Origin of the sequence: Pseudotamlana agarivorans, from assembly GCF_018860245.1 — a bacterium.
Classification (GTDB): Bacteria; Bacteroidota; Bacteroidia; order Flavobacteriales; family Flavobacteriaceae; genus Pseudotamlana; species Pseudotamlana agarivorans_A.
Map to the genome: position 1 here is coordinate 1 of NZ_JAHKPD010000016.1, position 52124 is coordinate 52124.

Here is a 52124-nt window from a genome sequence, read left to right on the forward strand (position 1 = left end):
TCAGATGGTTGCATTACTAACGATTTTAATATCACAATAACACATTCAGGTAGCGATCAAACTCCTGCAATGGGTACCACTCCAACTGGAACTACCAACATTGATGCTTGTCCGATTGAAGCCGATATTGACGCTATAGTAACAACTGCATCAGATATCACTGCTATTGAAGCGGCATATTCAGATAACTGTGGAACGGTTACAGCTTCTTTTGAGAGTCAAACACTTTCAGGTGATCAATGTGCTTGGAGTTTAGAGCGTATTTACACTATTTCAGATGGTTGCATGGCTAACGATTTTGATATCACAATAACACATACGGGTAGCGATCAACAGGCTGCAACAGGAATTGCTCCTACTGGAACTGCAAATATTGATGCTTGTCCAGTTGAGGTTGATATTGACGCTATAGTAACAACTGCATCAGACATCGCAGCTATTGAGTCGGCATATATTGATAACTGTGGAACGGTTACAGCTTCTTTTGAGAGTCAAACACTATCAGGTGATCAATGTGCTTGGAGTTTGGAGCGTACTTACACTATTTCAGATGGTTGTTCTACAAATAATTTTGATATCACAATAACACATTCAGGTAGCGATCAACAAGCAGCAACAGGAATTGTTCCTACTGGAACTGCAAATATTGATGCTTGTCCAATTGAAGCCGATATTGACGTTTTAGTGACAACGTCATCGGATATTACAGCTATTGAAGCAGCATATACTGATAATTGTGGAATTGTAACTGCATCTTTTGTTAGTCAAACACTTTCAGGTGATCAATGTGCTTGGAGTTTAGAGCGTACTTACACCGTTTCAGATGGTTGCATAGCTAACGATTTTGATATCACAATAACACATACGGGTAGCGATCAACAAGCAGCAACAGGAATTGCTCCTACTGGAACTACCAATATTGATGCTTGTCCGATTGAGGTTGATATTGACGCTATAGTAACAACTGCATCAGACATCGCAGCTATTGAAACGGCATATTCAGATAACTGTGGAACGGTTACAGCTTCTTTTGTGAGTCAAACACTTTCAGGTGATCAATGTGCTTGGAGTTTAGAGCGTATTTATATTGTTTCAGATGGTTGCATGGCTAACGATTTTGATATCACAATAACACATTCAGGTAGCGATCAACAAGCAGCAACAGGAATTGCTCCTACTGGAACTACCAATATTGATGCTTGTCCAATTGAGGTTGATATTGACGCTATAGTAACAACCGCATCAGACATCGCAGCTATTGAAGCGGCATATACAGATAATTGTGGAATTGTAACTGCATCTTTTGTGAGTCAAACACTTTCAGGTGATCAATGTGCTTGGAGTTTGGAGCGTACGTATACCGTTTCAGATGGTTGTTCTGCAAATAATTTTAATATCACAATGACGCATTCGGGTAGCGATCAACAAGCAGCAACAGGAATTGCTCCTACTGGAACTACCAATATTGATGCTTGTCCGATTGAGGTTGATATTGACGCTATAGTAACAACTGCATCAGACATCGCAGCTATTGAAGCAGCATATACTGATAATTGTGGAACGGTTACAGCTTCTTTTGTTAGTCAAACACTTTCAGGTGATCAATGTGCTTGGAGTTTAGAGCGTACTTATACGGTTTCAGATGGTTGCATGGCTAACGATTTTAATATCACAATAACACATACGGGTAGCGATCAAACTCCTGCTATGGGTACCACCCCTACTGGAACTGCAAATATTGATGCTTGTCCAATTGAAGCCGATATTGACGCTATAGTAACAACCGCATCAGACATCGCAGCTATTGAAGCGGCATATTCAGATAACTGTGGAACGGTTACAGCTTCTTTTGAGAGTCAAACACTTTCAGGTGATCAATGTGCTTGGAGTTTAGAGCGTACTTATACTGTTTCAGATGGTTGCATGGCTAACGATTTTGATATCACAATAACACATACGGGTAGCGATCAACAGGCTGCAACAGGAATTGCTCCTACTGGAACTAACAATATAGATGCTTGTCCAATTGAAGCCGATATTGACACTATAGTAACAACCGCATCAGACATCGCATCTATTGAAGCAGTATATACTGACAATTGTGGAATTGTAACTGCATCTTTTTTAAGTCAAACACTTTCAGGTGATCAATGTGCTTGGAGTTTAGAGCGTATTTACACTATTTCAGACGGTTGTTCTACAAATAATTTTGATATCACAATAACACATTCAGGTAGCGATCAACAGGCTGCAACAGGAATTGCTCCTACTGGAACTACCAATATTGATGCTTGTCCAGTTGAGGTTGATATTGACGCTAGAGTAACAACTGCATCAGACATTGCATCTATTGAAGCAGCATATACTGATAATTGTGGAATTGTAACTGCATCTTTTGTGAGTCAAACACTTTCAGGTGATCAATGTGCTTGGAGCTTGGAGCGTACTTATACAGTTTCGGATGGTTGTTCTGTAAATAATTTTGATATCACAATAACACATTCAGGTAGCGATCAAACTCCTGCAACAGGAATTTCTCCTACTGGAACTGCAAATATTGATGCTTGTCCAATTGAAGCCGATATTGACGTTTTAGTGACAACGGCATCGGATATTACAGCTATTGAAGCAGCATATACTGATAATTGTGGAACAGTTACAGCTTCTTTTGTGAGTCAAACACCTTCAGGTGATCAATGTGCTTGGAGTTTAGAGCGTACGTATACCGTTTCAGATGGTTGCATAGCTAACGATTTTGATATCACAATAACACATACGGGTAGCGATCAACAAGCAGCAACAGGAATTGCTCCTACTGGAACTACCAATATTGATGCTTGTCCGATTGAGCTTGATATTGACGCTATAGTAACAACCGCATCAGACATCGCAGCTATTGAAGCGGCATATACAGATAATTGTGGAATTGTAACTGCATCTTTTGTGAGTCAAACACTTTCAGGTGATCAATGTGCTTGGAGTTTGGAGCGTACTTATACAGTTTCGGATGGTTGCATGGCTAGCGATTTTGATATCACAATAACACATTCAGGTAGTGATCAAACTCCTGCTATGGGTAGCACTCCTATTGGAACTGCAAATATTGATGCTTGTCCGATTGAGGTTGATATTGACGCTATAGTGACAACCGCATCAGATATCACTGCTATTGAAGCAACATATACTGATAATTGTGGAATTGTAACAGCTTCTTTTGTGAGTCAAACACTTTCAGGTGATCAATGTGCTTGGAGTTTGGAGCGTACTTACACTGTTTCAGATGGTTGTTCTGCAAATAATTTTGATATCACAATAACGCATTCGGGTAGCGATCAAACCGCTCCTGTAATTGATATTCAAAATAAAAACGACATTGAAATCATTTGCGGAAAAGGAGATACACAACAACAAATCCTAGATTGGTTAAATTCTAATGCTGGCGCAACAGCAAACGATAATTGTGGCAATATAACATGGTCCAACGATTATGGTGGAGATAATACTGTGAAATGTAAATTAGGAAAGGGCATTGTAGTCAACTTTACAGCTGAAGATGCCTGTGGAAATACTAGTTCAACTTCTGCCATATATCATATTAAAGACCTTATTGCTCCAAGTATTATTACCCCTGCAGCAGATTTAACAGTAGAATGCGATGGTTCTGGAAATTTAGCAGAATTAAATAACTGGTTAACAATAAATGGTGGTGCTGTTGCTACAGAAGATTGTTCAACCATGACTTGGTCTAACGATTTCACAATGCTTTCTGATGAATGTGGTGAAACAGGTATGGCAATAGTGATATTTACCGTTCAAGATGCTTGTGGAAACGAAACATCTTCTACGGCAACATTTAAAATCGAAGACACTAAGGCTCCATTAACACCAAGTACACCTTTAGATATAACTTACGAATGTATTGCCGATGTACCGCCAGTAGGCAGTTTAACAGCTATAGATGATTGTAGTGGTAATATTACAGCACTAGGTGTAGATAATATAAACAATACAGATCCTTTAAATATTATCATTACACGAACATGGACGTTTGTTGATGATTGCTCAAACACATCAAGTACAACACAAATTATTACAGTAAAGGATACCACACCACCTGTGCTTAATTTACCAGTAAATGTAACAGCGCAATGTAGTGATAACCTAACCCCTATTGCATTTGGTATAGCGACAGCAATAGATAATTGCGATCCTAATCCAATTGTTACATACAATGATGTTAGAAAAGATGGAGCTTGTTCTGGTACATTTACTATTACGCGTACATGGACAACTACGGACATTAGCGGAAACTCAGTGTCTGTTGATCAGCAAATATCAACATCCGATACTACGGCTCCAGATTTCGATCAAACGATTCTACCTGCTGATGCAGTTGTTGAATGTGATAACATTCCTTCTAATGAAACATTAACAGCAACAGATAATTGTGGAAACGCAACCGTTTCTGTAACTGATGTAATTATTGATGGGCATTGCCCTTTTAATTACATAATAGAACGTAGGTATTTAGCAACCGACGATTGTGGTAATTCGAGAATTCATCTTCAAACAATTACCGTTCAAGATACGACGGCGCCACAGTTTGTTGAAACGCTACCACCATTAACTTTAACCGTAGAATGTGATGCAATTCCAACACCTGAAATTTTAACAGCCACTGATAACTGCGGAACAGCTTCTGTTACTGTTAGAGAAATTAAAACCATTGATAATTGTGAAAACAACTATAGTTTGGCTAGAATTTGGACCGCGACAGATGAATGTGGATTAACAACTACACATACGCAAATAATTACGGTTCAAGATACTCAAGCTCCACAGTTTGTTGAGGCTTTACCAAGCAATATTACCGTAGAATGTGATGCTGTACCAGATGTAACTATTTTAACCGCTACTGATAATTGTGGAACTGCAACAGTGACTTACAATGATGTTAAAACAATTGGAAACTGTATTAATAATTACATTATAGAGCGAACATTTACAGCTAAAGATGAATGCGGTTTAATTTCAACTCACACGCAAACAATTACGGTTCAAGATACCACAGCACCAGTGCCTTCAACATCTTTTTCAACGACTTTAGATGTGAGTTGTACAAATATTCCTGAAGTTCCAAATGTTACGTTTACAGATAATTGTACTGCTAATATTACGATTGATTACAATGAAACCAATTCCTTTGATGAAAATGTATTTCAAGATTATCAAATTGTAAGAACATGGAAAGTAGCAGATGAATGTCTTAATGAAGCAATCTATACACAAACTATTAATGTTAGGCTAGACGAGATATTCACAGAGTTTGTTGCTCCAGATATTTGTTTTAATGATGGTATAGTCGACCTTTTTAGTCTTATCCCAGAAGACTTAAACACTAGAGGTACATGGGAAATTATAGAGGGTGAATCTGGAGCAACACTTGAAGCTAATATTTTTAATCCGACGGTAATTAAAATGAGTGAAGATTTTCGACCAGGAACTGAAGGTATTATTTATAGATTTAGATACACCACCACAAATAATGGTTGTATAAGTGTGAATGAGGTGGTCATGAATTTGCATGCCGATTGTGTTGTGCTTCCATGTGGTGAAGATGAAATCAACATCTCAACGGCAATCACTCCAAATGGTGATGGTTACAATGATACTTTTGATATTAAGGGCATTGATTTATGTGGTTTTGTTGCCGAAGTTAAAATATTCAACCGATGGGGCGCTTTAGTTTATCAGTCCAACGACTACACCTTGGGTAGTATAGAAACATCGGGGGTTGAAGGAGATTGGGACGGTTCATCTCCTAATGCATCTCTTGGTTCAAATGGTAGACTACCTTCAGGAACATATTATTACATTATTAATTTAAAAAATAGCGGAATAAGCCCTTTAACAGGTCCTATATATATTGGAACCAAATAAAACCTAACCTATGAAACTATTAAAATATAACATTTTAGCGATTGCCTTGTTAAGTGGTACGTTTGGAATTGCACAACAGTTACCGCAATTTACACAGTATATGTACAATACCATCTCAATAAATCCAGCTTATGCAGGAAGTAGAGATGTACTTAGTATTGTTGGTTTACACAGAAGCCAGTGGGTTGGATTTAAAGGCGGACCAATTACACAAACTCTTTCCATAAATACACCACTAAGAAATGACCGAATAGGCTTGGGTTTGTCTTTTATGGAAGATGATTTAGGCCCGCAAAACTTCACTTATTTATATGCCGATTTTTCATATGCCATTCCTACTGGTAAAAATGGGAAATTATCTTTTGGTGTAAAAGGAGGAGCAACAATATTTAGTTTTGATTCTAATTTTCGATTAGATTCCGATAACAAAAACGACCCACTTATTTATGGTACTGAAGACAGATGGTCGCCAAATATTGGCGCGGGAATTTATTGGAGTACAGATCGACTATATTTTGGATTATCAGCTCCAAGAATTTTAAACACCGATATGCATAAGAAAAATGGATTTGAGGCCTTAGAACATATTAGCTATTACTTTACAGGAGGCGTGGTTGTAGATATAAGCAAGCAATTTAAATTTAAACCTGCATTTCTAATCAAAGCCATTACTGGCGCTCCGCTTTCTTACGATTTAACTGCTAATTTTTTGTATAACGAAAAGTTTTGGTTGGGTGCATCCTATAGGATCAATGAGGAAACATCTGCTATCGGTGGGATTGTAGATTTTCAAATATCGAAACAACTTCGTATTGGGTATGCTTATGAAAAGCCAATTTCAGATATTGCTAGATACACCTCAGGAACTCATGAGCTATTACTCATGTATGAATTCAAATTCATGAACACTAAACTAAAATCTCCTCGCTATTTCTAACACTTATTTCTATGAAAAATATAAATAACATATTTCTATATAGCGCTTTATTTTTAAGTTTTTCAGTGTTTGCACAACAAGGAAAACAGAAAAAAGCAGATACATTATTTAATAAGTTCTCATTTGTAAAGGCTTCTAAAGTATACCAAGAACTTATTCAGAATAATTATAATAAAGACTATGCAACTAGAAAAATTGCCGATTGCTATGCTTTATTAAGAGATCCTAGAAATGCCAATAGGTATTATAAAAGTGTTGTAAAACAAGAAAATGTTCCTGTAGAATACTATTACAAGTATGCCCAATCGCTTCGTGGTATGAAAAAATACAAAGAATCCGAAATTTGGCTGCAGCGCTATATTGATTCTGGAGGCGCTCCAGGTAATAATGATTTTACAAAGAATGTAAATTTTATAAGTAGTGTATTTGGTGCTAAACAACAGTATTTCTTAGATAAGGTCAGGTTCAATTCAAAATTCAGTGATTTTGGCGCTTTTGAGCATGATGGCAAAGTTTACTTTGCTTCATCAAGAGATGAAGGTGTCTCCACAAAAAGGCTATATGGGTGGAACGCGCAACCATTCCTTGATATATATGTAGCAAAGGCAGGTACTAGAAAAAATGTTGATCACACTGCTAAAGTACCAGGGGAAATAAATTCTATTTATCATGATGGGCCCGTGACCATAACCAAAGATGGAAAAACCATGTATTTTTCTAGAAATAATTTTACAAAAGGTTTTGAAATTAAGGATAACAAGGGTTTAACTAATATGAAAATTTATCGAGCTCACCTCGTTGATGGCAGCTGGACTAATATTGAAGATTTGCCTATTAATGGTGATGATTTTTCTACACAACACGCCGCCCTTAACAGTGATGATTCTAAATTATACTTTACATCAGATAGACCCGGTACATATGGAGGATCGGATATTTGGGTTGCTAATATTAATGAAGATGGTAGTATTACAGATGTAGAAAATATGGGAAATCTTGTAAATACTCAAAGTGCTGAAGGCTTTCCTTTTATAAATGCTGAAGGCGTTTTATTCTTTTCATCCGACGGACATATTGGCCTAGGGTTAATGGACATATTTGCGACCATTAAAGGTGATGACAATGCGATTGTCGATATTATAAACTTAGGTATACCTATCAATTCTAGTACCGATGATTTTGCTTTTACTATGAATCCGAATGGTGTTACAGGTTATTTTGCTTCCAATCGTCGTGGTGGTCGTGGTAGTGATGACATTTACGCTTTTCATAGAGAACCTGTACTTCATGTTGAAGGTGTGGTTACAAATGCTATTAATATGACACCAATTGAGCATACCAAAATTACCCTATACGATGAAAATGATAAAGAAATTGCATTTATGCATACAGATGAAAACGGATATTATCAAATTAACATAGATAGGAATAAAGATTATAAAATAGTTGCAAGCCAAAACAAATACATTGAAGATTATAGAAAATTCACATCAAAAAACCTTCAAACTGAATTAATAACGATACCTACTAACTTGTTGTTAAACCCTGTTCATGACGTAGCGAAGTTAGCCGAACTTAAAGATATTTACTTTGATTACGACAGTCATGAAATAAGAGAAGATGCAGCAAAAGAGCTTCTTAAAATTATATATTTAATGCTTTATGATTACCCTGATATGGTAATAAAAATTGAATCTCACACCGATTCAAGAGGGTCTTTAAGTTATAATGATAAATTATCAATTGACCGTGCAAATGCTACTTACAATTATTTAATTCGCGGAGGGATAGATCCATCTAGAATTACAGCACATGAGGGTTTTGGGTCACGACAATTAACAAATGGTTGTGAAAGTGATACCGATTGTGAAGAAGCAGATCATCAACTTAATAGGCGAACACATTTTACCGTAGTACAAATGGAATAGTCACAATACTTATTTCCTAAAACAAAGCCATCAAAAGTACGTTCTTTTGATGGCTTTTATAATGTCTTTATTAGAGAAAATCAAGGTGATAAACGCTCAATCTTCCAATCAAAATCCTCCTGTAGTTTATAACGAATGCGATCATGTAGTCGATTTGGACGTCCCTGCCAAAATTCTATTTCAACTGGCTTAACAATATAACCACCCCAATGTTTAGGTCGTAATACCTCTTTACCTTCATAAGCCGCTTCCAACTCTTTTAGTTTACCTTCCAGAAACAACCGGTCTTCAACAACTTCACTTTGATTAGATACTAAAGCACCTATTTGGCTTCCTCGAGGTCTAGATTCAAAATAACCATCACTCAAATTCTCAGCAATTTTTTCAGCCTTTCCTTTTATGATGACTTGTCGCTCTGCCCCATGCCAAAAAAAAGAAAGACAGACATTAGGATTAGATTCAATAGCCTTACCTTTTTCACTGTTGTAGTTTGTATAAAATATAAAACCTTCATAAGTGTATCTTTTTAGAAGCACCACTCTACTTTTTGGATAACCATCCAAGCCAAGTGTTGAAACTGTCATGGCATTGGTTTCATCTTCAATGAAATATTGATCTACTTCATGAAACCATTTTTGAAATAATTCTAATGGGTTTTCAGGAACATCCCTTAAAAGCAGGGCTCCCCTTTCATATGACTTTCTATATTTACCTAAATCCTTTTCCATAAGTTACAAATTAACGAAAAATATATTTTTTTAACATTAAAATTTAAGTAAACACCTTAAATTTGCAAGTTAAAAAAACTATAATGAAATTTGAAAATTCCCCTCTAAGTAAAACATTTAGTTTTAATAAACTTGAATTGCCTTTTGGCAATTTTTTTCTGTGCAAAAAATTCATTGTTTCAGAAATTCATGAAGGTGAACATTTTGATATGGATAAAATTATGTTCGCCGCTAAAGAAATTATTGCTTATTATGGTGAAGAAGCTAAAATAGCATACATTTCAAACCGTGTGAACTCCTACTCTACAGACCCTCAAGATTGGGCCAATATTACTGCAAATTCAAATCAATTAATAGCAACAGCTATTATTTCTTATAATCAAATGGGGCAACTAAATGCTAATTTAGAAAAGCATTTTGCCAAATTAGAAATGAAAATTTGCGATTCTTTGGAAGAAGCAATTACTTGGGTGAATAGCTTGAATGTTGTAGTTTAAAACTCAAAAGTTTTACCATCTTCAGCTAGTTTTACATTTGAAAACACTTGTTTAGCTTCTTTCTTAAAAACTGTAATATTATCGTATCTAGTAGAATAATGCCCCAAAATTAAGGTGCCAATATTGGCCTGTTTAGCTATTTGAGCGGCTTGTTTGGCAGTAGAATGCTTAGTTTTTACAGCTAAGTCTTCATGTTGATCTAAAAAAGTAGATTCATGATATAAAACATCGGTGTTTTTGATAATAGGAACAATGTCTTCCTTGTACATGGTATCACTACAAAAAGCGTAACTTAATGGTTTAGTTCCAGGCTTAGTTACTTTTTTATAATCAATTAAAACACCATCTTCATTTTCAACATCAAAACCCTGAACAAGCTTTCTATAATAAGCGACGTTTATATTGGCTTCTTCAGCAGCATAAACATCTAATTTACGATCACCTTCTTTTTCTTTGAATAAATAGCCATTTGTATAAATTCTGTGATTTAATGGAATCGTATGCACCTCTACTTTGTCATCCTCAAATATTAACTCTGATTTATCGGATGTCAATTCATGAAAATATAAATTGTAATTTGTCCATGAATCGGCTAATTTCATTTGTAAAACAACAATATCTTTAATTCCTTTTGGGCCATAAACATGTAAATCGGTTTCGCGAGTAAGTAATCTAAATGTAGAAATGAGTCCGACTAAACCAAAAAAGTGATCGCCATGTAAATGTGAAATGAAAATATGTTTAATGCGATTAAACTTTATCTTATGCTTACGTAATTGCACCTGAGTACCTTCTCCACAATCAATTAGAAACATATGATTGTTTATTTCTAATACTTGCGAGGTCGTGTTATTTAAAGTTCTTGGTGTTGCGCTATAACAGCCTAATATTGATAATTTCATCTAATCACTTTTAAGTTGTATTCTGTCATATAAAAGTGAATTAATTTCTAAACGACAAATACGTTATAGATTCCTTAAAAACCTAAATCACGTTCCATGTCTTCCATCTCAATAACATCATAGGCTTCTTGAAGGGTTGGTACTACCATAATTTCTTCAGGAACCACATCAAGGTCAATTTTATCTGTAACCACAACAAAAGACTGTTTGGTTGCTTTATGTTTTTTAGAAAGTTCTAAAAATTCAACAATATCGGCCTTTTCAAAAGCTCCTAAAGTATTTAGAGCCACAATGATATTGCTGCTTTTAAACTTAGGATATAAGGCTTGGATCTTTTTTACTAATTCTATAACAGTAACTTTTTCCTGAGTAATTATTGAAGTATTTCCGTTTTGGTCTAAAATCATAATTTACTGTTTTATTTTTGATGCTAATAAATATATAACGGCCATTCGTACGGCAACGCCATTTTGAACTTGATCCAATATAATGGACTGTTTAGAATCTGCCACATCACTGGAAATTTCCACACCTCTATTAATAGGACCTGGATGCATGATGGTAATCTCCTTATCTAAGGAATCCAGTAAATCTTTAGTGACACCAAACTGCTGTGTGTATTCTCTAGTTGAAGGGAAATAACTAATATCCATGCGTTCATTTTGAACGCGTAACATATTTGCTACATCACACCAATTCAAAGCCTTATGTAAATTTGTCTCAACCTTTACTCCAAGTTCTTGAATGTACTTTGGAATTAGTGTTTTAGGTCCGCAAACCATCACTTCAGCACCCTGTAATTGAAGGGCGAAAATATTTGAAAGCGCTACCCTACTGTGTAAAATATCACCAACTATGACCACCTTTTTACCCCTTACATCACCCAATTTTTCTCTAATAGAATACGAATCTAAAAGCGCTTGTGTAGGATGTTCATGTGCACCATCACCAGCATTTACAATACTCGCTTTAACATGTTTTGAAAGAAAAACTCCTGCCCCTGGATTTGGGTGACGCATCACCACCATATCCACTTTCATAGATAGAATATTGTTTACCGTATCAATTAAGGTTTCCCCTTTTTTTACTGATGACTGCGCAGATGAAAAATTAATCACATCGGCAGATAAACGTTTTTCTGCCAGTTCAAAAGATAATTTTGTTCTGGTAGAATTTTCAAAAAACAGATTGGCAATAGTAATGTCTCTAAGCGATGGGACCTTTTTAATCGGTCTATTAATCACTTCTTTAAAATGATCGGCTGTTTCAAAAATAAGTTGAATATCTTCTTCCTTAAGATATTTAATTCCTAATAAGTGATTGACACTTAATTCGCTCATCGTTAAAGTTAAAAATTGAAAGTTAGACCGTTACTCCTGTGTAGCTTAAGCCTTAACTTTAGTTATTTATATTTATTGTTCAATTAAGTAAACCACATCTTCATCAGAATGATCATGCTCTTTCCAGTTTACTTTTACTTTTTCATTATTTATCACATCCACTTGGCGGCCACGATAATCTGGCTGAATGGGTAAATGTCTGCTAAAACGGCGATCAATAAGCGTTAACAGTTCAATTTCATTTGGTCTTCCAAAGGATTGAATAGCTGTTAAAGCCGCTCTAATACTTCTTCCTGTGTATAAAACATCATCTATAAAAACAATGTTTTTGTCTTCAACTAGAAAATTGATTTTAGTACTATTGGCTTCCAATGGTTTTTCACCTCTTCTAAAGTCATCTCTAAAAAACGTGATATCTAAATGCCCTAATTCAATGTTTTTAACCTTGTAATCGTCGGTCAAAATTTTAGCCAATCTATCTGCTAAAAACACGCCACGAGGCTGTAATCCAATAAGAACTGTGTTAGAAAAATCGTTATGTTTTTCAATAAGTTGACAAGCCAATCGGTGAAGAATGATGTTTACCTCTTTTTCGTTAAGTAAAACTTTCTGACTCATATTATTATCCAAAACGTAAGTTGGAGAACAAAGGTAATGCAAAATATTAGAAGTTGAAACCAATCAGGTTAAAGATTATTTAGGCGCATCCATCCCGATAGCTATCGGGAGGTCGGGCTGGAGTTTATCTTGAGTGGAGTCGATAGCGCGGACTTGCAGTCCGTGCCTAAATAAATACGCTACAATACGCACTTACAACAAATACCCTTCAAAAGCTTAAAAGTAAATATAGAAACTATTAAATTTAAATGAAAAACTCTTTTCTTACTTTCAACTTCCTGATGGCTATAGAATTTAATAAAAAAGCCTTTACAGTCCCGATAGCTATCGGGACTGTAAAGGCTTTTTCATTTATTGCTTACTCTAGTGGGCACGGACTACAAGTCCGCGCTATCAACGTTTCTTTTAATTGTTATTCGCGCTATCGGGTTCAGCTGAAAAACACATTCCTTTCTTTAAACTTCCTGATGACTATAAGGCCTTTAACATTTATTGCTTACTATTGTGGGCACGGTTTGTCGAAGATTTCTTCACGTACTTTTATAGCAGATTGTAAAGATTCTTTTTTAATATAGTTATACGCTTTATTCAATTGTTTTAAAGCTAACTTTCCCCAAATAACTTCTACCATTGACTAGCTATATTTCTAGCTTCTTCTTGTGTATAAAAATTACCGTTGTCAATTTCTTCATTAGCTTCGTCAATTTCTTTATTATATTGCTCGATACTAATTCTTTCAAATTCTTCCGTTTCCTTATTTATAATTGTTTCTAACTTTGTGAAAAGCGTTTCGTTTACAGAAAACAACTTTTGTATAAACTCATATTTTCTTGCTTCTAAATCCATGTTTTCTATATCTTTATTATAACAAAGATACAATTTCTGCTGTTTATTTTTAAGTCTATTATTTGAGACAGTCAGCGCTATCAACGTTTCTTTTTATTGTTGTTTGTACTAGTGGGTAATCAAACAGCTAGAAAACGCTATAATTCACTTTAGTGCACAAAAAAAGCCTCTCGAAAATCGAGAGGCTTTAAGTTATAAATGGATGAGATTCCTGTTTTCACAGGAATTGGGAATTTGCAATTAAGCTTTCCCGTCCATTTTATCTTTAAGCGCTTGTAAAGCGTCATTAGCATCACCTAAAGTTGGTTTTGCTTCAGCAGCAGCACTAGCAGCTTTCTTAACAGCAGCTTTTACGTTTGCAACTTCTTCAGCTTTAAAGATAGCTGTGTGAGACGCTACAACACGTTTAAACTCTTTGTTAAATTCAATGATTTTGAATTCAGCAGACTCCCCTTTCTTAAGTTTGCTACCGTCTTCTTTCTCTAAGTGACGAGAAGGTACAAATGCAACGATATCTTCGTTAAATTCGATTGTAGCCCCTTTATCAACGATTTCAGAAATTGCAGCAGTATGCGTAGTTCCTAAAGCGAATTCAGTTTCATACTTATCCCAAGGATTAGCAGTAGTTTGTTTGTGACCTAAAGATAATTTACGTCCTTCAACATCTAATTCTAATACCACAACATCTAATTTGTCACCAACAGCGCAAAATTCAGATGGGTGCTTGATTTTCTTAGTCCAAGATAAATCAGAGATATAAATTAATCCGTCAATACCTTCTTCTAATTCAACAAAAACACCAAAGTTTGTAAAGTTACGAACCACACCAGTGTGCTTAGAACCTACAGGGTATTTTCCAGTAATATCTGTCCATGGATCAGCAGATAATTGCTTGATACCAAGTGACATTTTACGATCTTCTCTATCTAAAGTTAAGATTACTGCTTCAACTTCATCTCCTACAGATACGAAATCTTGAGCAGAACGTAAGTGTGTAGACCATGACATTTCAGAAACGTGAATTAATCCTTCAACACCATCAGCAACTTCAATAAATGCACCGTAATCAGCGATTACAACAACTTTACCTTTTACTTTGTCACCAACTTTTACCTCTTCAGCTAAAGCTTCCCAAGGGTGTTTAGATAATTGTTTAAGACCTAATTGGATTCTTGATTTGTTTTCATCAAAATCAAGAATTACAACGTTTAATTTTTGATCTAACTCAACAATTTCGTTAGGGTGGTTAATTCTAGACCAAGATAAATCAGTAATGTGGATTAAACCATCTACACCACCAAGATCGATGAATACACCGTAAGAAGTAATGTTTTTAACAACACCTTCTAATACTTGACCTTTTTCTAATTGACCAATAATTTCTTTCTTTTGCTCTTCAATATCAGCCTCAATAAGTGCTTTATGAGAAACAACAACGTTTTTAAATTCGTGGTTGATTTTCACAACTTTGAATTCCATTGTTTTATTTACGTATTGATCGTAATCTCTAATTGGTTTAACGTCAATTTGAGATCCTGGTAAGAATGCTTCGATTCCGAAAACATCTACAATCATACCACCTTTAGTTCTGCATTTTACAAAACCATTAACGATTTCACCAGTTTCATGAGCTGCGTTTACACGATCCCATGCTTTGATTACACGAGCTTTTCTGTGAGATAATACTAATTGACCAGTTGCGTCTTCACGAACGTCAATTAAAACCTCTACTTTGTCACCAACAGCTAATCCTGGGTTGTAACGAAATTCGTTTAACGAAATTACACCTTCAGATTTTGCGTTAATGTCGATAATAGCATCACGGTCTGTAATATGTACTACAGTTCCTTCTACAACTTCGTCATCTAAAGTGTCAACGAAATTTTCAGCTACTAATTTTTCAAATTCTTTTAATTGCAAATCATCAACTTCATCAATACCTTCTTGGTAATTGTGCCAGTTAAAGTCTGCTAAGAATTTTTCAGGATTTGCTTTTGCTTCAGATACCACTGGAGCACTTTTTGCTTCAGTTGCCTCAACTTCAGCTTGTTTTGCGTTTTCCGCCATTTTAATAAGTGATAATGTAATATTTTGTTTTACAATGTATTACATTAAATTTTGTATTCTGTATGCTTTGAAAGATTTAAGCGATTAACACACAGAAGTGTTATATAAATTTTAGTTTCATTCCTTTTATCTTTCCAAGACGCGCTAAAAGGAGTGCAAAAATACATAATATTGAGACAATTACCTAGAAATGACAAAATTAATTTAAACCACTGTAATTGAGTTGGTTCTAGTTTTTTTTGAAGAAAATAATTACTACCAAATTAAAGCACTTTTAGCTTCAAGCGTCATTTGTTTCTAAACTTTAATTTTTTAGTTTTTAAATAAAATAGATTTCGACAATTCTCTGCACTAAAATACTTAAGAATCTGCTCACTAAAAGTTCGGTGAAATTCTTATATTTTTTATGTGAAAATTTTCATACCTTGTTAAGGTTGAAAAAAGTAATAACCTTATATTAATTAATTATGACATCAAAAGACAAATATCAACCAGTATTAGATTTAGGCGAATCCTTAGGTATTAAAAACGGGGAAGTTACAGAAGCCGATGGGGTTTTAAAAGTAAAAGGCGAGGCCAAAACACCTTATGAAAAAAATATTTTATGGGACAAGATTAAAGAAATTGGTGGTGATAGTCCATCAGATATTAAAGCTAACATTACAGTTGCTGACACCTCAGTTTTTCACAGACATACGGTTAAAAGTGGTGAAACTTTAGGGAAAATTGCAAAACAATATTATGGTAATGCTTCAAAGTATCAGGATATTTTCAAAGCAAACTCTGATATCCTTAAAAACCCTGATTTAATTCACCCGGGTCAAGAACTAATCATCCCAAATATATAGGTAATCCCTCCTGTTTAAAATACAAAAGACGAATCTTAATTGGTTCGTCTTTTTTTTGTTTATGGAGAAGATCAAATTTTTTCTCGCAAAGGCGCAAAGAGTGGAATTTATAATGAATAGTGAAAAATTAAAAATTCACTTCTCGACTCCGCTCGAAGACCGTTAACGTTCATGATTGGTCCCGGTGTTCGAGCGGAGTCGAGAACGGTTTTCTAGTTACACGATTCAACAAATAAACGCTAAAACAATTATTCAATTAAAAGTGAATAGTGAATAGTTAAAAATTGTCCACTTTATATATGGAAATTCAATTTTTTCTCTGTGCGACTCTGTGTTTCTCCGCGAATCTCAGTGTAACAACTACAGCTTCAATGAAACCAATTCCAAGATTTTATCAAATTGCTCCTCTCGCGATAAATCTGAATTATCAAACTCAATAGCATCTTCAGCCATAACTAAAGGCGAATCTTTACGTGTTGTATCTAAATGATCGCGTTCTTGAACATTTTTCAATACGGCTTCGTAATCAACGTCATCCCCTTTTTCAATAAGTTCTTGGTAGCGACGTTGGGCTCTTTTTTCCGCGGAAGCGATCATAAATAATTTCAGTTCGGCGTTAGGAAAAACAACAGTTCCAATATCACGACCATCCATAACAACACCTTTGTTTTCTCCAAATTTCTGCTGTTGCTCCACCAGTTTTTTACGAACCTGTGAAACTGAAGCCACGGTACTCACAAAGTTTGAAACTTCAAGTGTTCTAATTTCCTTTTCAACATTAACACCGTTTAAATACACTTCGGCAAAACCCAATGTCTCGTTAAATTTAAATGTGATATTGATATTTGATAATTGAGAAACTAATGCTTCAACTTTAAAATATTCTTGATTTATTAAACCATTTTGCATGGCATAATAAGCTACAGCACGATACATCGCACCAGTATCTACGTACACATAACCCAAATGTTTTGCTAATTGTTTAGCGACCGTGCTTTTACCTGTAGATGAAAATCCATCGATGGCAATGGTGATTTTGTTCATTGTAATTAATTAGTCTGCAATATTAGGTAAAGTGTCTAAGCTAGGAAAGTTTTAATGTGTCTAAAGTGAAAATCTAAAATCGAATTTATAGGTAACATATGTTTGACTTTTTTTAAAATCTTATATCACGAACTTACAACTACAGTGTGATCTAAGGACTTAAGTACGCATCTATTGTAAATCAATTTGCAATCCAAAGAAGTTGGCATTGGCAGCACTTGTATACTTGGCATAGGTATAGCTAAAGCGCATTTTATTCATTTTAATAGAAAGTCCAGCAGAAATTCCAGAAAAATTACGCTGATCTACAATTCTCAAATCCTCTCCTCTTCTAAAATTATAACCTAAACGCACATTAAAACCTTTATCTGGAAAGAATTCGGCTCCAACAATAGTATGTCTTATTACTTGCCCTAAGAACCCTATACTCTCTTCGGTTTGATTGCCTTCCAAATCACTAGTAGTACGCGCTGGATTTGGTCTTGCGATTGGCCATTCTTGTAAGTTTTCTAACGTAACATGCCAACGTATTGGCACATTATCTAATTTTTGAGAAACCCCTAAAGCGACTTCAAACGGTAATTTTTCGTTAATATCGGCATAAGTTGTTATTTGTGTACCAATATTTCTAACTACTAATGCTGCATTCAAATCTAAATGGTCATTAATATAGATTAAACCTAAATCTACCGCTACTCCTAATGAGCTATACTGTTCTAATTTAGACGAAATAAACTTAGCATTTGTTCCGAAGTAAAAATCTGAATACCCCAATTGCAATGCATAGCCTAAAGAAAAGGAGGCCTCGCTACCTGAAAATTCTCCGGTAGAATTACCATCCTCATCGTAACCATCAAAAGAGCCATAATTAATATAGTTCACTCCGGCATGAAATGTTTGCACATGTCTATCGTAAGTATATGCGTAAGCTGCTGTTCCGTAGCTAATACCTCCTAAATAACTGGTGTAATTTACAGCCAGCTGATTATCCATTTCCACGTTAATGGTTGCTGGATTAAACAACGCCTGAGTGACATCATAATCAACATTAGTAAGTACCTTACCTCCTAATGCTGCTTGTCGTGGGGAAGAAATTAAGTTTAAAAACTGGTATGTACGCTCTCCTCCAACTTGAGCAGTTGCGAGAGCACCAATTAATAAACAAAAAAAGAGGTTAATTTTTTTCAGCATATTGAGGTCACAAAGTAAGTAAATCTATCTTAAAACGACAGCATGTATCTTTTATTTTAAATCATAAAAAAACCTCGACGTACATCGAGGTTTAAATTCGTTAAGAAATTAAATACTTATAATTTCTTTGCGTTTTTTACTTTTTGACCGGTAACTGCTATTTTAATAACGTCACTCATATCTGAAACATAGTGAAAAGTTAAACCTTTTAAATACTCTTGTTTAATTTCTTCAATATCACGTCTGTTTTCTTCACAAAGTAGAATTTCCTTAATTCTAGCGCGTTTTGCAGCTAAAATCTTTTCTTTTATGCCACCAACAGGAAGCACTTTTCCACGAAGTGTAATTTCACCAGTCATGGCTAGATTATTTTTCACTTTCTTTTGTGTGAATAAAGATACTAAGGATGTTAACATCGTCACCCCTGCACTTGGCCCATCTTTTGGTGTTGCACCTTCCGGAACATGAATGTGTACATTATATTTTTCAAAAATAGAAGGATCAATCCCAAACTCTTCTGCATTAGATTTGATGTATTCCATTGCTATGGTAGCCGATTCCTTCATTACTTTACCTAAGTTACCGGTAATAGTCATCGAGCCTTTTCCTTTAGATAGAATAGATTCAATAAATAAAATATCACCACCAACACGTGTCCAAGCTAAACCTGTAACCACACCAGCCACGTTATTATTTTCATACTTATCGCGTTCCATTTTTGGTCCGCCAAGTACTTCAATAATATCTTCGTTAGTCACTTTAATATTGTACTCCTCCTCCATGGCAATATTTTTGGCTGCAAAACGCACCATTTTAGCCACTTGTTTTTCTAAACCACGAACTCCAGATTCTCTAGTATAACCTTCAACAATTTTTTCCAATTGCGGTTTACCAATTTTTAAATGTTTATCGGTTAAACCGTGTTCTTTTAATTGCTTTGGAAGTAAATGGCGTTTAGCGATTTCAACCTTTTCTTCAATAGTGTATCCCGTAACATTAATGATCTCCATACGATCTAACAACGCCGGTTGAATGGTAGACAAACTATTTGATGTGGCAATAAACATGACTTTAGATAAGTCGTAACCCATTTCTAAGAAATTGTCGTAAAATTCACTGTTTTGCTCTGGATCTAAAACTTCTAACATTGCTGAAGAAGGATCACCTTGATGGGAGTTGGATAACTTATCAATCTCATCTAAAACAAATACAGGATTTGATGTACCAGCTTTCTTTAAGCTTTGAATAATACGACCTGGCATGGCGCCAATGTACGTTTTTCTATGGCCGCGAATCTCTGCTTCATCACGTAAACCACCTAATGAAATTCTAACATATTCACGACCTAAGGCCTCGGCAATAGATTTTCCTAAGGATGTTTTACCAACACCAGGAGGGCCGTACAGACATAAAATCGGTGATTTCATATCGTTACGTAACTTTAAAACCGCTAAATATTCAATAATTCTACGTTTTACATCTTCTAAGCCAAAATGATCACGGTTTAAAACTTTCATTGCGCGTTTTAAATCGAATTTATCTTTAGAAAATTCATTCCATGGTAAATCTAAAAACAGCTCTAAATAGTTGCGTTGTATAGAATACTCGGCAACTTGCGGATTCATACGTTGCATTTTAGCGATTTCCTTTTCGAAATGCTTTGCCACTTTTTCATCCCATTGCTTGTCTTTGGCTTTCGCTTTCATCTCTTCAATTTCCTCATCATGACTTACGCCACCCAATTCTTCTTGAATGGTTTTCATCTGTTGATGCAAGAAATATTCACGCTGCTGCTGACTCATATCCATCTGAACTTTAGACTGAATATCATTCTTAAGTTCTAATTTCTGAAACTCAACATTCATGTATTTCAAGGTTGCCAATGCACGTGCTTTAAGGTCATTAATCTCTAAAAGCTCTTGCTTTTCTGCAACTGAAAGGTTCATGTTTGAAGAAACAAAATTCACTAAAAACGAGTTGCTTTCAATGTTTTTTATGGCAAATGAAGCTTCACTAGGGATATTCGGGTTTTCCTTAATGATCTCTAAAGCTAAATCTTTAATAGAGTCAATAATGGCTGAAAATTCCTTGTTTTTTAAAGCGGGTTTCGCTTCAGCAAGATCTCTAATGGTAGCCGTCATGTATGGGACTTCCGTAAGTACTTCGGCAACTTTAAAACGTTTTTTACCTTGAATGATAACAGTAACATTACCATCAGGCATTTTTAATACACGTAAAATTTTTGCAACGGTGCCTGTTTCATGAATTTCTTTTGCTGAAGGATCTTCAACAGCTTCATCCTTTTGTGCCACAACACCAATTACTTTTCCGCCCTTGTTGGCATCATTAATTAGTTTAATAGATTTATCTCTTCCAGCAGTAATAGGAATTACCACCCCCGGAAATAAAACCGTATTTCTTAAAGATAAAATCGGTAATGTCTCTGGCAACTCTTCGTTGTTTATTGCTTCTTCATCTTCAGGTGTCATTAATGGAATCAACTCTGAGTTTTCATCAAATTCCTGTAATGACAAACTGTCAAGGGTCATAAAATTAGATTTCTTCATATATATAATTAGGTCAATCTGTCATTAAAACAGGATTGATCATTTTTTAAATTTTAAACTTAAAAGCTTATTCGTCTGGAAACCAATAGTGTTATTAGAGATATTGATGTCCATCTGTACTATAAATTCAATACTTATGCCAGACTTTTAAAATAGATGTATAGTTGGTAGTTTTTAGTTGTTGGTTATTGATTACTTACTCTTGCGTGGTTATTATGCAGAGGTATCTCAGCTAGAAATGCTGAAGTAGCTATTACACAGAGTTTCGCTGAGATTCCCCAGAGACTCACAGCGTTTTTTAGACACAGATTTCACTGATTTGCACAGATTTTTCACATCGCACCTTTATGGCTTTAGGTCTTTGCGAAAGGGTATTATTAGTTTTTGATTTTTTAGTTATTGACTACTTACTCTTGCGTGGCTATTACACAGAACTACGCTGAGATTTCACTGAGGCTCACAGGGGTTTCTTTAGACACGAATTGATACTTATACTATTTATGAAAATTAGCGTAAGAGTAAGCCTAACAACTAATAACCAGCAACTAGGAACCAATAATTCTAGACACGAATTACACTAATTTTCACGAATATTTTGCGACTTTGCCTCTTTGTGAGAGATTATTATTAATTAGTGGTTATTGGTTGTTGATTATTTACTCTTGCGTGGCTATTACACAGAGTTTCGCTGAGATTTCACTGAGATTCACAGAGGTTTTTAGACACGAATTACACCAATTTTCACGAATATTTTGATTTTTACACCTTTGCGCCCTTGTGGCTACGGGAGAAATCAATTTAGTTGTTAGATTCTAGTTGTTGGTTATTGGTCGCTTACTCTTGTGATGATTTCCCAGACACAGATTTCACAGCTAGAAATGCTGAAAAAGCTATTACACAGAGTTTCATTGAGATTTCACTGAGATTCACAGAGGTTTTTGGACACGAATTGATACTTATAGTATTTATGAAAATTAACGTAAGAGTAAGCCTAATAACTAATAACCAGCAACTAGCAACCAATAATTCTGGACACAGATTTCACTGATTTACACAGATAGAAATGCTGAAGTAGCTATTACACAGAGTTTCACTGAGATTTCACTGAGATACACAGCGTTTTTTAGACACAGATTTCACTGATTTGCACAGGTTTTTAACAAAGCACCTTTACGGCTCTAGGTCTTTGTGAAAGGATATTATTAATTTTTGATTTTTTAGTTGTTGACTACTTACTCTTGCGGGGGGGTATTACGCAGAGATTTCACTGAGGCTCACAGCGGTTTTTGGACACGAATTGATACTTATACTATTTATGAAAATTAGCGTAAGAGTAAGTCTAACAACTAATAACCAGCAACTAGCAACCAATAATTCTGGACACAGATTTCACTGATTTGCACAGATTAAAAAATTAGGTTTCGACTGCGCTCAACCCGACAGATTAAATTTCCTAAATAGGATTTGAACTTCCCTAAATAGAGTTGACCATTTTTAATTTTTCACTATTCATTATTAATTATTCACCATTAATTATTAATTATTAGCTAAATCTTCCCCATTTTCTTCAATACAAACAATAAAACAATAGGAAGCGCCAGTAAACCAATCATTAAAATATTAGTTTGAAACAGCCATGGTGCTAAAAATAGGGTAATTAAATACCCACCAACAGCACCGCCAAAATGGGCATCATGACCAATATTTCCTATTTTATTTTTCATCCCGTAAATAGAATATAGCAAGTAACCTATTCCAAATAGATAAGCTGGAATGGCTATAGGAATAAAGAAAAACATTAATTTCATTCCTGGTTGAAGTAATATGGCAGAATAAATAATTCCTGAAACTGCGCCACTAGCACCAACAGCACTATATGAATATTCGTTTTTATGAAAATAATACGATAATAAATTACCTAAAATTAAACTCCCTACATAGATAATAATGAACTGCAATGGGTTTAATATATTAATCACAACATCTGCAAAAAAGTAAAGCGATAGCATGTTAAAAAGTAAATGCTGCGTATCGGCATGTAAAAACCCCGAACTAAACATTCTAATTTTTTCGCCACGTTGAATGCCACCAATATTAAACTTATATTTTTCAAAAAAACTAAAATCCCCAAAACCTCTATAAGATATAATGACATTGGCTGCTATAATGATAATGGTAACTGGATTTAAATTGTCCATAAAGGAATTAAAGATTAAAGTGTATTTAACATATATTTGCGATTACAAATCTAAAATTAATTAATGCATTTTCTAGCTTATATTATTGTTTATCCGATTTTGTGGTTAATTTCTATACTGCCTTTTAGATTATTATACCTAATTTCCGACGGGGTTTACATTTTACTCTATCACATTATTGGTTATCGAAAAAAAGTAGTGACCAACAACTTAAAATTAGTTTTTCCTAATAAGCCTGAAGAAGAAATATTTGCCATTAGGAAAAAATTCTACAAGCATTTATGTGATATGTTTCTTGAAATGGCAAAAACCATGTCCATTTCAAAAGCTGAATTAGAAAAACGTTTTATTCTTAAAAACCCAGAAGAAGTTAGGCGGTTAGAATCTGCAAATAAAAGTGCACTATTTATGTATGGACATTATGCCAGTTGGGAATGGTCCTTACAACTGCAAACCCAAACTTCTTTTCCAGGTTTTGCCGTGTATAAAAGATTAGCAAATAAATATTTTGATAAAATGGTTCGAGATATACGCTCGAAATACAATACCACTTTGATTAGCACCAAGGAAACCGTTACTAAAATTGCTCATAATGAAAGAAAAGGCATAAAAAGTTTTATGGCTTTCTTAAGCGATCAATCACCAAAACTATCAAAAGATGTGTATTGGAGTGAATTTATGGGCGTTGATGTGCCATGCTTTACTGGAGCCGAACGTCTGGCTAAAAAATTAGATTTAACAATGGCTTACATAAAAATAACCAAAGTAAAACGTGGGTATTATGAAGCTGAAATCATAACCTTTACCGAATCCCCAAAAGATTATAAAGATTATGAACTAACAGATATGTTTCTACGAGAAGTTGAAAAGCAAATCCATGAAGCACCAGAATTTTATTTCTGGACTCATAAACGCTGGAAACATCGTAACAAAAAGCCAAACTAAGAGCATCAAAAAAGGGATGAAATTATTTAATTTCATCCCTTTTTAATGTTATTTAAAATAGATTATATGCTCGTCTACGATCTAAAATCTTTCATAATATATTAGCCTAGAGTCTATAAACTTTTAGCAATTTCACCAAGTTCAGCAATAAATTTATCACCTAAAGTATCAGCCTCTTTTTGTGATTTGGCTTCCGTATAAATTCTAATGATTGGTTCGGTATTACTTTTTCTTAAATGCGCCCAGCTTTCAGCAAAATCAATTTTCACTCCATCTATAGTTGTTAATTGTTCGTTTTTATAACGCGATTCTATTTCCTTCAAAATGCCGTCAACGTCTAATCCTGGGGTTAATTGAATTTTTTTCTTACCCATAAAATAACTTGGGTATGTTTTTCTTAGTGCACTAACGCTCATTTTTTTATCGGCTAACAAACTTAAAAACAAAGCCACACCAACAAGGGCATCACGACCATAGTGAGAATCTGGATAAATAATACCACCGTTACCTTCACCACCAATAACAACCTTATTCTTTTTCATTAAATTCACTACGTTCACCTCACCTACTGCACTAGCCTCATACATACCACCATGCTTTTCGGTAACATCTCTAAGTGCTCTTGTAGAACTCATGTTACTAACCGTATTTCCTGGTGTTCTACTTAACACATAATCAGCGCAAGCTACCAAAGTATATTCTTCACCAAACATCTCACCGTTTTCATCCATAAAAGCTAAACGATCCACATCAGGATCTACTACAATTCCAAAATCGGCATTGTGTTTCTTTACAGCATCCGATAAATCGGTTAAATGCTCTTTTAAAGGCTCTGGGTTATGTGGAAACTCCCCATTAGGCTCGCAGTATAATTTCACCACTTCAACACCTAAACGCTCTAATAATAAAGGAATGGCGATACCTCCAGTAGAATTCACACCATCAACAACCACTTTAAAATTTTGAGATTCAATCGCTGCAACTGTTACTAAATCTAAATCTAGAACTTCAATAATATGTAAATCAATATAAGCTTTGTTCTTTGTTATTTTCCCTAAACTATCAACATCGCTAAAACTCATTTGATCACTTTCGGCGATATTTAGAATTTTAGCACCTTCCACAGCATCTAAAAACTCACCTTTAGCGTTAAGAAGTTTTAATGCATTCCATTGTTTTGGGTTATGACTAGCGGTTAAAATGATGCCACCATCAGCCTGTTCCATCGGTACAGCAACTTCAACAGTAGGTGTAGTTGAAAGTCCGACGTCAACCACATCAATCCCTAGCCCTATAAGAGTATTCATAACTAAATTCTGTATCATTTTTCCAGAAATACGAGCATCACGGCCAACAACAACCTTATGCTTTTCCTTGTTTCTTTGTTGTTTTAGCCATAAACCGTAAGCCGAGGCAAATTTTACAGCGTCAATTGGAGTTAAATTTTCTCCAACTAAACCACCAATAGTTCCTCTAATTCCTGAAATTGATTTTATAAGTGTCATAATTATTTTTAATAAATTGATGAACAAATATAGTATTTCAAATTCGGAATACTAAAAAGGGAATTCGTAAATTTCACAAATGAATTATTTAGCCCACATCTATCTTTCTGGTGAAAACGAATTGGTCACAATAGGAAACTTTATTGCCGATGGCATTAAGGGGAAAAAGTACTTATCATTCCCAGAGAATATTCAAATTGGGATTTTGTTGCATCGTCATATCGATACTTTTACAGACGCGCATAAAACCGTAAGATTAAGCACTAAAAGGCTTCATGCTAAATATGGTCATTATTCTGGTATTATTGTAGATATACTATATGATCATTTTTTAGCCAAAAACTGGAGTAAGTATTCAGATACTCCGTTAGAAGTTTACACCGAAACGTTTTATAATTCCTTGGAAGCACATTATGATTTATTGCCATTAAACATTCAAAAACTATTACCGTATATGCTTGCCGATAATTGGTTATTGAGTTATGCTTCTATTGAAGGGATTTCACGTGTTTTAGATGGTATGAACCGGCGCACTAAAAACCGTTCTAGTATGAATGAAGCCGTGCATGAGCTTCAAAAGTTTTATGAAGAGTTTGAAACTGAGTTTTCAGACTTTTTTGATGAACTCATTGACACTTCCGCTGAAAAACTAACTGAACTCAATGCGCTTTATTACTAAAAGTTTTCTATTTACAGGACTAAATGAGGTTGAAAATTTACAGATTTCGACAGACTACCAGTTTCAACGGATTATTTGTAAACACTATTGCAGCTTATCGGTTTTCTTTTGTTTTCTTTTTTTAAAAGCCTGATATTTTATAATTTAGAAGTATCTCTAACACGTGCTTACCCCTAAATCTATGCCAAAAAAATCTAAGAAAATAGTCAAAATTATCGCTGGAGTCATTATCTTTTTCACACTGCCTAGTTTGCTTTTTTTTGGTTTTATGTATTTTAAATACAATGAAGATTTACCCACAGGAGTGCAAGGTGAAGCCGCAGATCAACTGGCATATAAAATGTTAGATGCCTTAGATTATGAAGCCTATAAAAATACCGCTTATATTGAATGGACTTTTAAAAAACGTCACCATTATAAATGGGATAAAAGCAAGAATATTTGCGAAGTATTTTGGAAATCTTATCGCGTGGTTTTAGATTTAAATAATAACGACAACACAAAGGTTTATATACAAGGTTTTATAAATACTGGAGAATTAGCGCCAGACCTTATTGAAACAGCCATAAAATACTTTAATAACGATTCTTTTTGGTTGGTTGCACCCTACAAAGTATTTGATAAAGGTGTTGAACGTCGATTAGTTAAAACCAATAATAATGAAGCCCTTTTAGTCACTTATACTTCTGGAGGCTCTACGCCTGGCGACTCTTATTTATGGTTGTTAGACAATAATTACAAACCGAAAGCCTTCAAAATGTGGACGGCCATATTACCCATTGATGGTTTGGAAGCTTCTTGGGAACATTGGACCACCACTGAAACTGGCGCTCAACTTCCAGAGTTTCACAAATTGATGTTTCTAGGTTTGGAAATCACCGATATTAAAGGGTACAATTAGTACCTCACCTACCAAAACTAAATCGTGTGTATTTCAACTGATGCGAGAAGTGTTAAAGTTAGTTAAAACTACCACATTTCGCTCTTATATATCAACCCTATATTTTAATACCCTAGTAAATAGGTATGGTTGAAATTTAGCCCTGACCCCATCCTAATTTCATAGCTCATAACTTTAAACACATCATAGAGATTCACTGTACCCCAAAATTAATATGGGTTAACAATTTTATACTGTTTTTTAACTTATGTTAAGGCCTTCTAAATAGGCTTTTCTACTATGTTTTTCTTCATTAATTTTACTCTAGAATTAATAAATAACCCTTTAAAAATTTAGTATCATGAAGAATCTTGCTTTTTTATTTTTTTTAGCTTTTGGAGTTACATTTGCAAATAACACAAACCCTACAACTCAGAACGAAGTAAAAGTTGGTGACGAGTTAGTAATTAACAAACAAAATCCAGATAAATTTAATCATGTAGATTTTCCAAGGCTAAATTTTATTGTAAAACGTGGTGGATTAGCAAACTACAATAGTGTTGACGGACATGTAGTTCTTGTAAAAAATGTTGAAACTAACGCGAATGGTGAAACTAAAGTTACTTTAGAAAGTAAAAACGGTAAAAAGTTTTTCGGATTTTTAAATTCAGTAGATGCAGATTACAACAAAGCTCTAAACGCTGGTGAGTTATCTGTGATAAAATAATAATTAAAAAGTTTTCAGATTATAGGAATTAGTCCTTATTATATACCATAAAAACTTTCAAAGGATTACCTTACTAAAAATAAGGTAATCCTTTTTTTATGACATCTATTTGCCACGCTGCCCGACAAACTTATGGTTATCAGATTTAAACAACACGTTAAAACTGGTTAAACTCCCATAAATTCTAGTAATATATTGTTGTAAATCAACCTTATTTTGCTCATCTAAATCACTCGCATTAATACGCTGCTCCATAACACGCAAGCGATCTCTCACCATAATAATTTTATTAAAAAATTTATCAATTGGCAGCTCATAAGCTTTTAAATTACCATCGGCAGGTTCAAGAATTAACTTTCCACCCTTGTATTTATCGGCAATTGGTACAATTTCACTAACATCACTCCATTTTTTCAAGATACGTACCAAACTACTTTCCACTTCCGAAAAGCTTATAGTATCCACATCGCCATCTGCAGCTTCAATAACTTCAAAAGTGCTATCAATAGCAATGGTTTCTAATCCGTTTTCAATAAAAGTGACCCAGTAATATTCCGATGTTACGTTTGTAACGACACCTTTTCCAAATTCTGGATGATTTATTCGCGATCCTATTCCTAGTATTTTCATATGTTATAATTGTGTTTTAGTGTTCTAAATTTAACTTCATAAATATACTTCCTTCAGAAATAATTATAAAAAAAATCAGGAGAAATTCTATGCTTAAATTCAATAACGCTTCCGCGGAAGCAGTAAAACTTCACATGATTTTAACAACTAAAATTGTACCTTTGCGCTTTTGCAAATTTATGAGTCAATTCAACGAATTTATTGAAGTTAAGGGCGCTAGGGTACACAATCTTAAAGATATAGATGTTTCCATTCCGCGAGAGAAACTTGTTGTAATCACAGGTTTATCTGGTAGCGGAAAATCTTCTTTAGCCTTTGATACCATTTATGCTGAAGGTCAGCGCCGATATATTGAAACTTTTTCGGCTTATGCACGTCAGTTTTTAGGCGGATTAGAACGTCCTGATGTTGATAAAATTGACGGCCTCTCCCCTGTTATTGCTATAGAACAAAAAACCACTAGTAAATCGCCACGCTCAACGGTAGGTACCATTACAGAGATTTACGACTTTATGCGTTTGCTTTTTGCGCGAGCCAGTGATGCTTATAGCTTCAATACAGGTGATAAAATGGTGAGCTATAGCGATGAACAAATTAAAGACCTTATTTCTAGCGATTTTAAAGGAAAACGCATTAATGTTTTGGCGCCTGTGGTACGCTCCAGAAAAGGACATTACCGCGAATTATTTGAGCAAATTGGAAAACAAGGTTTTGTAAAAGTTCGAACCGATGGTGAAATTCGCGATATCACCAAAGGCATGAAATTGGATCGTTACAAAAACCACGATATAGAAATTGTAATTGACCGTTTGGTTATTGACGATTCGGTAGATAATGATAAACGCCTTTCAGAAACCATAAACACCGCCATGTATCATGGGGAAGATGTGCTTATGGTTATTGATCAAGACACTCAAGAAGCCCGTTATTTTAGTCGGAATTTAATGTGTCCGAGTTCGGGTATTTCATATCCAAATCCGGAACCCAATAACTTTTCATTCAATTCCCCAAAAGGGGCTTGCGACAATTGCAATGGTATAGGGAACTTGTATCAAGTGAATATAGATAAGATTGTTCCAGACGATACTATTTCTATAAAAGCTGGTGCATTAGCACCACATGGTCCAGAAAAAAATAGCTGGATTTTTAAGCAATTTGAAACGATTGCACAGCGTTTTAATTTCAGTTTAACCGATGCCTATAAAGACCTTCCAGAAGCAGCGAAAAACATGATTCTTTATGGTGGCAATGAAAAGTTCTCCGTTGAAAGTAAAACTTTAGGCGTTACTCGGGATTATAAAATCGATTTTGAAGGCGTTGCCAATTTTATAGAAAACCAATACAAAACTGCAGAATCGACCTCGTTAAAACGTTGGGCTAAAGATTTTATGGACAAAGTTACTTGTCCTGTTTGTGAAGGTTCTCGATTGAAAAAAGAATCACTTTATTTCAAAATAAACGATAAAAATATTGCTGAACTTGCTAATACCGATATCGTTGAATTAGCAAAATGGTTTGGTGATTTAGATAAGCATCTTTCAGAAAAACAATTAAAAATTGCTGAAGAAGTTATAAAAGAAATTAAATCCAGACTGCAGTTTTTGTTAGATGTTGGTTTAGATTATTTATCACTTAATAGAAGCTCAAAATCCTTATCTGGTGGAGAAGCGCAACGTATTCGATTAGCCACTCAAATTGGTTCGCAATTGGTTGGTGTGCTGTATATTCTTGACGAACCTAGTATTGGATTGCATCAGCGCGACAACGAAAAATTAATAAATTCCTTGGTAGCTTTACGAGATATCGGAAACTCTGTTATTGTTGTTGAACACGATAAAGACATGATTGAACGTGCCGATTATGTGATAGACATTGGTCCTAAAGCAGGAAAATATGGTGGTGAAATTATAAGTATTGGAACTCCAGAGGAATTATTAACACACCACACGCTTACAGCAGATTATTTAAACGGTAATAAAGAAATTGAAATTCCTAAAACACACCGTAAAGGCAATGGAAATTTTATTGATTTAAAAGGCTGTACAGGAAATAACTTAAAAAACGTTTCAGTAAAATTTCCCTTAGGAAAAATGATAGGTGTTACCGGTGTTTCAGGAAGTGGAAAATCTACTTTAATCAACGAAACCCTCTACCCTATTTTGAACGCGTATTACTTTAATGGCGTTAAAAAACCTATGCCATATAAAAGCATAAAAGGTTTAGATCATATCGATAAGGTTATTGATATTAATCAATCGCCCATTGGAAGAACACCTCGAAGTAATCCTGCCACATATACTGGCACTTTTAGCGAAATAAGAGCCTTGTTTGCAAAAATACCAGAGGCTATGATTCGTGGTTATAAAGCCGGGCGTTTTAGCTTCAATGTAAAAGGCGGGCGCTGTGAAACCTGCCAAGGAGGAGGTTTACGTGTTATTGAAATGAATTTTCTACCAGATGTATATGTGGAATGTGAAACTTGTCAAGGCAAACGTTTTAATCGTGAAACATTAGAAATTCGCTATAAAGGTAAAAGCATAAGTGATGTTTTAAATATGACCATGAATGAAGCAGTCGACTTCTTTGAGCACATTCCTAAAATTCATAAAAAATTAAAAACAATAAAAGATGTTGGCCTCGGGTATATTACATTAGGCCAACAAAGTACCACACTTTCTGGTGGTGAGGCACAGCGTATTAAGTTAGCTACCGAACTGTCCAAAAGAGACACCGGAAACACCTTTTATATTTTAGATGAACCTACAACTGGCTTGCATTTTGAAGATATTCGTGTGCTTATGATTGTTTTAAACAAATTGGCCGACAAAGGTAATACGGTATTAATTATAGAACATAATTTAGACGTGATTAAAACTGTAGATCATATTATTGATATTGGTTATGAAGGTGGAAAAGGTGGCGGAAAAGTGATTGTAGAGGGCACCCCCGAAGAAGTTGCCAAACATAAAAAAAGCCACACGGCTAAATTTTTAAAAAAAGAATTACATTAGTCTAGTAAAGTTTTAAGAAAGTGAACAAGCAGTACCTTGAGCTTGTTTTAGGTGAGATTTAAAAAGTTTAAAAAAATATAAATTATAAACATTATGAGAACAGAAAAACACCCAAAAGGCTGGAACGAAATTAAAACAAACGATTCTTGGGCCATTTTTAAAATTATGGGTGAATTTGTTAGTGGTTTTGAAAAGATGAGTAAAATAGGCCCTTGTGTGTCCATTTTTGGTTCTGCCAGAACTAAACCAGATCATAAATATTACAAATTAGCCGAAAATGTAGCTAAAGAAATTGTTGAAGCCGGTTATGGTGTTATTACTGGTGGTGGGCCAGGAATTATGGAAGCTGGTAATAAAGGTGCACATTTAGCTGGCGGAACATCGGTTGGACTAAATATTGAATTGCCTTTTGAACAGCATGACAACCCATATATTGATGTTGATAAAAATTTAGATTTCGATTACTTTTTTGTTCGTAAAGTCATGTTTGTAAAATATTCTCAAGGATTTGTGGTGATGCCTGGTGGTTTTGGGACTTTAGACGAGCTTTTTGAAGCCATCACACTAATTCAAACGCATAAAATTGGAAAATTCCCAATTATCCTTGTCGGAAGAACCTTCTGGGCTGGTTTATTTGAATGGATTAAAAACACACTTTTAGAAACCGATGCTACAATTAGTGCTAAAGATTTAGATTTAATTCATTTGGTAGACACGGAAGATGAAGTCATTGCGATTCTTGATGATTTCTATAAAAACTCAGATTTAAGTCCGAATTTCTAAAGTCGATAAATAAATTCCATCCGTATTTAATAACCTAAATCATTAATCGTTGAGACTACGTTTATTTAATAGTTTTCTTTTCTTCACTATTAGCCTACTCAGTTTAAGTCAGAATAAAATTGATTTAAAGGCTGCTTTTGATGTGGAAAATAAGCAAATAAAAATATCTCAGACAATTATATACCACAATGATACGAACGATGAATTGGAATTTATTTATTTAAACGATTGGAATAATAGTTATTCCTCGAAACACACCCCTTTAGCGCATCGTTTAGCTGAGGAATACAAAGACGAATTTCAACTTGTAAAAGACGAAGATCGTGGTTTTTCAAACATAAATTTCATAAAACAACATGGTGAGAAGTTAGAATTTAAGATACTCAAAGATCAGCAAGATGTTATTAAGGTTTATTTAAATGAACCTTTGAAACCTAACGCATCTTATGAGCTAGAATTAGACTATCTCGTTAAAATTCCTAATGCTAGTTTTACACGATATGGCATTGATGATGATGGTAATGTTAGTCTTAGATATTGGTACATTACACCAACAGTCTACAATGGTGAATGGCAATATTATAGTAACAAGAATTTGGACGATTTATTCATTCCGAAATCTGATATTTCCTTAGAAATCGAATATCCAAACATCTATGATTTAACTTCAGATTTAGATTTAGATAATCTAACAAAAACCACTAATAAAGAGGTGGTTACGTTAAAAGGAAAACACAGAAATTCCAACAAGTTATTCCTTCAAAAAAAATCAAATTTTAACACGATTCAAGCAGATAATTTATCCGTTATTTCTAACATTGATGGTAAAGGTATTGAGATTCTAGATCAGGTAATTATTACCGAACGTATTACCAAATTTATAATTGAAAACTTTGGAGCCTACCCACACGAGCGTCTATTATTAACTCAAATTGATTATGATAAAGACCCCATTTATGGTTTAAACTTCTTACCAAAATTCATAAAAACACACCCTTTAAGTTTCGAGTATGAACTTAAAATTCTAAAAATTGCCCTTTACAATTATTTAGAGAACACTTTATTGCTTAACCCGAGAAGAGAACAATGGTTAATTGACGGTATACAGATTTATTACATGATGCAATATGTAGATCAATACCATCCAGACATGAAGTTTCTAGGCTCGATATCCGATTTTTGGGCCGCCAGACCTTTTCATGCATCTGATATGATGTATAACGATAAATACATTTTAGCATATATGGTTATGGCTAGAACCAACCGCGACCAAGCTCTAACAAAAGCAAAAGACTCCTTATTAAAATATAATAAAAATATAGCCAACAAATATAAGGCAGGAATCGGATTTAAGTATTTAGATGACTTTACAGACCATAGCATTGTTGAAAATAGCATTGAGTCGTTTGTAAAAGAATCTAAACTACAGAATACCTCAATTACCGAATTTGAAAAACACTTAAAATCTCAAACAGATAAAAATATTGATTGGTTTTTTAGTGATTATTTGGCCACTAGAAAAGTTATCGATTACAAGATTAAAAAGGTAAGTAAAACCGAAGATTCTGTAACATTAACGATTAAAAACAAGGGTAAAAACAACATGCCTGTATCGTTATATACACTTAAAAATGATAGTGTAGTCTCAAAACAATGGGTTGAAAACATACAGAAGTACAAAACCATTACCATACCAAGCAATGGTGGCGATAAATTGGTTTTAAATTACGAAAATACGATACCAGAATTTAATTCTAGAGACAACTGGAAATCATTAAAAGGAGCATTAGCAAACAATAAACCTTTACAAATACGTTTATTTAAAGATATAGAAGACCCGAATTACAGCCAGGTATTTATTATGCCTATTTTGGAATTCAACAATATCTATGACGGCATAAACTTAGGACTTAAAGCCTATAACAAAACAGTATTACGCCGTATGTTTTACTACAAAATATCACCACAATATTCCTTTGGTTCTAATGCTGTTACAGGATCACTTACGGTATCAAAAACGCATAATATACAAGATCGTAATTTATATTATCTTAATTATGGATTTTCTGGATCTTACAAATCTTACGCGGAAGACCTATTTGTAAGACGACTAACACCTTCTGTTTCTTTGCTTTATAGAGATAAAGAGGATTTTCGCTCTAATAAAAGGGGCGCGCTCTATACCAGGTTTATAGATATTCATAGAGATGAAGATGAACAAAATCGAGTAACGAGCGATGAGCCCAACTACTCCTTATTTAATACCCGTTTTATATATTCTAATGATAATCTAATTAACTTTTATAAGTGGTATGTCGACCTTCAGTTTAGTAAAGAATTTAGCAAAGTGTCTCTAAATTATGAGTACAGGCATTTGTTCGAAAACAACCGTCAGATAAACCTAAGAGCCTTCGCTGGAACCTTTTTGCGCAACGACAACGACCCTACTTCAGATTACTTCAGCTTTGCTTTAAACCGTCCTACCGATTATTTATTTGATTACAATTATCTAGGACGATCTGAAACTACAGGACTATTTAGTCAGCAATATATCCCTGCTGAAGGTGGTTTCAAATCAAAATTAGAACCTGCATTTGCTAATCAATGGATTACAACTTTAAATGCAAGCACGACATTATGGCGTTATATTTTACTTTATGGAGATGTTGGTTTGGTTAAAAATAGATATGAAGATCCTAAATTTGTATATGGAACAGGAGTGCGCGTTAATTTGGTAACAGATTATTTTGAATTATATTTTCCTATATATTCAAATTTAGGATGGGAAATCGCTCAACCGCGTTATGCTGAGCACATTAGATTCATATTTACGATAGATCCACAATCGCTACTCGGATTGTTTAGAAGACGCTGGTTTTAGTTTAAAATATTAAAATATTATCAATAAAACCGTGTTTTTTATCAATTAATTCTAATATAAAGATAACAAATCAAAGCTTTATTAAATTATTCACAACAACTTAAGCTGTCATAAAATTGCAAAAAAGCTAAAAATTAACTATTTTTGCCGCAACTGAAAAAAATCACGGCTTCTATGCAAACATTATCCGATTTGAATAATAATCTATCATTCGAAGATTTTAAAACTGAAGTACTTAATGATTATAGAACGGCCGTAATAAGCCGGGAGTGTAGTTTACTTGGTAGACGAGAAGTTTTAACGGGTAAGGCTAAATTTGGAATTTTCGGTGACGGTAAAGAAGTACCACAGTTAGCTATGGCTAAAGCTTTTCAAAAAGGCGATTGGCGTTCTGGATATTACAGAGACCAAACATTTATGATGGCCATAGGCGAACTTACTCCAGAACAATTTTTCTCAGGATTATACGCCAATACCAATTTAGAATTAGAACCGATGTCTGCAGGCCGCCAAATGGGTGGTCATTTTGTAACGCATAGTTTAAACGAGAATGGTAGTTGGAAAAACTTAAAAGAACAATATAACTCTAGTGCCGACATTTCACCAACCGCAGGGCAAATGCCTCGTTTATTGGGCTTAGCACAAGCATCAAAAATATTTAGAAACGTAAAAGGCATTAATGCCACTAATTTTTCTAATGAAGGTAATGAAGTGGCTTGGGGAACTATTGGAAATGCGAGTACCAGTGAAGGTTTGTTTTTTGAAACTATAAATGCTGCAGGTGTACTTCAAGTTCCTATGGTTATAAGTGTTTGGGATGATGAATATGGTATTTCGGTACATGCTAGACACCAAACAACAAAAGAAAACATTTCTGAAATTCTAAAAGGATTTCAACGAGATAGCGCTACTAAAGGTTTTGAAATTTTACGTGTTAAAGGATGGGATTATGCCAATTTGGTAGAAACTTATCAAGAAGCAAGTAAAATAGCAAGAGAAGAGCATGTGCCTGTATTAATTCATGTTTCTGAATTAACACAACCTCAAGGGCACTCCACTTCTGGTTCTCATGAACGTTACAAAAATGCAGAAAGATTAGAGTGGGAATCTGACAATGATTGTAATGTAAAATTCCGAGCTTGGGTTATTGAAAGTGGTATTGCAACAAACGAAAATTTAATTGAAATTGAACGAGCCGCAAAACGCGATGTGCGCGAAGCTAAAAAGAATGCTTGGAATACGTTTTTACGACCAATTTCAAAAGAGCAACAAGAATTAATTACGCTACTAAAACCGATTGCAAAATTGAGCGTTAATGGTGTTTTTATTTCTAAAATTGCTGAAACATTAACACATATTGACGAACCTACAAGGAAAGATTTACTCTCTAGTGCAAGACGTGTATTAAGATATTTGGTTTCTGAAACTTTTGAAGAAAAACGTAAACTTCAAATTTGGATTGATACCCTTTTTGAAAATACACAACCACGATTTAGTTCGCATTTATATTCACAAACACAAGGGTCAAATACACGTATAAACGAAGTAAAACCTGCCTTTGATGATGCTGCTGAAATGGTAGATGCACGTATTATTTTACGTGATAATTTTGATGCCATTTTTAAAAATTATCCAGAATCTTTAATTTTTGGTGAAGATACTGGTAATATTGGTGATGTAAATCAAGGTTTAGAAGGCTTGCAAGCTAAGTATGGAGAACTTCGTGTAGCCGATACAGGAATTCGAGAAGCCACTATTTTAGGACAAGGTATTGGTATGGCTTTACGCGGATTAAGGCCTATTGCAGAGATTCAATATTTAGATTATATCCTGTATGCTTTACAAATTATTAGTGATGATTTAGCCACTACTCACTATAGAACAAAAGGAAAACAAAAAGCACCGTTAATTATAAGAACTCGTGGACATCGTTTAGAAGGTATTTGGCATTCTGGTTCGCAAATGGGCGGTATTTTAAACCTTGCAAAAGGTGTTAATTTATTGGTTCCTAGAAACATGACCAAGGCCGCTGGTTTTTACAATACTTTACTCTTAGGTGATGATCCTGCAATTGTTGTAGAATGTTTAAATGGTTACCGTCTTAAAGAGAAGATGCCTAATAATTTAAGTGCCATTAAAACACCTGTTGGTGTTGTTGAGACTCTAAAAGAAGGTGATGATATCACTTTAGTATCTTACGGTTCTACATTACGAATTGTTCAAGAGGTTTCAAAAGAATTGTTAGCTGTAGGTATCGATGCTGAAATAATAGATATACAATCATTAATGCCGTTTGATTTAAATCATGATATTGTAAAGAGTATTGCTAAAACCAATCGTGTTATGATTATTGATGAAGACGTTCCAGGAGGAGCTTCAGCATATATATTAGATGAAATTTTAAACCGACAAAATGCTTTTCAGTATTTAGACAGTGCTCCTAAAACTCTTACAGCAAAAGAGCACAGACCAGCATACGGTAACGATGGTGATTATTTTTCTAAACCATCGGCAGAAGATATTTACGAGGCAATTTATTCGGTTATGCACGAAACAAACCCAACTAAATTTCCAAAACTACGCTAGTTTCTAACTGTAAAGTTGTTTCAGGTGTATTCCTGTAGGCAACACTAAGTTTGATTAAAGATGCTACTTCTTGTCAAAATTTATTTACGAAGAACTTAAAAAGCATCTATCACTTTTCATTGTAAAATATTGAATTGAAAACTTTTGCTGCAGAAGTATATAATTGCGAAGCACAACAATTAAAAAGGTATTTCGAGAAGAGCTTCTTAAAATATCTCATTAGCAGGCGCTATTCATTACTATCTGTGTATTTTTACTTTTAGATTTGTAAAAAGAACACCTATGAAAGCCGTTTCAGTTAGAGAAATAAGAAAAGAGTTAAATACCCTTTCTTCGCAAGAATTACAGGAACTCTGCTTACGATTATCACGCTTTAAAAAGGAGAATAAAGAGCTCCTTACCTATTTACTTTTCGAATCGCATCATGAAAGTGATTATATAGCAAGTGTAAAGTTATATGTTGATGAAGAATTCGAATCCATAAACCGCAATAGTATTTTTTATATTAGAAAAAGCGTTAGAAAGATACTTCGCAACGTTAAGAAATTTGTGAGATACTCGGGTAATAAAGAAACCGAAGTTGAGCTCCTACTCTATTTTTGCAAGCAATTAAAAGCGTTTAGACCATCTATTTCAAGAAGTGCACAGCTACAAAACTTGTACAATCGTCAGTTAGAACTTGCTAAAAAAATTATTAGCACTTTACATGAAGATTTACAATACGATTATAATTTAATGCTTGAGGACCTATAAGCTAACTTATGCCTTAAGGATTGTTTTAAACTTTTGTAAACTTTAAAGAATTTATTAATAAGGGTAATTATAGAATGATTTGCAAAGTTTATATTTGCTTTGTTTTAAGCAATAGACTTAAAACCCTTAAATAATAACAATTAACTCATTAATATAATATCATAAATAAAAAATGAAGCTATCCATACTTAAATTACTAACCCTAAGCTTAGTTATCCTTATTTCAAGTTGTTCAAGCGTTAAGGAATTATCTCATTGGACCTCTAATGATGTGGCCACTATAAAATCTAAAAACATTTTAGTCATTGTAAAAGCTAAAAAACAGAAGGTACGAGAAGCTTTCGAAAAACAAATAACAAAGCAACTTAAAGCGGAAAATTTAAATGCAACTTCCAGCTATGCTAAATTTCCAGAATTAGACCCTAATGATACTTTATCAAAAGCCGAACTTGCACAACTAAAGGAGAAATTTCAAAAGGCGGGCTTCAATGGCATTGTTTTTAGTCGCGTTATTGGAGTTGAAAAATTAAATAATACTACAACTTCTGGTGGTTATGAAGCTGGGGCTACTATAGGTGATTTTCCTTATTTATACAATATGGGCTTTTATGGTTTTTACTCCAACACACTACCGCAACCAAGTTTTAAAGGTGTTTACGAACCCATGGAAATACAAACTCAAACTGCTAATATATATGTATTGGAAACTGTTGTATATAACTTAGATTTAGAGACTAAAAAACAAATGGTAGCATCTGTAACTTCTAAAATAGAAAACGTCGAAACTGGTCATAATTTAGCTAAAAACTACGCTAAAACGGTTATCAAGGGCGTGAAAAAGAAATAATAATCACAATTTATTAAAGCTGAATAAAGCATTAAAATTGATTTTGTTCAGCTTTATTCATTTAAACAAGTAAAAATTATTTTGTTTGTCCGTTTTTTAACCTAAACATTGTATTTACGTCATTCCGAATTTATTTCGGAATCTCATAAAGCTGATAATTAATATATTGTGATGAGAACCTGAAACAAGTTCAGGTTGACGATAACAATTATGTCACATTACGGATAATCAGAAAATTATTAATTAATTTGAACATTCCTATTAAATCGCACATTATGAAAAAAAGTATATTACTTATTCTGTTTTTGGCCTTGGTGCCTATGCAAGCTGCTTTCGCTCAAAGTTTTGAAATTACACCATCTTATGGAACACAATTTGGAGCAAAATTAAAATATGGTTACGGTTATTTACAAGCTGAGAACAGTGGCCAGATTGGAGTTACTGTAGGGTTAGAAGTTAGACCTAATGTTGTTGGTGAATTAAGTTATTACAACCACAGTACGCAATTGAATATTAAAGATGTTGACTATAGTCCTAATAAATCTAGACTATCAGATCTTAATATGGATTGGATTTTTATAGGTGCAAATCACTATTTGAGTGATAATGAGTTTGTTAAACCTTTTTTTGGTGGTGGTTTAGGTGTTGTTTTTTTAAACCCTAAAAATGAAAATAGAGATATTATCGATTTTGATTTACATAATTCGACCCGTTTTTCATTCCTTTTGAAAGGTGGTGCAAACTTCATGTTAACTGAAGTGATCGGGTTAAATATTCAAGGTAACTTGTTTATCCCTGTTCAATATGGTGGGTTTTATATTAGCAACGGTGGCGGTGGTATTGCAACACAAAGTACTGTTGTTTTCGCAGGTTTAAGCGCAGGATTAGTTTTTAAACTAGGAGCCTAAATAAAAAAATACTTTAAATTATACTTACCTTTAAACTAAGAAACACTTTTGTTTCTAGTTTAAAGGTTTTTTATTTTAATACGGTTATATATGAAAATTGTAGTTTTAGATGGTTATACGTTAAATCCAGGTGATTTAAGTTGGGAAGGTATTGAAGCTTTAGGGCGTTTAAAAGTTTATGATCGTACACCTTTTGAAGAGGAAGTTATTCTAAAAAAGATTGGTGATGCCGACATTGTTTTTACTAATAAAACACCATTAACTGAAGCCGTTATAGAAAAAGCCCCAAATTTAAAATACATTGGTGTACTTGCCACAGGTTATAATGTCGTTGCTACTAAGGCTGCTAAAAAATACGGTATTATAGTAACAAATGTGCCTGAATACAGTACTAAATCTGTTGCACAATTTACTATGGCATTACTACTTGAAATGTGCCATCATGTTGGCAATCATAATGAGGCAGTTCAAGCTGGAGATTGGAGTAAAAGCCCCGATTTTTCCTTTTGGAACCACCCGTTAATTGAATTAAGTGGCAAAACCATGGGAATCATTGGTTTTGGTAATATTGGTCAGACCACTGCAAAAATAGCGCAGGCTTTTGGTTTAAACATTGTGACTTATAGCAGAACAAAATACCCTGAATTAGAAACTGAAACCTGTAAATTTGTTTCGCTGGATGAATTACTAGAACAATCGGATATTATCAGTTTACATTGTCCGTTGTTTGAAGCAACCAAATACATTATCAACAAAAACAGTATGGCCAAAATGAAAGATGGCGTGATGCTTATAAACACCTCTCGTGGCGCTTTAATTAATGAAGAAGATTTAAAGAATGCGTTAAATAATGATAAAGTTTCTAGCGCTGCCATCGATGTCACTTCCGTAGAACCAATAGATCCAAAAAACCCGTTGTTATCAGCAAAAAATTGCATCATTACGCCTCATATTGCTTGGGCTCCAAAAGAAGCCAGGTTCAGATTAATGCAAACCACGATTGATAATCTAAAAGCTTATCTTTCAAATAAACCAGTGAATGTTGTGAATTAGTTTTATGACTAAAGTATTTAGTATACTGATTTGTTGAAGCTATATCCACTTCCGCGAAAGCGAAACCTGAATAAAACGAATTAGAATTGAGTCGATATTTTTTTGTGCCGCACATAGCAAAAAACGTTGCCAGTCTTTATAATAGCACAATGACACACTGCGTACTCCAAACCAACAACTAATCTATTTTTGCATTTTTTAAACGCAATGCATTAGAAATCACAGACACCGAGCTGAAGCTCATGGCCAAAGCAGCAATCATGGGAGAAAGCAGAATTCCAAAAACCGGAAATAGGATACCTGCCGCAATAGGAACGCCAATCGCGTTATAGATGAGTGCAAAAAATAAATTCTGTTTGATGTTACGCATGACTTTATCACTTAAATGTTTCGCTTTTAAAATACCATGCAAATCACCTTTTACAAGAGTAATCATGGCACTTTCAATGGCTACATTAGTTCCTGTGCCCATAGCAATACCCACATCACTTTGAGCTAAAGCAGGGGCATCGTTTATACCATCGCCAGCCACGGCCACGCTATTACCGTTATTCTGGAATTTTTTCACCTCGTTAAGTTTATCTTCCGGAAGCATGCTAGCTTTAAAATGAGTGATATTTAGCGCATTGGCTACAGCTTGTGCCGTTTTAAAATTATCTCCTGTGAGCATTACGACTTCAACACCGTTGTTTTGCAATGCTTTAATGGCTTTAGCGCTAGTATCTTTAATTTTATCTGAAATAACCACAAAACCCACAATTTCTTTATTGATCGCTAAAAACGACACGGTTTTGCCTTGTTTCTGAAATAAACCAGCCTTTTCTTCCATTTTGGAATCTAATGAAGCCCGTGCAAATGCCATCATTTTAGGGTTACCTAAACTTATCTTTTCACCATGTATTATGGCTTCAACACCTTTACCGGTAACGGCTCTAAAAGCTTCAGTTTTTAAGGTTTCTATCTGATGTGATTTGCCATATTTTACGGTAGCTTCAGCAAGTGGGTGTTCGCTATTTGTGTTCAGTGAAACGATGTACTGAAGCAGGTCTTTTTCAGAAAAATCATTATTAAATGAACCAACAGTTTCTACTGTAGGCTTCCCTTGGGTAATGGTTCCTGTTTTATCTACAATAAGGGTATCGACCTGATGCATTTTTTCAAGAGCTTCGGCATTTTTTATTAGCACACCATTTTGAGCACCCTTACCCACACCTACCATCACAGACATTGGCGTTGCTAAACCAAGTGCACATGGGCAAGCAATAATTAAAACGGCAATGGCATTTACTAAAGCATAGACAAAAACGGGTTCTGGTCCCCAAATGGCCCAAGCCATGAAAGTTATTATGGAAATAAAAACAACGACAGGCACAAAGTATCCCGAAACTTTATCGGCTAATTTTTGAATAGGTGCACGGCTTCGGCTCGCCTCATTAACCATGTGTATAATTTGAGACAGTAAAGTATCACTACCAACTTTTTGAGCTTTCATTAAAAAGGTTTGGTTGCCGTTTATGGTTCCGCTATTAACTTTATCCTTCGTGCTTTTGTTTACAGGAATGGGTTCTCCGGTAATCATCGATTCGTCGATTGTAGTGGTTCCTTCAATAATAATACCATCAACAGGAATTTTGTCGCCTGGTTTTACTTTTAGAATATCGTTTAATTCAATTTTATCGATTGGCACTTCAACTTCTTCTTTGTTTACAATTTTAAGCGCCTTATTTGGTGCTAATTTTAGAAGTTCTTTAACCGCTTGATTGGTTTTACTGTGTGCTCTGGCTTCTAATAATTGTCCGAACAAAACCAGCGTTAAAATAACGGTTGCCGCTTCAAAATAAACATGAACGACTCCGCTTTCGGTTTTAAACTGTGCAGGAAAAACATCAGGAAAAAACAAACCAAAAACACTAAACAACCAAGAAACACCTGCCCCAATTCCGATTAAGGTGAACATATTGAGGTTCCATGTTTTTATGCTCTTGTAGGCCCGTTCAAAAAATATCCAAGTGGCATAGAATACTACGGGAATGGAGAGTAGAAATTGTATCCAATTCCAATATTTTTGATTTAAAATAGTATATAGTGGATTCTTTGCAAGCATATCGCTCATGGCTATTAAAAAAATGGGTAGTGTAAATGCCACGGCTATTTTAAACTTTTTTAGCAGTTTAAGATATGTTTTTTCTTTAGAAGACAAATCAGCTACAACAGGCACTAAATCCATACCACAAATGGAACAATCTCCAGATTCATCTTTTAGAATTTCGGGGTGCATCGGGCAGGTCCACTGATTTATTGCACCTCCCGTTACGTTGTGTTGTTCGACCAAATCCATTCCACAAACCGGACAATCACCAGGTTTTTCGTAGGTTTTATAATCTTCACAATGCATTGGACAATAGTAAATGCCATTTCCAATACCTTTAGGTTTTTCCGTTTTTTTAGAATGGCTCGAACAACAGCTTTTTTCATTTATATTGTGAATGGTATAATTACTACCATCATCAAATAAAGCTTTTTGAAAAATTTCAAGAGGAACATGTGTTTTCATTTCGATAGAAGCTTCAGCTGCTTTTAAGTTAACTACCACTTTAATTACTCCTGATACTTCAGAAAGTATTTTTTCAACATGACTTCGGCAACCGTTACAGGACATACCTTGAATTTTATAAATGTGTTTCATACGGTTACTAAATTTTAGAATGTTCCATATAATCCTGCCATAGGATTAATACGTATTTGTTTTTATGGTTTTCGACAATTTTTAAGAAACCAAATTCATATACAAAAAGATAAACTTCACCTTTCTGATTTTTCCAATAGTGGGTAAAATAGTTAGGATTAAAGCCTTTTTCTAGTAAAAGTTCGGATCTTAAAGTTACTTTGCCCCCTTTATTATACTCTTTTAATATTTTTCTATTGAGTTTTAACTGATTGTCTACCTTATTATAAAAACGTTCGGGTTGTACTTTCGCTTGCTGATATTGAAAGGCACTTTTACATTGTACATCACAGAATTTTTTATCCGTTCTTCCGGTTAATTCACTTTTACAGTATAAACAATTTGTATAAAACCTCATGATTTTCATTTTAACAGTATAATATACGAATCTTATTCACATAAACCACTGTTAAGTTATATATGACATTTATTATTGTATAAATATTAAAATTATGGAAAAAGGCAGGAGTATTACCTTAAAACACCTCTTAATTAAAAATATAAAGCAAATTGGTTTACAGTTTACTACCGACAAAGTTATTCAGGCCCTTGTAAAAGAGCTACCGGATGTAAAATGGAGTAAAGAATTTAATATGGCATACCTTATAAATACACCTGAAAACCTGGATTTAATTTTTAAAAAATTTAAAAGCGTCGCTTGGGTGAATAGTCATTACTTTTTTGACCATAAACCTATAAATGAATACAGTGAACCTATGGATATTACTTGGTTTAGAAATCGGGCGCTCCCTCAAGTTTACCGGCTGTGCCCTACTTCCTATTTAGATAAGCTTGAAATTAAGAAATATGCTAACAACACCATTAAATCTTATATCATCGCTTTTGAATATTTTATAAACTATTACCCAGATAAGGAACTTATAGCCATTAATGAAAATGATGTTAGGCAATATATTTTAAAATTAGTTCAGCTTGGAAAATCTGATTCTTATATAAATATGTCCATAAATAGCATTAAATTTTACTATGAATCGGTTCTTGGTATGCCCAATCGGTTTTATAAAATTGAACGCCCTAGGAAGCAAAAGAAATTACCCAAAGTACTTTCTAAGGAAGCGGTTTTAAGGATTATCGCTAATACAAACAACTTGAAACACAAGTGTATTGTAAGTTTATTGTATTCCTCTGGCATACGTCGAAATGAGTTAGTTAATTTAAAAATTTCAGACATTGATAGTTCACGGATGTTAATCCGTATTGAATCTGCGAAAGGAAAAAAAGATCGTTTTACTCTATTATCTCATAATTTACTAAACGATTTACGTGATTATTACAAGCAATGGAAACCAAGAACCTACATTATTGAAGGTATGTATGGTAATAAGTATTCGGCACAAAGTGTAGGAAGGGTTGTTACGAATGCCGGAAAAAAGGCTAAAATCCCAATAACTGTAACTCCTCACATGCTGAGGCATAGTTTTGCTACTCACCTTTTAGAGGATGGCGTTGATTTACGACAAATTCAGGTCCTACTGGGTCATAGCTCTACTAAAACCACAGAAATCTACACACATGTGGCTACAACTGCTTTCAAACAAATTAAGAATCCGCTAGACAATTGAAAAAATTCAAAACCATGTTATAAATTTTAACTTTATTTAATTTTTCTAAAAAAACATATAAAACATATATACCACATACAAGACATATCCCTTATATTTGGAAATATATAGAACATAATGTTCTATATACTATTGTTGTGTTTCATACTGACCAGCCGCATATTTTAGCACTTTCGGTTTTTGCCAACGCACAGTTCCAACGCTAAAAACCAAAAGAGCTAAAATTTCCCAACGCTCGAATTGAATATATCGATAAAAAGATTTAGATTTGTCAAAAAATGACAAGTCTTATGAAAACCACATTTGGAGAATACATCCGACTTTTAAGAAACGAAAACGAATTGACTTTAACTCAACTTGCAGCTAAACTAAATTTAGATTCTGCAAATTTGAGTAAAATCGAAAATGGAAAACGAGATTTTGACGAAAAACGCTTGCCAAAACTTGCGAAAATCTTCAAACTGAATCTCACAGAATTGCGCAATGAATATGTGACTGACCAAATTGGCAAGCATATTTACGAAACAAATTGCACAAAACAACTTTTACAAGTTGCAGAGGAAAAAGCAGAATATCGAAGAACACTTAATAAATCACTTCAAACACAATAAAATATGAAAATAGTATCTTTCTTCGCAGGAGCTGGCGGACTTGATTTAGGCTTTCAGCAAGCTGGTTTTAATGTTATTTGGGCAAACGAATATGACAAAGAAATTTGGGAAACTTATGAAAAAAATCACCCAAACACAATACTTGACAAAAGAAGTATTGTAAATATACCAGCTGATGAAGTTCCAGAATGTGATGGAATAATTGGAGGTCCACCTTGCCAAAGTTGGAGTGAAGCTGGAGCAGCAAGAGGAATTAAAGATAAGAGAGGTCAGTTATTTTATGACTTCATAAGAATATTAGAAGCTAAACAACCTAAATTCTTTTTAGCGGAAAATGTTAGTGGAATGTTGATTTCTAAACACACAGAAGCTTTAGAAGGAATTAAAGAACTTTTTAGAAACGCAGGAATAGGATACGAACTTTCTTTTCAAATGCTTAACGCATCTGATTATAATGTTCCACAAGACCGAAAAAGAGTTTTCTTTATTGGAATTAGAAAAGATTTGAATTTTAAATACCAATTCCCAACTGAAACTTTTCCAAAAATACCGCTTGAAAATGTTATATCTGATTTGCAAGAAGGTGTTTTACCAGCTTTAGAATACAACAATACCAATGGAGATAATTGTGTAGTTCCAAATCACGAATATATGATTGGAAGTTTTTCTACAATTTTTATGTCAAGAAACAGAGTAAGAAGTTGGGATGAACAATCTTATACAATTCAAGCAGGCGGAAGACACGCACCTATTCATCCGCAAGCACCAAAAATGAAATTCATAGAAAAAAATAAGAGAATTTTTGTTCCAGGAAAAGAACATTTATATAGAAGGTTAAGCGTTAGGGAATGTGCAAGAATTCAAACTTTTCCGAATGACTTTATTTTCCATTATAAGAAAGTCGCAGCAGGTTACAAAATGATTGGAAACGCTGTTCCTGTAAATCTTGCAAAATTTTTAGCAAAAAGTATAAAAACACAGATTGAACAAAATACCATTAAACAGAACAAGGAACAAAGAGAATTAGTCGAAACAATATGAGTAACATTTTAGAAGCTTTAGTAAATATAGTTGAGAATAAAGACTACGAGATTAAGGAATACACAATAGGTGGTAACAGAGCCCAAAATATGGGAGAAGCCTTGGAAGAATACATCTTTGATGCTTTTAGTAACTCTTTTGATATTGATGATGACGAAACGCGAAGAAATAAGCACAGCGAAGTATTTTCTTTTTTAGGAGCAAAGAATAAAATTCCTGATGCAATATTAAAAAATGGAGATGCTTTGGAAGTAAAAAAGGCTACTTCCGAATCTTCTATTCAGTTGAATAGTTCCTATCCAAAACATTCATTGAAAGCAACAGATACAAGAATACAATCTTCTGCGTTGACTTGTGAAGAAATAAAATGGGAAGAGAAAGAAATGCTTTATTGTTTTGGATATATCCCAAGTGGAGCCAAACATTTAAAATCCGTGTGGTTTGTATATGGTCGAATTTATTGTGATTTACAGGAAGTCTATGAAGAAATCATTGATGATATAAAAGCCAATTTAGATGATGATTACACAGGAAATGAATTGGGCGGAGCAAAAGGTGTAGATAGTTTAAAAATAACAACATTAAGAGTAAGAGGTATGTGGGTTATCAAGCATCCTCAAAAAGTTTATTCAAAGTTGACCAAAGATTGGGGAAACAATGACTTTGAAGTAAAAGCGTTAATTCCAAAAAATATATTTGATAATTTTCCTCAAAAATCAAAAGACAAATTAAATGCAAGTGTTCTCAATATTGAGGAAATTGAAGTTACTGACCCAACAAACAGAGCTAAAACTTTAAATTGTTTTTTTATTTACTATAAATAGAGGAATAAGCCAACGCTAAAAGCCATACACATTTGCAATTCGCTTCAGCCACCACACAAGCCAAAAATTGCAAAAGAGTATGTCTTTGCCAACGCTAGCAAGTTTGCGGAAAAAAAGTACGAAAACACAACAACGTATATAAAAAATAGCGGTTTTAGTGCTTAAACGAAAGTAAGTAAATATAAAAAAAGCCTGTGTTAAACCGAAAAGTTCGTGTGTAAAATCCGCTACTTTTCATATACAAGACCGTTATGTGCAACGTATCCACTCAGCTGGAAAAGCATCTAATTCCAAAATTATAACGGAAAAAAAATGCGCAATCGGACTAACTTACTCAACCGATTTCGGACTTTAACGATACGAAACTGTTGCGGCGGACTGATGCTCAGAACGAAAAATCTGTATAGAAGTTAGTTGTTTAAGAATGTGTTTATTAAAATGTGATCACTCTGCTGGTTTCTGACCAAAACAATACGCAACTGTGATGTGGTATTGATTAGCTAGACGGCATATCTTTGTATAATAAAAGTAAAAAAGAACGTGAAAATCACTCAATTTGCTTACTCAAGCGGCTTCTGACCATGGCAATACGCAACTGTTACGGCGGACTGACATTCTGGGCGGCAAATTTTGGCGGAATTTAAGTGGTTTAAAGCATAAAAACTGCATTATAAAACGCAAAAAAACATCAATTTTCTCAACACAAAAACGCGGCACATAACAAAATGTAAAATCCATTGCTTACTTTAGCGTTAAGTTAATGTGTAGTACTTCTATTCAACTTCGGATTTCCAAACGGAAATCCTACTTTCTTAGTCGCAACGCACCTTACATGAGACCGTTAACCATAATTTTCCAATAAATGCGAGAATATAATACTTACGCAAATAAGCAACTCGAAAAATTATCTAAAACTCAAGATAAGTTCATTGCAAAGTTTAATACTAATTCGTATTCAAGTTGGTTTTATGACCAAGAGACTGAATTACTTCGTTTATACAATGAGGATATAGATGAAGTATTTTTTAAATATATCCCTGTTGGAACCTATTCGCCAATATCAAATTCGTGGATGTGGAGTTGGCATAATGAAGGTTCTATTGAAGAGCATAAATATGAGACACTTAAAATTAAGAAATTTGGTAAGAAACATGGATTTGATTTTTTAACAAATGGCTTAATAAATTGTGAAAAATCTGAATGTTGGAAATTGACGGCAATCAGTAAAAATCTAATTGGCGGAATTGGGGTTTATTCTACTAATTCTAAAGATTTACAAAAATATTTTATTATTGTTAAGGTTTATAAGGACATTAACTCAATGGAAGTTCAGAGAATGAAACAAAAAAAAGTAGATTGCGGAATTCATGGGTTTCGACGAACTGCCTTTGTTTGTCAGCATTTAGACCTTGAAAACCCAAAGGGATTTGAGGAAGCTTTTGAAGCGGTTAAAGGAATGGATTTAGATGAGAGTGAAGATTTTGCGGCTTGGTGTAGTGAATGTGAAGAATATAGATTGTCGGAAGATGGATGGAATGAAGAATCTGAGAAATTTGCTGATATTAAATTGGTTTGCGAAGAATGTTATTTTGAGTTGAAAGAGTTTAATAAAAAATAAACTATGGCTAACAATGCCTATACTTAATACGGGTTTGGTGTTTAATTCAAAAGTTAGTCTGTATTTGCAAAGTCCGCCAAATCTTTTGATTTGGCTTTATAACTAAAAAAAGATAAAACAAAATAAAAAGATTTGGCTAAGTGTTTAAACGGAAATTAATTCCTTTTAATTCCCGTACTAAGCATAGCCGAGAACGTTGTGCATAATTATGAAAATAGTACTAAAATCAATCTTTCTGCTAATTATAAGCTTCTCGTGTTTTAGCCAAAACAACGGAAAAGAAAACCTGAATTTAGTTTTTTATAGTGATTGTTCTGATAAAATCATAACGCCAGAGTTTGATATAGATATTGTTCCTCAATCGGAAAATGTCAAAATACTGACTTATTACATTGAGCGAGGAGATTGGATTTCCCAAAACACTATTACTATCGATTTAAGAAAAAATGACACAATTAGAATCCCAAAAATTCTCTTTGGTGGAGGAAATGAATTACATAGCCAACGTTGGACTTATTTAAACTGCAATAAAATTTGCGAAGGAAAAGAAATAGATTCTAACTCTAACGGAAATAAAAGACTTGAAGGCGTTTTTGAGAACGGAAAACCATCTGAAATCAAGTTTTTTAGAGAGAACGGAACTTTGGAATCTCAAGAAATTTATAAGCTTGGAACTTTAAATAAAACGAGAGTTAATTATTTCGACGAAAAAGGAATTTTAACAGAATATGAAATTCACAAAAACCGAAAGAAAAAAACAATAATTCAGACATTTGACAAAAATCACAAACAGACAAATAAAGAAGTTCAACATTATTATATTGAATAAACTAACTATGTACAACAAAGCCTATACTTAATACGGGTTTGGCGCTTAAGTCAAAGGTTAGTTTGTATTTACAAAGTCCGCCAAATCTTTTGATTTGGCTTTATTACTAAAAAACATAAAACAAAATAAAAAGATTTGGCTGAGTGTTTAAACGGAAATTAATTACTTTTAATTCCCGCACTAAGCATAGCCGAGAACGTTGGCAATAATTTAGAGAACAACTAACCTTATAAGAGAAAAAATCTGTATATGGATGTAATAAAAGCGCATAGAGAATTATTTGAGATTATAAAACCTGAAATCTATAAGTTTGGCTTTGATACTTCAGATTATCAACCTCATTTTTGTTCTTTAGACTTTAAGAAAAAAAAGAATAAAGTAATCAACCACATAACTTTACAATTTTACAATGATAGTCTCGGAATAAATGCTCTGCAAGGTCGTGTGATACTCAATGAAGTTAATGATATTTTGAGAAAATTTGTGGATTTGAAAGTCAACAGGGAATATGAGACCTTAAACAATTTTGAATTCAAGAACCTTATACAAAAGGATATCAAAAAGCTTAATTCGATAAGTAAATATAAAAACAAGACAGACTACTCGTTTGATATTTTAGAACATATTGAAAAGGTAGTTATTCCTTTTTTTAATTTTTACCCAGACATGCAGACAATTAATCATAATATTCTTAACACAGTTCCCATCAAAGATTACCCAGATTGGATACATGGGCAATCAACCTTAAAAATCTTAATTATAATGCGACTTTGTAATAATCCGAATTTTGATTCATATCGAAAAAACAAGGAGAAAGAATATATAGCTTTTGTCAATAGAGATTCTACTATGTGGCAACCTGCTTATGATACATTTCTATCACTGATAAAGTATCTTAATGATTAAAAACTATTGCCAACAATATGTATAGTGCATAAGGGTTTCAGCGGTTTCCGAGTGTTTACGCTCGCCTCAAATTTGGTTGACAAACTGATAAGTTTGAGCACCGCAATCCCTTACGACACCATACATTAAACGTTGTAGTGCATTTGAG

General features: G+C 34.1%; 39 protein-coding genes. 24 read left to right on the plus strand and 15 right to left on the minus strand.

The features are described 5' to 3' along the window. Positions 1-69: 69 nt before the first annotated feature. From KO493_RS10740 to KO493_RS10750, 3 genes are read left to right on the plus strand one after another with little or no spacing between them, the layout of a single operon-like run. The gene (locus tag KO493_RS10740; protein WP_216067971.1) at positions 70-5940 is read left to right on the plus strand and encodes a gliding motility-associated C-terminal domain-containing protein; all 5871 of its coding nucleotides are present in this window, start codon (positions 70-72) and stop codon (positions 5938-5940) included. Between the two features lie 10 nt (positions 5941-5950). Beyond that, positions 5951-6877, plus strand: a complete 927-nt coding sequence (locus KO493_RS10745) for a PorP/SprF family type IX secretion system membrane protein (RefSeq protein WP_216067972.1) — start codon at positions 5951-5953, stop codon at positions 6875-6877. Between the two features lie 11 nt (positions 6878-6888). Further along, on the plus strand, positions 6889-8805 hold the full coding sequence (locus KO493_RS10750) for an OmpA family protein (RefSeq protein ID WP_216067973.1): 1917 nt from the start codon (positions 6889-6891) through the stop codon (positions 8803-8805). 80 nt (positions 8806-8885) lie between these two features. Here the strand turns inward: KO493_RS10750 and pdxH are convergent, their stop codons facing one another. Then, entirely contained in the window at positions 8886-9533 is a 648-nt protein-coding gene (gene pdxH, locus KO493_RS10755; RefSeq protein WP_216067974.1) for a pyridoxamine 5'-phosphate oxidase, read from the minus strand. A gap of 83 nt (positions 9534-9616) precedes the next feature. Here pdxH and KO493_RS10760 point away from each other — a divergent pair, with 83 nt between their 5' ends. Further along, complete coding sequence (locus KO493_RS10760) at positions 9617-10030, plus strand: hypothetical protein (protein ID WP_216067975.1); 414 nt, start codon at positions 9617-9619, stop codon at positions 10028-10030. Here the strand turns inward: KO493_RS10760 and KO493_RS10765 are convergent. The 6 genes from KO493_RS10765 to rpsA form a co-directional block, all read right to left on the minus strand. After that, a complete protein-coding gene (locus tag KO493_RS10765) occupies positions 10027-10932 on the minus strand; it encodes a ribonuclease Z (protein ID WP_216067976.1) in 906 nt (301 codons plus the stop codon). The two genes, KO493_RS10760 and KO493_RS10765, sit on opposite strands and share 4 nt — an antisense overlap. Before the next feature lie 74 nt (positions 10933-11006). Beyond that, positions 11007-11339 carry a ribonuclease Z gene (locus tag KO493_RS10770; RefSeq protein WP_216067977.1) on the minus strand — a complete coding sequence of 111 codons (333 nt, stop codon included), beginning with the start codon at positions 11337-11339 and terminating at the stop codon, positions 11007-11009. Positions 11340-11342: 3 nt separating this feature from the next. Then, a complete protein-coding gene (locus KO493_RS10775; RefSeq protein ID WP_216067978.1) occupies positions 11343-12272 on the minus strand; it encodes an aspartate carbamoyltransferase catalytic subunit in 930 nt (309 codons plus the stop codon). 72 nt (positions 12273-12344) lie between these two features. After that, positions 12345-12890 (minus strand): bifunctional pyr operon transcriptional regulator/uracil phosphoribosyltransferase PyrR, encoded by a 546-nt coding sequence (pyrR, locus tag KO493_RS10780; protein ID WP_216067979.1) that lies wholly within the window; start codon positions 12888-12890, stop codon positions 12345-12347. 624 nt (positions 12891-13514) lie between these two features. Further along, positions 13515-13736, minus strand: coding sequence for a hypothetical protein (locus KO493_RS10785; protein WP_216067980.1), 222 nt, complete (start codon positions 13734-13736; stop codon positions 13515-13517). Positions 13737-13976: 240 nt separating this feature from the next. Next, positions 13977-15803 carry a 30S ribosomal protein S1 gene (rpsA, locus tag KO493_RS10790; RefSeq protein WP_216067981.1) on the minus strand — a complete coding sequence of 609 codons (1827 nt, stop codon included), beginning with the start codon at positions 15801-15803 and terminating at the stop codon, positions 13977-13979. A gap of 467 nt (positions 15804-16270) precedes the next feature. Here rpsA and KO493_RS10795 point away from each other — a divergent pair, with 467 nt between their 5' ends. Beyond that, positions 16271-16651, plus strand: coding sequence for a LysM peptidoglycan-binding domain-containing protein (locus KO493_RS10795; protein WP_216067982.1), 381 nt, complete (start codon positions 16271-16273; stop codon positions 16649-16651). Between the two features lie 360 nt (positions 16652-17011). Here the strand turns inward: KO493_RS10795 and cmk are convergent, their stop codons facing one another. From cmk to KO493_RS10815, 4 genes are all read right to left on the minus strand, one after another. After that, on the minus strand, positions 17012-17695 hold the full coding sequence (cmk, locus tag KO493_RS10800) for a (d)CMP kinase (RefSeq protein WP_216067983.1): 684 nt from the start codon (positions 17693-17695) through the stop codon (positions 17012-17014). 171 nt (positions 17696-17866) lie between these two features. After that, positions 17867-18886, minus strand: a complete 1020-nt coding sequence (gene porQ, locus KO493_RS10805; RefSeq protein ID WP_216067984.1) for a type IX secretion system protein PorQ — start codon at positions 18884-18886, stop codon at positions 17867-17869. A 116-nt stretch (positions 18887-19002) separates the two neighbouring features. Then, the gene (gene lon, locus KO493_RS10810; protein WP_216067985.1) at positions 19003-21453 is read right to left on the minus strand and encodes an endopeptidase La; all 2451 of its coding nucleotides are present in this window, start codon (positions 21451-21453) and stop codon (positions 19003-19005) included. Positions 21454-23000: 1547 nt separating this feature from the next. Next, positions 23001-23651 (minus strand): rhomboid family intramembrane serine protease, encoded by a 651-nt coding sequence (locus KO493_RS10815; RefSeq protein ID WP_216067986.1) that lies wholly within the window; start codon positions 23649-23651, stop codon positions 23001-23003. Between the two features lie 63 nt (positions 23652-23714). On the opposite strand from KO493_RS10815, the gene KO493_RS10820 reads away from it, so the two are divergent. Next, positions 23715-24596, plus strand: a complete 882-nt coding sequence (locus tag KO493_RS10820; RefSeq protein ID WP_216067987.1) for a lysophospholipid acyltransferase family protein — start codon at positions 23715-23717, stop codon at positions 24594-24596. Positions 24597-24709: 113 nt separating this feature from the next. Here KO493_RS10820 and glmM read toward each other — a convergent pair whose 3' ends face one another. After that, positions 24710-26101, minus strand: a complete 1392-nt coding sequence (glmM, locus tag KO493_RS10825; RefSeq protein ID WP_216067988.1) for a phosphoglucosamine mutase — start codon at positions 26099-26101, stop codon at positions 24710-24712. Between the two features lie 79 nt (positions 26102-26180). Here glmM and KO493_RS10830 point away from each other — a divergent pair, with 79 nt between their 5' ends. From KO493_RS10830 to KO493_RS10840, 3 genes are all read left to right on the plus strand, one after another. Then, entirely contained in the window at positions 26181-26780 is a 600-nt protein-coding gene (locus KO493_RS10830; RefSeq protein ID WP_216067989.1) for an ACP phosphodiesterase, read from the plus strand. A 181-nt stretch (positions 26781-26961) separates the two neighbouring features. Further along, entirely contained in the window at positions 26962-27681 is a 720-nt protein-coding gene (locus tag KO493_RS10835; RefSeq protein ID WP_216067990.1) for a hypothetical protein, read from the plus strand. A 340-nt stretch (positions 27682-28021) separates the two neighbouring features. Continuing rightward, positions 28022-28387, plus strand: coding sequence for a hypothetical protein (locus KO493_RS10840; protein WP_216067991.1), 366 nt, complete (start codon positions 28022-28024; stop codon positions 28385-28387). 105 nt (positions 28388-28492) lie between these two features. Here the strand turns inward: KO493_RS10840 and KO493_RS10845 are convergent, their stop codons facing one another. Beyond that, complete coding sequence (locus KO493_RS10845; RefSeq protein WP_216067992.1) at positions 28493-29017, minus strand: hypothetical protein; 525 nt, start codon at positions 29015-29017, stop codon at positions 28493-28495. A 179-nt stretch (positions 29018-29196) separates the two neighbouring features. Between KO493_RS10845 and uvrA the strand changes: the two genes are divergently transcribed. From uvrA to KO493_RS10885, 8 genes are all read left to right on the plus strand, one after another. Beyond that, on the plus strand, positions 29197-32028 hold the full coding sequence (gene uvrA / locus KO493_RS10850) for an excinuclease ABC subunit UvrA (RefSeq protein ID WP_216068008.1): 2832 nt from the start codon (positions 29197-29199) through the stop codon (positions 32026-32028). A 93-nt stretch (positions 32029-32121) separates the two neighbouring features. Continuing rightward, entirely contained in the window at positions 32122-32811 is a 690-nt protein-coding gene (locus KO493_RS10855; RefSeq protein ID WP_216067993.1) for a TIGR00730 family Rossman fold protein, read from the plus strand. A gap of 49 nt (positions 32812-32860) precedes the next feature. Further along, positions 32861-35692 carry a metalloprotease gene (locus KO493_RS10860; RefSeq protein ID WP_216067994.1) on the plus strand — a complete coding sequence of 944 codons (2832 nt, stop codon included), beginning with the start codon at positions 32861-32863 and terminating at the stop codon, positions 35690-35692. Between the two features lie 174 nt (positions 35693-35866). Beyond that, positions 35867-38278 (plus strand): alpha-ketoacid dehydrogenase subunit alpha/beta, encoded by a 2412-nt coding sequence (locus tag KO493_RS10865; protein ID WP_216067995.1) that lies wholly within the window; start codon positions 35867-35869, stop codon positions 38276-38278. 282 nt (positions 38279-38560) lie between these two features. Further along, the gene (locus KO493_RS10870) at positions 38561-39031 is read left to right on the plus strand and encodes a hypothetical protein (protein ID WP_216067996.1); all 471 of its coding nucleotides are present in this window, start codon (positions 38561-38563) and stop codon (positions 39029-39031) included. A gap of 172 nt (positions 39032-39203) precedes the next feature. Then, entirely contained in the window at positions 39204-39878 is a 675-nt protein-coding gene (locus tag KO493_RS10875) for a hypothetical protein (protein WP_216067997.1), read from the plus strand. A gap of 275 nt (positions 39879-40153) precedes the next feature. After that, positions 40154-40786: an outer membrane beta-barrel protein gene (locus KO493_RS10880; RefSeq protein ID WP_216067998.1), complete on the plus strand. Its 633-nt coding sequence runs from the start codon at positions 40154-40156 to the stop codon at positions 40784-40786. Positions 40787-40876: 90 nt separating this feature from the next. Then, positions 40877-41839, plus strand: a complete 963-nt coding sequence (locus tag KO493_RS10885) for a D-2-hydroxyacid dehydrogenase (RefSeq protein WP_216067999.1) — start codon at positions 40877-40879, stop codon at positions 41837-41839. A gap of 178 nt (positions 41840-42017) precedes the next feature. Here KO493_RS10885 and KO493_RS10890 read toward each other — a convergent pair whose 3' ends face one another. After that, positions 42018-44525, minus strand: coding sequence for a heavy metal translocating P-type ATPase (locus KO493_RS10890; RefSeq protein WP_216068000.1), 2508 nt, complete (start codon positions 44523-44525; stop codon positions 42018-42020). 7 nt (positions 44526-44532) lie between these two features. Then, on the minus strand, positions 44533-44922 hold the full coding sequence (locus KO493_RS10895) for a hypothetical protein (RefSeq protein WP_216068001.1): 390 nt from the start codon (positions 44920-44922) through the stop codon (positions 44533-44535). Positions 44923-45016: 94 nt separating this feature from the next. Between KO493_RS10895 and xerA the strand changes: the two genes are divergently transcribed. From xerA to KO493_RS10930, 7 genes are all read left to right on the plus strand, one after another. Further along, positions 45017-46147, plus strand: coding sequence for a site-specific tyrosine recombinase/integron integrase (xerA, locus tag KO493_RS10900; protein ID WP_216068002.1), 1131 nt, complete (start codon positions 45017-45019; stop codon positions 46145-46147). Positions 46148-46437: 290 nt separating this feature from the next. Then, complete coding sequence (locus KO493_RS10905) at positions 46438-46758, plus strand: helix-turn-helix domain-containing protein (RefSeq protein WP_042294514.1); 321 nt, start codon at positions 46438-46440, stop codon at positions 46756-46758. A 3-nt stretch (positions 46759-46761) separates the two neighbouring features. Continuing rightward, a complete protein-coding gene (locus KO493_RS10910; protein WP_216068003.1) occupies positions 46762-47799 on the plus strand; it encodes a DNA cytosine methyltransferase in 1038 nt (345 codons plus the stop codon). Beyond that, on the plus strand, positions 47796-48623 hold the full coding sequence (locus tag KO493_RS10915) for an NgoPII family restriction endonuclease (protein WP_216068004.1): 828 nt from the start codon (positions 47796-47798) through the stop codon (positions 48621-48623). Before KO493_RS10910 ends, KO493_RS10915 begins: the two co-directional genes overlap by 4 nt. Positions 48624-49485: 862 nt before the next feature. Next, positions 49486-50241: a DUF6882 domain-containing protein gene (locus KO493_RS10920; protein ID WP_216068005.1), complete on the plus strand. Its 756-nt coding sequence runs from the start codon at positions 49486-49488 to the stop codon at positions 50239-50241. Between the two features lie 208 nt (positions 50242-50449). Next, a complete protein-coding gene (locus KO493_RS10925) occupies positions 50450-51070 on the plus strand; it encodes a hypothetical protein (RefSeq protein ID WP_216068006.1) in 621 nt (206 codons plus the stop codon). A 249-nt stretch (positions 51071-51319) separates the two neighbouring features. Then, positions 51320-51976 carry a hypothetical protein gene (locus KO493_RS10930; protein WP_216068007.1) on the plus strand — a complete coding sequence of 219 codons (657 nt, stop codon included), beginning with the start codon at positions 51320-51322 and terminating at the stop codon, positions 51974-51976. Positions 51977-52124: the final 148 nt, after the last annotated feature.

Excerpts from the sequence above, each read along its gene's own strand:
- KO493_RS10745 (WP_216067972.1), top strand. The coding sequence starts at position 5,951 with ATGAAACTATTAAAATATAACATTTTAGCGATTGCCTTGTTAAGTGGT.
- KO493_RS10885 (WP_216067999.1), top strand. The coding sequence starts at position 40,877 with ATGAAAATTGTAGTTTTAGATGGTTATACGTTAAATCCAGGTGATTTA.
- KO493_RS10830 (WP_216067989.1), top strand. The coding sequence starts at position 26,181 with ATGAATTATTTAGCCCACATCTATCTTTCTGGTGAAAACGAATTGGTC.
- KO493_RS10760 (WP_216067975.1), top strand. The coding sequence starts at position 9,617 with ATGAAATTTGAAAATTCCCCTCTAAGTAAAACATTTAGTTTTAATAAA.
- rpsA (WP_216067981.1), bottom strand. The coding sequence starts at position 15,803 with ATGGCGGAAAACGCAAAACAAGCTGAAGTTGAGGCAACTGAAGCAAAA.
- KO493_RS10835 (WP_216067990.1), top strand. The coding sequence starts at position 26,962 with ATGCCAAAAAAATCTAAGAAAATAGTCAAAATTATCGCTGGAGTCATT.
- lon (WP_216067985.1), bottom strand. The coding sequence starts at position 21,453 with ATGAAGAAATCTAATTTTATGACCCTTGACAGTTTGTCATTACAGGAA.
- KO493_RS10795 (WP_216067982.1), top strand. The coding sequence starts at position 16,271 with ATGACATCAAAAGACAAATATCAACCAGTATTAGATTTAGGCGAATCC.
- KO493_RS10880 (WP_216067998.1), top strand. The coding sequence starts at position 40,154 with ATGAAAAAAAGTATATTACTTATTCTGTTTTTGGCCTTGGTGCCTATG.
- KO493_RS10770 (WP_216067977.1), bottom strand. The coding sequence starts at position 11,339 with ATGATTTTAGACCAAAACGGAAATACTTCAATAATTACTCAGGAAAAA.
- porQ (WP_216067984.1), bottom strand. The coding sequence starts at position 18,886 with ATGCTGAAAAAAATTAACCTCTTTTTTTGTTTATTAATTGGTGCTCTC.
- KO493_RS10765 (WP_216067976.1), bottom strand. The coding sequence starts at position 10,932 with ATGAAATTATCAATATTAGGCTGTTATAGCGCAACACCAAGAACTTTA.
- uvrA (WP_216068008.1), top strand. The coding sequence starts at position 29,197 with ATGAGTCAATTCAACGAATTTATTGAAGTTAAGGGCGCTAGGGTACAC.
- KO493_RS10875 (WP_216067997.1), top strand. The coding sequence starts at position 39,204 with ATGAAGCTATCCATACTTAAATTACTAACCCTAAGCTTAGTTATCCTT.
- KO493_RS10845 (WP_216067992.1), bottom strand. The coding sequence starts at position 29,017 with ATGAAAATACTAGGAATAGGATCGCGAATAAATCATCCAGAATTTGGA.
- KO493_RS10740 (WP_216067971.1), top strand. The coding sequence starts at position 70 with ATGGGTACCACTCCAACTGGAACTACCAACATTGATGCTTGTCCGATT.
- KO493_RS10855 (WP_216067993.1), top strand. The coding sequence starts at position 32,122 with ATGAGAACAGAAAAACACCCAAAAGGCTGGAACGAAATTAAAACAAAC.
- KO493_RS10905 (WP_042294514.1), top strand. The coding sequence starts at position 46,438 with ATGAAAACCACATTTGGAGAATACATCCGACTTTTAAGAAACGAAAAC.
- KO493_RS10840 (WP_216067991.1), top strand. The coding sequence starts at position 28,022 with ATGAAGAATCTTGCTTTTTTATTTTTTTTAGCTTTTGGAGTTACATTT.
- KO493_RS10895 (WP_216068001.1), bottom strand. The coding sequence starts at position 44,922 with ATGAGGTTTTATACAAATTGTTTATACTGTAAAAGTGAATTAACCGGA.
- KO493_RS10870 (WP_216067996.1), top strand. The coding sequence starts at position 38,561 with ATGAAAGCCGTTTCAGTTAGAGAAATAAGAAAAGAGTTAAATACCCTT.
- KO493_RS10920 (WP_216068005.1), top strand. The coding sequence starts at position 49,486 with ATGCGAGAATATAATACTTACGCAAATAAGCAACTCGAAAAATTATCT.
- pdxH (WP_216067974.1), bottom strand. The coding sequence starts at position 9,533 with ATGGAAAAGGATTTAGGTAAATATAGAAAGTCATATGAAAGGGGAGCC.
- KO493_RS10820 (WP_216067987.1), top strand. The coding sequence starts at position 23,715 with ATGCATTTTCTAGCTTATATTATTGTTTATCCGATTTTGTGGTTAATT.
- KO493_RS10775 (WP_216067978.1), bottom strand. The coding sequence starts at position 12,272 with ATGAGCGAATTAAGTGTCAATCACTTATTAGGAATTAAATATCTTAAG.
- cmk (WP_216067983.1), bottom strand. The coding sequence starts at position 17,695 with ATGAACAAAATCACCATTGCCATCGATGGATTTTCATCTACAGGTAAA.
- KO493_RS10930 (WP_216068007.1), top strand. The coding sequence starts at position 51,320 with ATGGATGTAATAAAAGCGCATAGAGAATTATTTGAGATTATAAAACCT.
- KO493_RS10910 (WP_216068003.1), top strand. The coding sequence starts at position 46,762 with ATGAAAATAGTATCTTTCTTCGCAGGAGCTGGCGGACTTGATTTAGGC.
- KO493_RS10785 (WP_216067980.1), bottom strand. The coding sequence starts at position 13,736 with ATGGATTTAGAAGCAAGAAAATATGAGTTTATACAAAAGTTGTTTTCT.
- KO493_RS10925 (WP_216068006.1), top strand. The coding sequence starts at position 50,450 with ATGAAAATAGTACTAAAATCAATCTTTCTGCTAATTATAAGCTTCTCG.
- KO493_RS10865 (WP_216067995.1), top strand. The coding sequence starts at position 35,867 with ATGCAAACATTATCCGATTTGAATAATAATCTATCATTCGAAGATTTT.
- KO493_RS10750 (WP_216067973.1), top strand. The coding sequence starts at position 6,889 with ATGAAAAATATAAATAACATATTTCTATATAGCGCTTTATTTTTAAGT.
- KO493_RS10815 (WP_216067986.1), bottom strand. The coding sequence starts at position 23,651 with ATGGACAATTTAAATCCAGTTACCATTATCATTATAGCAGCCAATGTC.
- KO493_RS10890 (WP_216068000.1), bottom strand. The coding sequence starts at position 44,525 with ATGAAACACATTTATAAAATTCAAGGTATGTCCTGTAACGGTTGCCGA.
- glmM (WP_216067988.1), bottom strand. The coding sequence starts at position 26,101 with ATGACACTTATAAAATCAATTTCAGGAATTAGAGGAACTATTGGTGGT.
- xerA (WP_216068002.1), top strand. The coding sequence starts at position 45,017 with ATGGAAAAAGGCAGGAGTATTACCTTAAAACACCTCTTAATTAAAAAT.
- KO493_RS10915 (WP_216068004.1), top strand. The coding sequence starts at position 47,796 with ATGAGTAACATTTTAGAAGCTTTAGTAAATATAGTTGAGAATAAAGAC.
- pyrR (WP_216067979.1), bottom strand. The coding sequence starts at position 12,890 with ATGAGTCAGAAAGTTTTACTTAACGAAAAAGAGGTAAACATCATTCTT.